General features: G+C 67.6%; 55 protein-coding genes. 26 read left to right on the top strand and 29 right to left on the bottom strand.

Going from position 1 to position 55,307, the window contains the following annotated elements; translation table 11 throughout:
• The 3 genes from B4K74_RS03105 to B4K74_RS03095 form a co-directional block, all read right to left on the bottom strand.
• Positions 1–1,125: terminase large subunit domain-containing protein (locus B4K74_RS03105; protein ID WP_286691710.1), on the bottom strand; the 1,125-nt coding region annotated here is incomplete at its 3' end.
• A 362-nt stretch (positions 1,126–1,487) separates the two neighbouring features.
• Positions 1,488–3,878 (bottom strand): PAS domain-containing protein, encoded by a 2,391-nt coding sequence (locus B4K74_RS03100; RefSeq protein ID WP_286691709.1) that lies wholly within the window; start codon positions 3,876–3,878, stop codon positions 1,488–1,490.
• 64 nt (positions 3,879–3,942) lie between these two features.
• Entirely contained in the window at positions 3,943–4,416 is a 474-nt protein-coding gene (locus tag B4K74_RS03095; RefSeq protein WP_286691708.1) for a YcgN family cysteine cluster protein, read from the bottom strand.
• Between the two features lie 75 nt (positions 4,417–4,491).
• Between B4K74_RS03095 and B4K74_RS03090 the strand changes: the two genes are divergently transcribed.
• The 5 genes from B4K74_RS03090 (at position 4,492) to B4K74_RS03070 (ending at position 10,641) form a co-directional block, all read left to right on the top strand.
• Positions 4,492–4,824: an endonuclease domain-containing protein gene (locus B4K74_RS03090; RefSeq protein ID WP_286691707.1), complete on the top strand. Its 333-nt coding sequence runs from the start codon at positions 4,492–4,494 to the stop codon at positions 4,822–4,824.
• 104 nt (positions 4,825–4,928) lie between these two features.
• Entirely contained in the window at positions 4,929–6,764 is a 1,836-nt protein-coding gene (locus B4K74_RS03085; protein ID WP_286691769.1) for an ABC-F family ATP-binding cassette domain-containing protein, read from the top strand.
• Between the two features lie 641 nt (positions 6,765–7,405).
• On the top strand, positions 7,406–8,461 hold the full coding sequence (locus B4K74_RS03080; protein ID WP_286691706.1) for an ABC transporter substrate-binding protein: 1,056 nt from the start codon (positions 7,406–7,408) through the stop codon (positions 8,459–8,461).
• A 102-nt stretch (positions 8,462–8,563) separates the two neighbouring features.
• On the top strand, positions 8,564–9,538 hold the full coding sequence (locus B4K74_RS03075) for a hypothetical protein (RefSeq protein ID WP_286691705.1): 975 nt from the start codon (positions 8,564–8,566) through the stop codon (positions 9,536–9,538).
• A complete protein-coding gene (locus B4K74_RS03070; RefSeq protein ID WP_286691704.1) occupies positions 9,535–10,641 on the top strand; it encodes a DUF2336 domain-containing protein in 1,107 nt (368 codons plus the stop codon). The genes B4K74_RS03075 and B4K74_RS03070 overlap by 4 nt, the downstream gene beginning before the upstream one ends.
• Before the next feature lie 61 nt (positions 10,642–10,702).
• Here the strand turns inward: B4K74_RS03070 and B4K74_RS03065 are convergent, their stop codons facing one another.
• From B4K74_RS03065 to cysK, 6 genes are all read right to left on the bottom strand, one after another.
• Complete coding sequence (locus tag B4K74_RS03065; RefSeq protein ID WP_123286076.1) at positions 10,703–11,134, bottom strand: MucR family transcriptional regulator; 432 nt, start codon at positions 11,132–11,134, stop codon at positions 10,703–10,705.
• A 159-nt stretch (positions 11,135–11,293) separates the two neighbouring features.
• A complete protein-coding gene (locus B4K74_RS03060) occupies positions 11,294–12,523 on the bottom strand; it encodes a DUF2336 domain-containing protein (RefSeq protein ID WP_286691703.1) in 1,230 nt (409 codons plus the stop codon).
• A gap of 54 nt (positions 12,524–12,577) precedes the next feature.
• The gene (locus B4K74_RS03055) at positions 12,578–13,135 is read right to left on the bottom strand and encodes a DUF4287 domain-containing protein (RefSeq protein WP_286691702.1); all 558 of its coding nucleotides are present in this window, start codon (positions 13,133–13,135) and stop codon (positions 12,578–12,580) included.
• A gap of 36 nt (positions 13,136–13,171) precedes the next feature.
• Positions 13,172–13,534, bottom strand: coding sequence for a type II toxin-antitoxin system VapC family toxin (locus B4K74_RS03050; protein ID WP_206423364.1), 363 nt, complete (start codon positions 13,532–13,534; stop codon positions 13,172–13,174).
• Positions 13,535–13,547: 13 nt separating this feature from the next.
• Positions 13,548–13,814, bottom strand: a complete 267-nt coding sequence (locus tag B4K74_RS03045; protein WP_123286079.1) for a type II toxin-antitoxin system VapB family antitoxin — start codon at positions 13,812–13,814, stop codon at positions 13,548–13,550.
• Positions 13,815–13,877: 63 nt separating this feature from the next.
• Positions 13,878–14,867, bottom strand: coding sequence for a cysteine synthase A (gene cysK / locus B4K74_RS03040; protein ID WP_286691701.1), 990 nt, complete (start codon positions 14,865–14,867; stop codon positions 13,878–13,880).
• 197 nt (positions 14,868–15,064) lie between these two features.
• Here cysK and fliI point away from each other — a divergent pair, with 197 nt between their 5' ends.
• Genes fliI through B4K74_RS03025 form a run of 3 tightly spaced genes read left to right on the top strand, consistent with a single transcriptional unit; the run spans position 15,065 to position 17,886 of the window.
• The gene (fliI, locus tag B4K74_RS03035; RefSeq protein ID WP_286691700.1) at positions 15,065–16,414 is read left to right on the top strand and encodes a flagellar protein export ATPase FliI; all 1,350 of its coding nucleotides are present in this window, start codon (positions 15,065–15,067) and stop codon (positions 16,412–16,414) included.
• A 4-nt stretch (positions 16,415–16,418) separates the two neighbouring features.
• A complete protein-coding gene (locus tag B4K74_RS03030) occupies positions 16,419–16,826 on the top strand; it encodes a flagellar export protein FliJ (RefSeq protein ID WP_123286082.1) in 408 nt (135 codons plus the stop codon).
• Positions 16,819–17,886 carry an endo-1,4-beta-xylanase gene (locus tag B4K74_RS03025; RefSeq protein WP_286691699.1) on the top strand — a complete coding sequence of 356 codons (1,068 nt, stop codon included), beginning with the start codon at positions 16,819–16,821 and terminating at the stop codon, positions 17,884–17,886. Before B4K74_RS03030 ends, B4K74_RS03025 begins: the two co-directional genes overlap by 8 nt.
• Here the strand turns inward: B4K74_RS03025 and B4K74_RS03020 are convergent.
• Together B4K74_RS03020 and ctrA are read right to left on the bottom strand one after the other, a co-directional pair.
• Positions 17,878–20,148, bottom strand: coding sequence for a glycoside hydrolase family 3 N-terminal domain-containing protein (locus B4K74_RS03020; protein WP_286691698.1), 2,271 nt, complete (start codon positions 20,146–20,148; stop codon positions 17,878–17,880). The genes B4K74_RS03025 and B4K74_RS03020 overlap by 9 nt on opposite strands.
• 184 nt (positions 20,149–20,332) lie before the next feature.
• The gene (gene ctrA / locus B4K74_RS03015) at positions 20,333–21,040 is read right to left on the bottom strand and encodes a response regulator transcription factor CtrA (RefSeq protein ID WP_123286084.1); all 708 of its coding nucleotides are present in this window, start codon (positions 21,038–21,040) and stop codon (positions 20,333–20,335) included.
• Between the two features lie 377 nt (positions 21,041–21,417).
• Here ctrA and B4K74_RS03010 point away from each other — a divergent pair, with 377 nt between their 5' ends.
• Positions 21,418–21,774 (top strand): chromosomal replication initiator DnaA, encoded by a 357-nt coding sequence (locus B4K74_RS03010; protein WP_123286085.1) that lies wholly within the window; start codon positions 21,418–21,420, stop codon positions 21,772–21,774.
• A complete protein-coding gene (locus tag B4K74_RS03005) occupies positions 21,771–22,487 on the top strand; it encodes a DUF6456 domain-containing protein (protein ID WP_286691697.1) in 717 nt (238 codons plus the stop codon). Before B4K74_RS03010 ends, B4K74_RS03005 begins: the two co-directional genes overlap by 4 nt.
• A 103-nt stretch (positions 22,488–22,590) precedes the next feature.
• Here B4K74_RS03005 and B4K74_RS03000 read toward each other — a convergent pair whose 3' ends face one another.
• On the bottom strand, positions 22,591–23,034 hold the full coding sequence (locus tag B4K74_RS03000) for a SufE family protein (protein WP_123286087.1): 444 nt from the start codon (positions 23,032–23,034) through the stop codon (positions 22,591–22,593).
• A 207-nt stretch (positions 23,035–23,241) separates the two neighbouring features.
• Between B4K74_RS03000 and B4K74_RS02995 the strand changes: the two genes are divergently transcribed.
• The gene (locus tag B4K74_RS02995) at positions 23,242–24,957 is read left to right on the top strand and encodes a sensor histidine kinase (protein ID WP_286691696.1); all 1,716 of its coding nucleotides are present in this window, start codon (positions 23,242–23,244) and stop codon (positions 24,955–24,957) included.
• Here the strand turns inward: B4K74_RS02995 and B4K74_RS02990 are convergent.
• Complete coding sequence (locus B4K74_RS02990; protein ID WP_286691695.1) at positions 24,954–25,814, bottom strand: hypothetical protein; 861 nt, start codon at positions 25,812–25,814, stop codon at positions 24,954–24,956. The genes B4K74_RS02995 and B4K74_RS02990 overlap by 4 nt on opposite strands.
• Positions 25,815–25,870: 56 nt before the next feature.
• Here B4K74_RS02990 and B4K74_RS02985 point away from each other — a divergent pair, with 56 nt between their 5' ends.
• The 6 genes from B4K74_RS02985 to B4K74_RS02960 all read left to right on the top strand — a co-directional run bounded on the left by B4K74_RS02985 (position 25,871) and on the right by B4K74_RS02960 (position 31,991).
• Positions 25,871–26,197, top strand: coding sequence for a DUF1491 family protein (locus B4K74_RS02985; RefSeq protein ID WP_286691694.1), 327 nt, complete (start codon positions 25,871–25,873; stop codon positions 26,195–26,197).
• A 114-nt stretch (positions 26,198–26,311) separates the two neighbouring features.
• Positions 26,312–26,692, top strand: coding sequence for a hypothetical protein (locus tag B4K74_RS02980; RefSeq protein ID WP_123286108.1), 381 nt, complete (start codon positions 26,312–26,314; stop codon positions 26,690–26,692).
• 77 nt (positions 26,693–26,769) lie between these two features.
• Entirely contained in the window at positions 26,770–28,287 is a 1,518-nt protein-coding gene (locus tag B4K74_RS02975; RefSeq protein ID WP_286691693.1) for a tetratricopeptide repeat protein, read from the top strand.
• 57 nt (positions 28,288–28,344) lie between these two features.
• Positions 28,345–29,988 (top strand): peptide chain release factor 3, encoded by a 1,644-nt coding sequence (locus B4K74_RS02970; RefSeq protein ID WP_286691692.1) that lies wholly within the window; start codon positions 28,345–28,347, stop codon positions 29,986–29,988.
• 132 nt (positions 29,989–30,120) lie between these two features.
• On the top strand, positions 30,121–30,630 hold the full coding sequence (locus B4K74_RS02965) for a YbjN domain-containing protein (protein WP_286691691.1): 510 nt from the start codon (positions 30,121–30,123) through the stop codon (positions 30,628–30,630).
• 107 nt (positions 30,631–30,737) lie between these two features.
• Entirely contained in the window at positions 30,738–31,991 is a 1,254-nt protein-coding gene (locus B4K74_RS02960; RefSeq protein ID WP_286691690.1) for a hypothetical protein, read from the top strand.
• Between the two features lie 4 nt (positions 31,992–31,995).
• Here the strand turns inward: B4K74_RS02960 and cysQ are convergent, their stop codons facing one another.
• Entirely contained in the window at positions 31,996–32,775 is a 780-nt protein-coding gene (gene cysQ / locus B4K74_RS02955) for a 3'(2'),5'-bisphosphate nucleotidase CysQ (RefSeq protein WP_286691768.1), read from the bottom strand.
• Positions 32,776–32,862: 87 nt separating this feature from the next.
• On the opposite strand from cysQ, the gene chpT reads away from it, so the two are divergent.
• From chpT to B4K74_RS02935, 4 genes are all read left to right on the top strand, one after another.
• On the top strand, positions 32,863–33,558 hold the full coding sequence (gene chpT / locus B4K74_RS02950; protein WP_286691689.1) for a histidine phosphotransferase ChpT: 696 nt from the start codon (positions 32,863–32,865) through the stop codon (positions 33,556–33,558).
• A gap of 104 nt (positions 33,559–33,662) precedes the next feature.
• Positions 33,663–34,034, top strand: a complete 372-nt coding sequence (locus tag B4K74_RS02945) for a response regulator (RefSeq protein WP_286691688.1) — start codon at positions 33,663–33,665, stop codon at positions 34,032–34,034.
• Positions 34,035–34,068: 34 nt separating this feature from the next.
• Complete coding sequence (locus B4K74_RS02940; RefSeq protein ID WP_286691687.1) at positions 34,069–34,890, top strand: CheR family methyltransferase; 822 nt, start codon at positions 34,069–34,071, stop codon at positions 34,888–34,890.
• Between the two features lie 62 nt (positions 34,891–34,952).
• Positions 34,953–36,872 (top strand): M20/M25/M40 family metallo-hydrolase, encoded by a 1,920-nt coding sequence (locus tag B4K74_RS02935; RefSeq protein WP_286691686.1) that lies wholly within the window; start codon positions 34,953–34,955, stop codon positions 36,870–36,872.
• A 6-nt stretch (positions 36,873–36,878) separates the two neighbouring features.
• Here B4K74_RS02935 and B4K74_RS02930 read toward each other — a convergent pair whose 3' ends face one another.
• Positions 36,879–38,426 (bottom strand): bifunctional GNAT family N-acetyltransferase/carbon-nitrogen hydrolase family protein, encoded by a 1,548-nt coding sequence (locus tag B4K74_RS02930; protein WP_286691685.1) that lies wholly within the window; start codon positions 38,424–38,426, stop codon positions 36,879–36,881.
• Positions 38,427–38,565: 139 nt separating this feature from the next.
• On the opposite strand from B4K74_RS02930, the gene B4K74_RS02925 reads away from it, so the two are divergent.
• Together B4K74_RS02925 and recA are read left to right on the top strand one after the other, a co-directional pair.
• Positions 38,566–38,739, top strand: a complete 174-nt coding sequence (locus B4K74_RS02925; RefSeq protein WP_123286097.1) for a DUF1328 domain-containing protein — start codon at positions 38,566–38,568, stop codon at positions 38,737–38,739.
• A 1,067-nt stretch (positions 38,740–39,806) separates the two neighbouring features.
• Positions 39,807–40,886, top strand: a complete 1,080-nt coding sequence (gene recA, locus B4K74_RS02920) for a recombinase RecA (RefSeq protein ID WP_286691684.1) — start codon at positions 39,807–39,809, stop codon at positions 40,884–40,886.
• Positions 40,887–41,022: 136 nt separating this feature from the next.
• Here the strand turns inward: recA and B4K74_RS02915 are convergent, their stop codons facing one another.
• Positions 41,023–41,373 (bottom strand): thiol-disulfide oxidoreductase DCC family protein, encoded by a 351-nt coding sequence (locus tag B4K74_RS02915; protein WP_286691683.1) that lies wholly within the window; start codon positions 41,371–41,373, stop codon positions 41,023–41,025.
• 143 nt (positions 41,374–41,516) lie between these two features.
• Here B4K74_RS02915 and alaS point away from each other — a divergent pair, with 143 nt between their 5' ends.
• Positions 41,517–44,162, top strand: coding sequence for an alanine--tRNA ligase (gene alaS, locus B4K74_RS02910; RefSeq protein ID WP_286691682.1), 2,646 nt, complete (start codon positions 41,517–41,519; stop codon positions 44,160–44,162).
• Positions 44,163–44,300: 138 nt separating this feature from the next.
• On the opposite strand, the gene B4K74_RS02905 is transcribed toward alaS, so the two are convergent.
• Positions 44,301–45,074, bottom strand: coding sequence for a glutaredoxin family protein (locus B4K74_RS02905; RefSeq protein ID WP_286691681.1), 774 nt, complete (start codon positions 45,072–45,074; stop codon positions 44,301–44,303).
• A gap of 68 nt (positions 45,075–45,142) precedes the next feature.
• Here B4K74_RS02905 and B4K74_RS02900 point away from each other — a divergent pair, with 68 nt between their 5' ends.
• Positions 45,143–45,556 carry a MerR family transcriptional regulator gene (locus tag B4K74_RS02900; RefSeq protein ID WP_286691680.1) on the top strand — a complete coding sequence of 138 codons (414 nt, stop codon included), beginning with the start codon at positions 45,143–45,145 and terminating at the stop codon, positions 45,554–45,556.
• A 3-nt stretch (positions 45,557–45,559) separates the two neighbouring features.
• On the opposite strand, the gene B4K74_RS02895 is transcribed toward B4K74_RS02900, so the two are convergent.
• From B4K74_RS02895 to B4K74_RS02865, 7 genes are all read right to left on the bottom strand, one after another.
• A complete protein-coding gene (locus tag B4K74_RS02895; protein ID WP_414630937.1) occupies positions 45,560–46,015 on the bottom strand; it encodes a DUF411 domain-containing protein in 456 nt (151 codons plus the stop codon).
• A complete protein-coding gene (locus B4K74_RS02890; RefSeq protein WP_286691678.1) occupies positions 46,015–46,443 on the bottom strand; it encodes a copper resistance CopC family protein in 429 nt (142 codons plus the stop codon). The genes B4K74_RS02895 and B4K74_RS02890 overlap by 1 nt, the downstream gene beginning before the upstream one ends.
• Before the next feature lie 12 nt (positions 46,444–46,455).
• Positions 46,456–47,496, bottom strand: coding sequence for a copper resistance protein B (locus tag B4K74_RS02885; protein WP_286691677.1), 1,041 nt, complete (start codon positions 47,494–47,496; stop codon positions 46,456–46,458).
• Positions 47,493–49,280 (bottom strand): copper resistance system multicopper oxidase, encoded by a 1,788-nt coding sequence (locus B4K74_RS02880; RefSeq protein ID WP_286691676.1) that lies wholly within the window; start codon positions 49,278–49,280, stop codon positions 47,493–47,495. Before B4K74_RS02880 ends, B4K74_RS02885 begins: the two co-directional genes overlap by 4 nt.
• Positions 49,281–49,360: 80 nt before the next feature.
• A complete protein-coding gene (locus tag B4K74_RS02875; RefSeq protein ID WP_241153165.1) occupies positions 49,361–49,918 on the bottom strand; it encodes an RNA polymerase sigma factor in 558 nt (185 codons plus the stop codon).
• A 7-nt stretch (positions 49,919–49,925) separates the two neighbouring features.
• Positions 49,926–50,363, bottom strand: a complete 438-nt coding sequence (locus B4K74_RS02870; protein WP_286691675.1) for a Spy/CpxP family protein refolding chaperone — start codon at positions 50,361–50,363, stop codon at positions 49,926–49,928.
• A complete protein-coding gene (locus tag B4K74_RS02865; protein WP_286691674.1) occupies positions 50,360–50,650 on the bottom strand; it encodes a hypothetical protein in 291 nt (96 codons plus the stop codon). The genes B4K74_RS02870 and B4K74_RS02865 overlap by 4 nt, the downstream gene beginning before the upstream one ends.
• 107 nt (positions 50,651–50,757) lie before the next feature.
• On the opposite strand from B4K74_RS02865, the gene B4K74_RS02860 reads away from it, so the two are divergent.
• Complete coding sequence (locus tag B4K74_RS02860; protein WP_286691673.1) at positions 50,758–51,237, top strand: nuclear transport factor 2 family protein; 480 nt, start codon at positions 50,758–50,760, stop codon at positions 51,235–51,237.
• Here B4K74_RS02860 and copD read toward each other — a convergent pair whose 3' ends face one another.
• From copD to B4K74_RS02835, 5 genes are all read right to left on the bottom strand, one after another.
• On the bottom strand, positions 51,238–52,146 hold the full coding sequence (gene copD / locus B4K74_RS02855; protein ID WP_123287356.1) for a copper homeostasis membrane protein CopD: 909 nt from the start codon (positions 52,144–52,146) through the stop codon (positions 51,238–51,240).
• A 1-nt stretch (position 52,147) separates the two neighbouring features.
• Entirely contained in the window at positions 52,148–52,501 is a 354-nt protein-coding gene (gene copC / locus B4K74_RS02850; protein ID WP_286691672.1) for a copper homeostasis periplasmic binding protein CopC, read from the bottom strand.
• 290 nt (positions 52,502–52,791) lie between these two features.
• Complete coding sequence (locus B4K74_RS02845) at positions 52,792–53,811, bottom strand: hypothetical protein (protein WP_286691671.1); 1,020 nt, start codon at positions 53,809–53,811, stop codon at positions 52,792–52,794.
• Positions 53,812–53,909: 98 nt separating this feature from the next.
• Positions 53,910–54,464, bottom strand: a complete 555-nt coding sequence (locus B4K74_RS02840; RefSeq protein WP_286691670.1) for a DUF2939 domain-containing protein — start codon at positions 54,462–54,464, stop codon at positions 53,910–53,912.
• 105 nt (positions 54,465–54,569) lie between these two features.
• Entirely contained in the window at positions 54,570–55,148 is a 579-nt protein-coding gene (locus B4K74_RS02835; RefSeq protein WP_286691669.1) for a DUF2939 domain-containing protein, read from the bottom strand.
• Positions 55,149–55,307: the final 159 nt, after the last annotated feature.

Here is a 55,307-nt window from a genome sequence, read left to right as displayed (position 1 = left end):
GGCCCGCGCCCGCTTCGAGCGCGTGGCATGGACCGACCGCACCGGACAGGCACAGCCCGCCTGAACCAGCAGGGTCCGCACCATATCCCCGCCCTGATTGACCTCGGCGATCACCGCCTCGGCCCCTTCACGCTCGACGATCGACGCGACCACCCGGGCCCAGGCTGCGGGCGACAGGCCGCGCACCGTCTCATCGGCCAGCACATAGGCTGTGCGATCCCGGCGCCCCGCAACCACAATCCCGCAGGCATCGCCGTGGGCCGTCGCGGGCGGGTCCACCGCCACCACCACCCGGTCCAGTTCGACCGGACGCGCGCCTCTGGCCCGCGCCAGATCCTCGGCGCGGAACAGGGCCCCGTCGGTCTCAACGATCTGCCCCTCCAGCTCCTGCGCCTCCAGCCGTGTCCCGGCATAGAGGCGTCTCAGATGCCCCAGAAACCCCGGGGCCAGATTGTCCGCGTTGACCTCTGTCCCCGCCCGACTGACCTCGACCCCCGGCTCGGCCAGCAGCCGCCTCAGCGCCACCATCGGGCGCGGCGTGGTCGTGATCACCAGTCGCGGATCGGTCCCCCGCCTCAGCGCAAACCGCAGTGTGCTCAGCGTCCGCTCGGGATTGCGCCAGGCACAGAACTCGTCGACCCAGGCCGCGTGAAACTGCGGCCCGCGCAGCGCGTCCGGGTCCTCGGCTGAATAGGCATAGGCCACCGAGTCATTGGGCCAGCGCAGCCGCCTCCGGCTGGCTTCCCAGATCGGCCTGTATCCGGTCTCGCCCATCGCCTTCAGGCCCGACGGCCCCTCGATCATCACCTCGCGCACATCGTGCAGCGCCGGTCCCACCAGCGCCAGAACCTGTCCGTCGGTCCGCGCCTGCTCGCTCAGCCACCAGGCCCCCGCAAAGGTCTTGCCCGACCCCCGCCCGCCCAGCAGCACCCACGTCGACCAGTCCGTCTCCTCGGCAATCTGATGATCGTGCAGCCGGGGCATCGCGTCGATCGCATCGCGCGTCTCCGCCGTCGACAACCCCTCGCGCCAGCCGCTTTCTTTCCAGCGCGGCCCTGTGGTGATCCATGCGGGACTGCAGTTCGGCCCGAAGTAGGGCCTCCTCGGCGGGGTCTTCGATGTCACCGTTTGCGTCGCCCTCTTCCGCGTCCTCGACAGGGTTCCGGGACCGGGCAGGCGGGCTCGCCAGCGCCACCACCGCCTTGCTGGCGCGCGCCACGTTCGTCACCAGCCGCGCAAAACGATCCAGCCCCGCCACATCGGCGGGATCCAGCTCGACCTGTGGCAGTATTTCCATCACGCGATCGGTCTGGGCGGCCAGCAGTTCAAACTGCTTCCGGCTCCAGCGCTCCGCCCCGTCATCCCTGTTCCCGGCCATGGATGAACTCTAGCCGACCAGCGTCCTCAGGCGCGCAAGTCGGTCCGACAAATATCTATCATCTTGTTTTGACGCGATTTCACACGCCGAGGGCGCACATCCGGGCGTCTCAGCCTGCCGCTGCCAGGTCCTCACAGGCCTCGCTTGCGCCCAGCACACGACTGATCGTGGCCATCAGTTCCGCCACCTGGATCGGCTTGCCGACATGGGCGTCCATACCCACCTCATGGCACGTTCGCACCTGTTCGGGCTGCACATTGGCGGTCAGGGCAATGATGGGCACCCGGCCCGCTTCCCCGGCCATGGCCCGGATTTCACGGGTCGCGGTCAGGCCATCCATGACCGGCATATGCACATCCATCAGCACCAGATCGTAGGTCCCGCTGCGCACGGCCTCCACCGCCTCGGCGCCGTTCTCGACCCCGTCGATCGACAGCCCCATCCCGCCCAGAATGGCCGAGACCAGCTCCCGGTTGGCCGGAGCGTCATCCGCCATCAGGATCCGCAGCGTCCCGTCGACCGCTGTCTCTGCGTCGTGGCCACCGGCGACCTGCCCGGGGTCCGCCGGCACCAACGGCACCTCGAACCAGAAGGTCGAGCCGATCCCCGGCTGGCTGTCCACGCCGATCGTGCCACTCATCATCTCGATCAGCCGACGCGAAATGGCCAGGCCCAGCCCCGTCCCGCCAAAGGTCCGCGTGGTCGAGGCATCGGCCTGCACGAACCGCCGGAACAGGGTCGCGGCCTTCTCCTCGCTGATGCCGATGCCCGTATCCGATACGGCGACCCGCAACCGGCCATCCTCATAGGTCGCCGCCACCGTCACCCCGCCCTGGCCCGTGAATTTCACGGCATTGGACAGCAGGTTCAGCGTCACCTGCCGCAGTCGGCCCTCATCCCCCATTAGGCCAGCCGGCACGGACTCATCCGTCGTCTGTACCAGCGTCAGCCCCTTGGCCTCGCACTGGCTCTCCACGATCCCGACAGCGCCCGCAATCATGCCGCGCGGATCAAAGGCCAGCGGGTCCAGCCCGACCGCCTCGGCCTCCAGCTTGGAGTAATCCAGAATGTCGTTGATCACGCCCAGCAGGGCATCGGACGAGGTGGCGATCCGGTCGACGTAGCGGCGCTCGTCCGGGCCCAGGTCTTTTGACTCCTTCAGCAGGCCGGCAAAGCCTATCACGCTGGTCAGCGGTGTTCTCAGCTCATGGCTCATATTGGCCAGGAATTCGGTTTTCGTCCGGGCAGCAGCCTCCGCCCGGTCCCGCTCCGCCATCAGGTCATCTTCCAGCTGCTTGGTCGCCGTGGCGTCACGCGCATTGTCCTGGATTTCGATCGGTCGGCCGTTTTCGTCCCAGAGGATGCTGGGCTGGGCATCCAGCCATCGATAGCTGCCGTCCTTGTGCAGCCCACGGTAGCGCAACTGCGGTGACGGCCCGCCGGGGCCAGCAGCAAAGAAATCCGCATAGGCCTGCTTCACCTGCGGATGGTCATCCGGGTGGATCACGTCCCAGGTCTTGCGCCCGATCAACTCATCCGGTTCCCAGCCTGTCAGACGCGTGATCGCGGGCGACACATAGCGGAACGTACCGTCCAGCGCGAAGACCGCGATGATGTCACCGGTCTGCTCTGCCAGATTGCGGAACGCTCGCTCGCTGGCGGCGACCGCATCGTGAATTCGTTCCTGCTCGGTCACGTCCTGGAACACGCCGAACATGGCGGTGACCTTGCCGTCTGGCCCCCGCTCGGTATCCGCATGGGTCAGCACCAGGCGCTCGGCCCCGTCCCGGCGGATCAGTCGCATCCGGTGCTTGTAGCCCTCGCCCGTCTCAAGCCCGCGTGCGATCGCCTTCATCAACGGCGCCCGGTCGTCCGGATGATAGAACCCCACGGCATCGTCATAGCTGGGATCGAACGCGCCCCGCTCGACCCCGTGGATGCGATAGACCTCGTCCGACCAGGTCACGGCCATCGTCTCGGCATCCAGCCGCCATTGTCCCACCCCGGCCATTTCCTCAGCCAGCCTCAGCAGCTCCAGCCGCTCGGTCTGCCTTCGGGTCAGGTCGGCCTGTTCGAGGAATTCTGCGGCCAGCCGCCCAATCTGGGCCAGGCCCTCGACCCGACTTTCGTCGAAGTCCGGATGCGGCTTCACATCCATCACCCCCACCGCGCCGATGGCCTTGCCCCGGCTGTCGCTGATGGTCGTCCCGGCAAAGAAGCGGATGCCCGGCTGGCCCGTCACCATCGGGTGGTTCTTCAGCGTCGGATGCAGGTGGGAATCGCGCACCACCAGCACCGCGCCCGGCCCCATCCCGACCAGTATGGCCGAAGCACTCTGGTCGCGCGCCATGGCGTTCTGGTTCAGGCCCACATTGGCACGGAACAGGGTCTGATCGCCGTGGATGACGGAAATCATCGCATGCGGCATGTCGAACAGGGTGCACGCCAGTGCGGTCAGGCGGTCCAGCGGGCCCTCCAGCCCCGAACCGTCCGTCATCATCGAGGCGCTCTTGCGGCGTTTCTCTCCCATGCCGCAAGGGTCGGACAGAATAGCGAAATTTTGGTTAGCGCCGTCTCCGAGTCCCGGTCCCGCGCTCGACCATCCATTCCGGCGCCTCATAGGCCAGGGCATCTTCCGGCTCGTGCAGTGCCAGTTCCGAAATCGTCTGGCCGCGGATCGAAACCCCGGCCGTATGGACCGTTTCGGGGTCCCCCGAGACCAGCGGATGCCACTCCGCCAGCCCCCGCCCCTCCGCCAGCCGGCGATAGGCGCACGACCCGGGCATCCAGCCCAGCTGCGACACGTTTCCCGGCGTCAGCTTGATACAGTCCGGCACATGCCGCTCGCGCTCCAAATAGTTGGAACAGGCACAGGTCGTCGGATCGAACAGCTTGCAGTGCACCTTGGTCGGCACAACCTCGCCCGTATCCTCATCCTCGAACCGCACCAGACAGCACAGCCCGCACCCGTCGCACAGCGCCTCCCACTCCTCGGGCGACATCTGTTCGAGGGTCTTCGTTTCCCAGAAGGGCTTCATCCGATCCTCCCCCGTGAAACGGGGGAGGGGGACCACGGAGTGGTGGAGGGGGCGAAAGCGTGCACTAAATGAACCATGAGAGCCCCGGTTCTTACCCAGAAACGTGCCCGACGTCTCCGTCGGAAAATGTCTCTGCCTGAAGTTCTCCTCTGGCAGCGGCTCCGGCCTCGCGGCTTTCGTCGTCAGCACTCGATCGGCCCTTTCATACTCGACTTCTATTGCTCCAGAATCAGTCTGGCCATTGAGGTCGACGGTCTCCAGCATGACGCCCGAGCGGATCAGGACGCGAGGCGCGACACTCGGCTGCAGCAGTTCGGCATCAGGACGCTGCGTATTCCCGCATCAGATGTCCTGCGCGATCCCGATGCTGCGGCGGAGCATATTCTTGGGCGGCTAGAGGCAGACTAGGGTGGAAACTCCCGACCGAACCCCTTAAGTCAGCCCTCGTTTCCGCCCCCTCCACCACGCCTTGCGTGGTCCCCCTCCCCCGCTACGCTGGGGAGGATCCAGGTATCACCATGGCCGCGCGCCCCCCTCTTGTTGCCCTCAAGGATGTCCGTCTCCAGGACGGCCCCCGTCCCCTGTTCGAGGGCGTCGATATTGCGATCGAGCCGCGGACCCGCGCCTGTCTTGTCGGGCGGAACGGCGCCGGCAAATCCACCCTGATGAAGATCATCATGGGCCAGGTCGAGCCGGACTCGGGCGAGCGCGCCATCCAGTCCGGCATCCGTTTTGCCAATGTGCCCCAGGAACCGGTCATCACCGGCGACACCTTGCTCGACTATGCCACCTCGGGTGAGGCCGAGCCGTGGACCGCCGAGTCCTGGCTCGCCACCTTCGGCCTTGATCCGTCAAAGCCCGCCGTGAACCTTTCCGGTGGCGAAATCCGCCGTGCCGCGCTCGCCAAGGCCTTCGCCGAAGAGCCCGACCTGATGCTCCTCGACGAGCCGACCAACCACCTCGACATCCTCGCCATCGAGCTGCTGGAAGAAGAGCTGATCTCGGCCCGCTGCGCCATACTGGTCGTCAGCCACGACCGCGCCTTCCTCAATCGCGTCACCCAGACCTGTCACTGGCTGGAAGGGCGACGCGTCCGCAGCCTGAGCAAGAGCTTCAACGCCTTCGACGAATGGGCCACCAAGGTCACCGAGGAAGAGGCCGAGTCCCTGCGCCGCCTGTCAAAGACCATCGAGCGCGAGACCGCCACCTTCTACAGCTCCATCACCGCCCGCCGCACCCGCAACGAGGGCCGGGCGCGGTCGCTGGAGGCCCTGCGCGCCGAACGCGCCGAACGGCTCAAGGACGTGCCGCGTGACCTGCACCTCGGCGTCGACTCGGGCGCCATGTCCGGCAAGCTGGTCGCCGACCTCAAGGGCATCTCCAAGGGCTTTGGCGAGCGTACCGTCATCAAGCCCTTCACCACCCGCATCGTCCGCGGCGACCGGCTGGCCATCGTCGGCCCCAATGGCGCGGGCAAGACCACCCTGGTCAAGATCATGCTGGGCGAACTGGCCCCCGACACCGGCACCGTCCGCCTCGGTGCCAATCTGGACCCCGTCTACCTCGACCAGTCGCGTGAAGGGCTCAAGTCCGACATGACCCTGTGGGACGCCCTGACCCCCGGCGGCGGCGATTCCATCTTGGTGCGCGGCGTGTCCAAACACGTCGCCGCCTATGCCAAGGACTTCCTGTTCCAGGAGGGCCAGCTGCGCCAGCCGATCTCGACCCTGTCGGGAGGCGAGCGCAACCGCCTGCTGCTGGCCCGCGCGCTTGCCAAGCCTGCCAACATGCTGGTTCTCGACGAGCCGACCAACGACCTCGACATGGACACCCTCGACAAGCTGGAAGAGCTGCTCGAGACCTATGACGGAACGCTGATCCTCGTCAGCCACGACCGCGATTTCGTCGATCGCCTCGCCACCTCGACCATCGCCATGAACGGTCGCGGCGACATCGTCGAGACCCCCGGTGGCTGGACCGATTTCATCCGCCAGAACCCCGGCTTCCTCAAGCCCGGCACCCACCAGCGGCCCCAGGACGCCGAGGCGGAACGCCGCTCTGCGGCCCCGGCTCCTGCCAGCGTCACCGCCGCCGCCGCTCCAAAAAAGGCGGCCAAGCTATCGTTCAAGGACGCCCACCGGCTCAAGGAGATCGAGGGCCTGATGGAAACCCTGCCCGCCGACATCGCCCGCCACGACGCCACCCTGTCCGATCCCGACCTCTACACCCGCGACCCCAAGGCCTTCGACCGCGCCATGACCAACGCCGCCCGCGCCCGCGCCCAACTCGAGGCCATCGAGGCGGAATGGCTGGAGCTGGAAGAAAAGAAGGCCGCACTCGAAGGCTGATCCAGAATCTGTGGACAGATCAATTCACGGATTTTCCGAGGGTATTTGAAACCACCCACAGACTGTCCCCGACTTGTCCACCACGCGGGGCTGAAATCCCCACAGGGCGGACATTTCGGGCGCTTGCCGAATAGCGGATTTCGTCGGAACGTCAACAGGCCGAGGGACACGGCAGCGCGGAAATCCGGGGAGACCCGGGGCTCAAGGCGAACCGGTCCGGCTCTCGGATCCAGGGTAACGGGCGATCTCCGGATCGTAACGGACCCCGGACCGGATCAAGGCTTCGAGGCAGGGTTTCGGCCCACACCTCGGGGAACCGGATCGGGATCGGAAGACGGCGCAGGCCAGACCTGCGGGACGCGACCGGACCAGAGTCGAGGGATACAGCCGACCGTCACCGGGGTTCGCTCCGCTGACGCCCAGGCCAGGGTCCAGAACTCAATGGCCAAGTCCAACCCGGACTTGGCGAGGGCGCGAAACGCAACGGTTCGACCGGGCGTTCCGCGCCCTCGCTCAATTCCGGCGCCCCATTCCCCCCCCATCGGGGGAGGGGGACCGCGTAGCGGTGGAGGGGGCAGCACCGTTAGACCTTGCCGGAAACCGCCCTTTCCTTCGCGGAAGTCAGGCCCTAAACCTTGGCCATGCGCCGCCCGCCCGTCCGCTTCGCCACTCTGGATCGTCGAATCCTGCTGACCGGTGCTGCGGCGCTGGGCCTGTCGGCGACGGTCGCCGCCTGCGGCTCGTCCGAACCGGCCATCGACGAGAACGGCCGCGTCCGTCTGCGCCTCGCGGTCGGCGACCCCGCCAGTGCCGAACTGGGCGGCTTCTATCAGGCGCTGGCCACCGGCCTCTACGAAGCGCGCGGCCTGAATGTTCAGCTGGTCCGGCCCGGCTTTGGTCAGGACGTGCCGCGTGCCCTGGCCTCGGGCAATGCCGAACTGGGCCTCGCCGCCGACAGCTTCACCCCCCTGCGGCTGGTTGAGGAGGAAGCCCCGGTCAAGGCCGTCGCCGCCTTCTTCCAGAAGTCCCCGCGTGCCCTGATCCGCCGTGCGGAGGCCGGCCCCGCTGCTGCCCCGCCTGTGCCGCCCGCGCCGGCGCCGGTTCAGGTCGCCGAAGCCGATCGCGAGACCCTCTGGCCCTGGTTCCGGACCCTGAGCGGGTTCACTGACGACCAACTGGCCGACCATGACCTCGAGGCCTTCATCCGCGACCCGAACGCCCTCATCCTCGGCCATGTGACGCGCGAGCCCGTCCTGATCCCGGAAGCGGGCGGAGAACCACCCACCAGCCGCCTGCTGTTTGAGGACGGCTTTGCCTCCTATGGTGCCCTCGTGCTGGCTCCCACGGCCTTCGCCCGCGACAACGACGAGGCGCTGCGGGCCTTCATCGCCGCCTCGGTCGAGGGCTGGGCCGCCTATATCGAAGGTGATCCTGACGCCGCTCACACCCTGATCCGACGTGCCAACCGCGCCGCGACGCCGGCGCAGCTGGAGCAGGCCCGCGACGCCTTGCTCGATGCGGCCCTGGTCACCGGCGACGACCCGTCGGCCCTCATCGGCAGCATGTCGGCGGATCGCTGGCGCGCCTTCTACGAGAGCACGTCGGAGGCCGGCGTCTTTCCGCCCGGTCTCGACTGGCAACAGGCGTTTACCACCGACTATCTGTCACCGGCTGTCGCTCCGGCCCCCGCCGCCTGACGATCGCCCCTGCGTTAAGCCTGATTGCCGGCGGCTGTTAGCGACGGGTTAAGTCTGGACGCCTTAACCTTTGGTCCGATCCCCCAGTTTCCGGAGGTGGGAATGCGACCCGAGCCGTCCACATCGCTGTCTCTGAGCCGTCCCCTGCTCGCCGCAACGGTGGCGCTGGGTCTGACGGCCGTGGCCGTGCCTGCCCTGGCCCAGGACGCGCCGGCCCTCCGCTATCTGGACTGGAATGGCCGCCCCGCGCCGGTCGCCATGGCCCGCGCCACCGAAACGCCCCGGGGAACGGTCCCGGCGCTGCGCCCGGTCTCCCCCGTCATCCCCCACGCGGGCAGCCAGTCCATGGCGACCGTCCCGCAACTCCGTCCCGCCACGCCCCTCCTGCCCGGCCGCAGCGTCGATGCCGACGGCCGCCCCGGCCTGACCCCGGCCGATGCCTTCTTCGCGCCCCCGCCGGTCCAGTCCCGTTCCCAGCCTGCGCAGGTCACCGTGGCCCCGGCCCCGGTGCGGACCGTGGCTGCACCCGTCGAGACGCCGCCGCCTCCCCCGCCGCCGCCGGTTCGTCAGATGCCCGAGCCGCCGCCCGCCCGGGTCCAGCCCGCGCCCCAGCCTGCACCGGCACCGGCACCGGTGGCTTACTCCGTGCCAGCCCCTGCTCCTGCCCGTCCTGCAGAGTGGGCGGATGATCCCAACGCCCCCCGCGCCGATGCCCTGATCTGGTCCGTCGGCCAGCCGCAACCGCAGCCGGCCCTGCCGCAAGCCACCCAACAGCCCCCGGCTTCCCAACCTCAGGCTACCCCCACCCAGCCCCGGCCTCAGCCGGGCGCCCGGTCCGAGCGCGCGCCCCAGGGCGCCCGCTACTACTCCGTTCACCGCCAGAACGGCCGTCAGCCCGACCGCGCCGTCCTGCCGGAACAGGTCTATCTGGATGCCCTTCCGGTCCAGATGGACCAGACGCCGACCTCGCCCAATATGGCCGAACCGCCCGGACCGCCCCAGCTGGTCCGCAATCCGGACGGCACCGTGCGCCGCACGACCGGCGAGTCGACCAGCAGCGCGGCCTCCCGCCAATGACCCAGCCTGCCCCCGACACTGTCGTGGAATCGCGTCTGCCCGACCTGATCGCCATGGCGCAGGAGCCGTCCAGCGAGAAGCGCCGGGCCCTTCTGCGTGAACTGACCGAGGTCTTCTTCGGCACCGAGACCCACAGCGACAAAGAGACCGACCTGTACGGCGCCGTCCTGGCCGAACTGTCCGCCGAGATGGAAACGGCGGTCCGCGCCGAACTGGCCCGGCGGTTCGCCGACAGTCCTGCCGCCCCCCGCACCCTGATCCGCCGCCTGGCGAATGACGAAGCCGAAGTGGCCACGCCCGTCCTGTCGGCCTCGCCGGTGCTGACCGATGCTGACCTGATCGAGGTCGCCCGCACCCAGGGTCAGGACCACCTGCGCGCTGTCTCAAGCCGCAAGGATGTGTCCGAGGCCGTTTCCGACGCCATCGTCGATCACGGCGACGACGAAACCCTGCACAGCCTGTTGTCCAACGATGGCGCCCGCCTGTCGCGTCAGGCCAGCGAGAAGGCCGTAGAGCGCGCCCGCACCAATCCCGCCCTTCATGCCGCGACGGTCGAGCGCAAGAGCCTGCCACCCGACCTGCTCAACGAGATGTATTTCATCGTCGAGGCCCGGCTGCGCCACACCATCCTTGAGCGCAACGCCCAGATGGACCCGGCCCTGCTGGAAAGCGCGCTTGAGGCCGGCCGCACCCGGCTTGCGACCCAGGACGGCGCCCTGCCCGCCGACTATTCCGAGAGCCTCGCCTATGTCGAGGAACTGCATGCGGCTGGCCAGCTGACTCCCCAGATGCTGGCGCGCTTCCTGCGCTCGGACGGTCGCACCTGCTTCCTGATTGCGCTGGCGCGGCTGGCCGACATCGACTTTCACACCGCCCGCCAGATCATCGAGCGCAAGGACCTGGATGCCCTGGCCGTGGTCTGCCGTTCCGCCGGTCTGGATCGCGCCCTGTTCCTGACCTACGCCGTGGTGCTCCTGAACGACGACGGCGACGCCATGGCCAAGGCCCATACCTATGGCCGCATGTATCAGGAACTGACCCCCGACGCGGCCCAGCGCACCCTGCGTTTCTGGCGCATGCGCCGCGAAGCCAAGGCCGCCTGAGGTCACAAAAAAGACCCGCCGGATCGCTCCAGCGGGTCTGTTCTTTCAGGCCTTCGCCGTCTTACTTCTTGGCGCGGGCCGTCGTGCGGGCCGGCTTGCGGCCGCCCTGGCCCAGGCCCATCTGCTTGGCCAGTTCCGAACGGGCCTTGGCATAGTTCGGGGCGACCATCGGATAGTCCTTGGCCAGACCCCATTTGGCCCGGTATTCCTCGGGGCTCATGTCGTATTTGGTGCGCAGGTGACGCTTCAGCGACTTGAACTTGCGACCGTCTTCCAGACAGATCAGATAGTCCGGCGTGATCGACTTGCGGATCGGCACCGCCGGATCCTTGACTTCCGGCTCCGGCTCGATGCCGTCACCCGACAGTTGCGACAGGGTCGAGTGGATCGAGCCGATCAGCGCAGGAACGGCCTCGGGCGGCAGGATGTTGTTGCTGACATAGGCGGAGATGATGTCCGCCGTCATTTCAAGCAGCTCGGCTTTTTCTTCCATAGGTCGTCCAGACGTTTCCAGGGCGAGGCGAAACATCTTGCAGGAATCGCCCCTGATGCCGGGCTGATAGAACAAACTCTATCATTACGCAAATGTGACGGTAGACTTTCTGATTTGCTAGGGCAAGTATAAAGGCGGCCTGATGCAAACAGGTGGGCCTTAACGTCCGAAATCTTGCGCCAGGGCCATCATCGCGGCCCGCTCGGGCATGGAGTATTCATCCAGTTCGTCTGTGTCGCCGTCACGGATCGCCTTCAGCAGGGCCGGCGTCATGGCCGAGGTCAGCGACCAGTTCCAGTAGCGCAGCACCGTCTGGGCCCGGTCGACGGCCAGCATCTCGAACGTCACCTGCACCCGCTCCCAGGTCGGATGGACGCTACCATCGGGCAGGGTCTCCGGCCGCTTCATCGACCGCCACAGCGCCGTCAAATACTCGCGGTCCAGCCCGGTCGCCTTGCACAGAATGGCCACCGGCTCACCGCCCGGATCGCCCAGGATCTTGGCCCCCGTCAGCGGCTTGATCCCCGACAGATAGGCAATCTCGGCCACGGAGTCGCGGCCCATGCCCTGCCGCTCGATCTCGGTGATGGCGTGTTCCAGACTGTCATAGGGGCTCTTGTCGATCGCCCCGCGATTGCGCTGGCGCCGCTCGATGAACTGCAGCGCCTTTCGTGACACCGGGTCCTGCCAGCCCTCGTCGGCGGCCATGGCAAAGATGTCTTCCGACACCTCCTGCATGACTTCGCGTGACACGGCGAACCTCTGCAGAATGGTCCGGCGGTCCTGCTCGTTCGACCACCAGAACATCACATAGGCCCCCGACGGCCTAAGCTCCGGGCGTCGCAACAGGTGCTCGCACAGGCGGGGCTGGCTGCGGCTCAGTGCCACTGCCGTCTCGATCCCGGTCTGCGACAGCCGGGCCGTGGTGTTGCGCAGCAGCGTCTCCACCACATCCCCGTACCCCGCCTCGATCAGGGCTTCGGACACCACTTCGGACACCCCTCGGCGGGCGGCGATGCAGCGGTGATGATCATGACCCGTGTCCCGGACGCACGACAGCAGGTCGGCATCCGTCAGACCCGCACACCCCTCGATCAGCACGCCGGCAATGGCCGGATCATCCCGCAGCATCAGCCGCATCAGACCATTGGGCAGCTCCGCCAGGGGCGCCAGCCGGTGGGCCATCTTCAGCCGGTCCTCGGGCGTGGCCAGCCGCGCCATCTCGACCAGCAGGTCACCGACGACCGACCGCTCAAAGGCATTGATGCGACTGGTCGGCAGCGACACCACATCGGCCAGCCGCCGCAGCAACGCATGCCGCGCCTTCCACGTCGACGCCGGACCGGCCTCGGGCGCATCGTCTGGCGGACTGGAAAGAGGCTGGGACATGTCGCGGCGATCCTCGCCCCGTTCGGTTAACCGCCGGTCAAGAGCGATCTCGCCCTATGCCGCAGCCCAGGCCTGACGCAGCCAGCCCTCCAGCTCGGCATCAACCTCATCGACCGAAGACACGCGCACCCGATGCGTCACCATCGCATTCCACGATCCGGCGGCTTCCAGCCGACCGGCCGGTTCAACCCCCTTCAGCACCAGCCCGACATCCAGCCGATCCTTGGTCGAGGGCTGCAGCAGGGCAAACTGTTTCGACCGCCTCAGGCTGACATAGCCCTTCTTCGGCGCAAACTCGACGCCGTCCAGCCCCTGAACAAAGGTCGCCGCCTTGTCATAGGCCGGCTTCATCGCCGCCTTTGGCCCGGCGAACATGGTCGCCATCAGATCGTCGTCACCGCTCGACCCGGCGTCCGAGGCAAAGGTCTTGTGTGCCACCAGATTGGCATAGCCGTGCGTCAGGCCCTGCTCGGCCTTCAGCCACGCAACCAGCTGACCATGTTTGGCCTGACCACTGGCCCGTGCCAGCGCAATCCACTGGTCCAGCGACTTGCCCGTATTGGCCTCCAGATTGGCGATCATCGTCGCCGTCGCCGCATCCACATCCGCCATGGCTCGTCCTCCCCAATCAACGCTCTGAGCAATCGCTCAATTGGCCGAGACAATATCCGTCAGGGCAAAGTCGTCACCCTTGTAGAGCAAAGGCACCTCCAGGGACGCGGCCAATGCATAGGCCGCGCAATCACCAAGGTTCAACCGGGCGGGGTGTACTCCCTTACCGAAGCGGAGGCGGGCCTCGGTCGCCAGCACGGCCAGTCGATCATCGAACGGGACGATTTCAACTCTGAACGCCCCGAGAAGCTTGCGAACATCGGGCACGGCCAACGGACCTCCAAGCTTCCCGATCACGGACTCGGCCTCAAACACCGAAAAGGCCGACATTCGGCAAGGGTTAGCCGCCATTATCTCGACAAGGCGCTGGGCCTCCGGCTCGGCCTTGATCACCGCCACGACGACGGAAGTGTCAATGACTATCAAGGACGTCATGCCACAGTGCGTCCCGAATTTCCTTTGTCGAGCGCGTATCTTTCATCGGCAGAGCAGCGAACCGCTGCTGGATCCGTGCCACTTCGCTCCGGAGTTCAGCCTCCCGGGCTTCCCGGGCCTTCTCCAGCTCGCTCACATCGCGTTCGAGAGCCGCACGCACGGCCTCGGTGACGCCGGTTTCGCGCAGTTCTGCGGCCCGGCGCGCCAGCCGATCAACGTCCGGATTCTTGATATTCAGCGCCATGTCATCTTCCTCAGGTCACCTGGGAAGATAGCACATTCGAGGAAGACCTACGACACTGTCTTCCTACAGCCCCTCAAACAGGGCCGTCGACAGATAGCGTTCGGCAAAGCTGGGGATGATTGTGACGATGGTCTTGCCCGCATTCTCGTCCAGCGCCGCCTGACGGAAGGCGGCGATCAGGGCGGCGCCCGAGCTGATACCCCCGGTCAGCCCCTCCAGCCGGGCCGCTCGGCGCGCCATCTCGAACGCCTCGTCGTTTGACACCCGCTCGACCGCATCGATCACATCGCGGTCGACGATCGAGGGGATGAATCCCGCCCCGATCCCCTGGATCTTGTGCGGTCCCGGTTCGCCGCCCGACAGGACCGGCGAGTCGGTGGGCTCGACGGCCACCATTCGCACCGAGGGCTTCTTCGCCTTCAGAACCTGGCCGACGCCGGTGATGGTGCCTCCCGTGCCGACGCCGGCAATGACCATGTCGACCGCGCCATCGGTGTCCGCCCAGATTTCCTCGGCGGTCGAGACCCGGTGGATTTCGGGATTGGCCGGATTGTCGAACTGCCCCGGGGATACCGCCCCCGGTGTGCTCTCCAGCAGCTCCTGCGCCTTGGCGATCGCGCCCTTCATACCCTTGTCGGCGGGGGTCAGCACCAGCTCGGCCCCCAGCAGGGCCAGCATCTTGCGCCGCTCCATCGACATGCTCTCGGGCATGACCAGCATCAGCCGATAACCCTTGGCCGCCGCCACAAACGCCAGGGCAATGCCGGTATTGCCGCTGGTCGGCTCGATCAACACTGCGCCGGGCGTCAACTTGCCGGCCTGCTCCAGGCCCTCAATCATCGCCAGACCGATCCGGTCCTTGACCGAACTCAGCGGGTTGAAGAACTCCAGCTTGGCCAGCACCCGGGCCTTGAGCTTCAGGTCGGCCGACAGGCGCGGCAACTCCACCAGCGGCGTGTTGCCGATGGTCTCGAGGATCGAACCATAGATCTTGCCCCGGCCCGCGCGGGCATGGCGGGACAGGTCGGGCGAGGCAGGCGTGGTACCGGTCATGGGGGAGGTCTCCGGGTGGCTGTCAGCCTCTGAACATCAGGTCGATCCGCGCCCGCGCAAGGGTCAGGCCTGCAGAAAGGCGTTCGCTCGGCATTTCCGCGACTCATGGCACAGTGTTCGACGAACCATTCGCGCGTCGTTTAAGCGGCTGTTAACCACGTTAACCGATCCCTGAGAGGCAATTTCCGGGGCTTTCCTTGCATTCTCTCGTCGCCGCCGTTCAAGCCGTCGATCCCCTTGTCGTTACCGGGAAGGTCGCGGGGGTGAGTGGCCTGCTGATCGAGTCACGTGGCGGACTGTCGCGTCTGGCCGTCGGGGCCCGGGCCGAGATCGACCGCCACGGTCGCCCGCCCCTGCCCGCCGAAGTGGTCGGATTTCGAGAGGCCAAGGCCCTGCTGATGCCCTTCGGCCCGGTCGAGGGCGTGGCCCCCGGCGCCGATATCCGCATCGTCGAGTCAGCCAGTGTGGTGCGCCCCACCGCCGCCTGGTTGGGCCGCATCATCAATGCCTTCGGCGAGCCCATCGACGGCAAGGGCCCCCTGCCCCAAGGCCCTCGCCCCTATTCTCTGCGCGCTGCCCCGCCGCCGGCCCACGCGCGCGGCCGGGTGGGAGAGCGCCTCGACACCGGCGTACGGGCGCTCGACGTCTTTGCCACCACATGTCGCGGCCAGCGGATGGGCATTTTCGCCGGCTCCGGCGTCGGCAAGTCGGTGCTCCTGTCGATGCTGGCCCGCCGCGCCGAGTGCGACGCGGTCGTCGTCGGCCTGATCGGCGAACGGGGCCGCGAGGTCCGCGAGTTCATCGAGGAAACCCTGGGGCCAGAGGGGCTGGCCCGCGCCATCGTCGTGGTCGCCACCTCGGACGAGCCCGCCCTCACCCGGCGCCAGGCCGCCTATATGACCCTGGCCTGCGCCGAATACCTCCGCGATCAGGGCCAGCAGGTCCTGTGCCTGATGGACTCGGTGACCCGCTTCGCCATGGCCCAGCGCGAGATCGGCCTGGCCGCCGGCGAGCCTCCGACCACCAAGGGCTATACGCCCACCGTCTTTTCCGAACTGCCGAAGCTGCTGGAACGTGCCGGACCGGGCCCGATGCGATCCGACGGGCGTCCGACCGGGGCCATCACCGCCCTGTTCACCGTGTTGGTCGATGGCGGTGATCATGATGAGCCGATCGCCGATGCCGTACGCGGGATCCTCGACGGCCACATCGTCATGGACCGCAAGATCGCCGAGCGCGGCCGCTTCCCCGCCATCGATGTGCTGAAATCCGTCAGCCGGACCCTGCCGGGCTGCCAGACTCTGCCCGAGCGGGAGCTGAACAAGCGCGCCCGCCAGTGCCTCAGCGCCTATGCCAATATGGAAGAGCTGATCAAGATCGGCGCCTATCGCGCCGGCGCCGATCCGATCACCGACCGCGCCATCGCCCTGAACCCGGCACTGGAAGGCTTCCTGTCGCAAACCCCCGAAGACATCTGCGACATGGCGACGGCCTTTAGTCATCTGGAAAGCATTCTGAACCAAGGTCTCGCAGAGCGAGTGGAGTGACGCCATGACCACCTGGGCCCGGTCCCTGATCCGCATTTCGACCTATGAGGTCGAGACCCTGCAGAAACGTCTGGCTGAAATCGGCTCGCGCCGGGCCTCGGCCGAGATGCGACTGGCGGTGCTGGACGCCGAGGTCGAGATCGAGCGCGAACGCGCCCGGGCCGACGCCGAGGCCGGCATGCTGCTTCAGGCCTATCTAAACGGCTGGAAGCACCGCAAATCGACCGTCGAGGCCGATCTCGGCGAACTCGAGGCCGAGGAAGAGGGTGCCCGCGATGCCCTGACCGGCGCCTTCGAGGAACTCAAGAAGTTCGAACACGTGGCCGAACTGTCCCGTCTGGAACGCCTCGCCGCCGCTGAACGCCGCGAATCCGCAGCCTTTGACGCGCTTGGCCTCAGGCGGCGTGCCTGATTTCCGACTGACCCGCCGGCATCTGCTGGCCAGCCCGCTGGCGCTGGCGGCCTGCGGCCGTGCGCCTGCAACCCCACCGCTCGGCCCGGTCCGCCCGCTCAAGGATCTGACGACCGTTCCCGTCGGCGTGTGCGGCATGTCGGGCCAGTTCGACGACGCGAGCTGGCGCCGCGTGGTGCTGACCCACTTCTCCCAGTTCACCCCCGAGTGGGAGATGAAGATGGAGGCGATCCTGCGGCCCGACCGCAGCCTCGACTTCGCCCTCGCCGACCGGTGTGCGGACTTTGCCACGGACAACGGCCTGCGCCTGCACGGCCATGCCCTCGTCTGGTATTCGCAAGGCGCCGAGCCCTTTGCCGGGCTGGATCGCAAGACGTTCGCCGCAGGCTATGACCGCTATGTCCGCGAGGTCACCGCGCGCTACCGGGGCCGCGCCGTCGGCTGGGATGTGGTCAATGAGGCCGTGGCCGAGGACGGCAATGGTCTGCGCTCCCACCACTGGTCAGAGAGACTGGGCGAGATCGACCACATCCGCCGCGCCTTTGACGTCGCCCACGAGGCGGATCCCGAAGCCCTGCTGTTCCTCAACGACTACAATCTGGAAAACCTGCCCCGAAAGGGCGCGACCTTCCTGAATCTGGTCGAAAAGCTGCTGAAGGCCGGCACGCCACTGGGCGGCATCGGCAGCCAGTCGCACCTCGATATCGAAATCGCCGAGGGCCAGATCACCACCTTCATGCGCGACGCGGCCGAGTTTGGCCTGCCGATCCATGTGTCGGAGCTGGATGCCTCGCTTCGTTCCGACCGCCGCGTTGACCTTCGCAGCCCCGCCGAGCGTCAGGCCCAGCAGACCGCCCGCGTCACCGAACTGGCCGAGGCCTTCATGACCCTGCCCCCGGCCCAGCAATATGCCTTCACCGTCTGGGGCGCGCGCGACACCGACAGCTGGCTCAGGCGGGATGATCGCGACGATGGCCGGGACAGCCCGCTGCTGTTCGACGCCTCGGGCATGGCGACGCCCCTCTATGACGCCGTCGCCGGTCCGCTTGGATCAAGCTGACGCGGGCGCCAGCAGCTCGAACGTGCCTTCCAGTCCGCTCTCGGCATTCGGGCCGATCCAGACGGTGAACCGCCCCGGCTCGACCGTCCACAGATGGTCACGTCCCACAAACATCAGATCGCGCCGCGTCAGGGTGAACCGCACGCGGGCACTCTGGCCGAGCTTCAGCCGCACGCGCTGGAATCCCTTCAGCTGGCGGATCGGCCGGGTCACGCTGGCTGCGCGGTCGTGGATATACAGCTGGGCCAGTTCCTCGGCGACGCGGTCTCCCCGGTTGGTGATCGTGGCCGACACCTCCAGCTCGCCCTGCCAGGCCAGCTGGCCTTCGCCCACGTCCAGCCCTTCATAGACCGGATCGCCATAGGTCAGGCCGTGCCCGAACGGCCAGGCGGCCGTGTTCAGCGTCTCCCGATAGCGGGCCTTGAACTCCTCTCTGGGCTCCAGCGACAGCGGCGGGCGCCCCGTGACCTTGCGGTCATAGTGGAACGGCGATTGGCCCGTGTGGTGGGGAAAGCTGATCGGCAGGCGTCCGGTCGGCTCATGATCGCCGAACAGCACATCGGCCAGGGCATGGCCGGTCTCGACCCCCAGGAACCAGCCCACAACCAGACCCCGCGCCGCCTTCGCGGTCTCGTCCAGAACCAGCGCCCGGCCGCACTTCAGCACCAGCACAACCGGCTTGCCGACCGCCATCACGGCCGCGATCAGGTCCCGCTGCGGCTCCGGGATACAGACATCGACGCGCGACTGGGCCTCGCCCGACATGCGCTCGTCCTCGCCGACCACCATGACCACGACATCGGCGCCCTCAGCCGCCTCGACCGCCGCCTCGATCCCGCCCTGCAGCGGACCTTCGGCCTCGCAGCCCCGCACCACCGTCAGCCGCGCCGGATCGTCCATCGCCGCGCGGAAGCCCTCATCGACCGGGACCGCATAGGCCGGATCGCCGAACAGCACCCACGGCCCGTTCAGATGCTCGCGCCCCTCGGCGAACGGCCCGATCAGGGCGATCCGGTCCGACCGCCTGAGCGGCAGCACCCCACCCTCATTCTTCAGCAGCACGATGGACTTCCGGCCGGCCTCACGCGCCAGCTCCCGGTGGCGGGGCTGATCATTCGCCTCGACCCGCTCCGGGGCCAGCCGGCCATAAGGGTCCTCGAACAGGCCCAGCGCCGCCTTCAGCTCCAGCACCCGCCGCACCGACACATCAACATCGGCCTCGGCGATCGCGCCCGACCGCACCAGATCGGGCAGATGCAGCGCATAAAGATTGCTGCTCATGCTCATGTCGACCCCGCCCAGAAAGGCCAGCCGCGCCGCGTCCCGCTCATCCTCGGCCAGGCCGTGGGCGATCAGCTCAAAGTCCCCGGTGTAGTCCGAGACGACAAACCCCTCGAACCCCCACTCGCCGCGGAGCACATCCTTCATCAGCCAGGGATTGGCATGGGCCGGAACGCCCGCGACATCATTGAAAGCCGCCATGGTCGACAGGGCGCCCGCGTCAAACGCGGCCTGGAACGCCGGGAAGTGGATTTCGCGCAGGGTCCGCTCGGACACGTCCACGCTGTTGTAGTCCAGCCCCCCGGCCCCGGCGCCGTAGCCCGCCAGATGCTTGGGCGTGGCCAGCATGGCCCCGGCGTCGGACAGACCCGCTTCGCCCTGGAACCCTTCGACCCGGGCGACCGCCAGGGTGCACCCCAGCAGCACATCTTCGCCCGCGCCCTCGACCCCCCGGCCCCAGCGGGCATCGCGCGAGATGTCGACCATGGGCGCGAAATTCCACGCCAGACCCACGGCCGTGGCCTCTTCCGCCGCCGCGCGCGCCGTCCGCTTCGCCAGATCGGCGTCAAAGGCCGCCGCCTCGGCCAGCGGCACCGGAAAGATGGTGCGGAAGCCATGGATCACATCGGCCGCGAACAACAGCGGAATGCCCAGCCGCGACTCCTCGACCGCCACCGTCTGCATGCGCCGGTGCCAGTCGGCCGAATCCCCGTTGAACACGGCGCCCAGACGACCCTCGCGCACCGCCTGCGCCTGTTCCTCGATCGATCCGGGAACAGCCGCCGGATTGGCGGCATTGGCCGGAGCGGGCGCCAACGCCGCCGGCATGATGGTCAGCTGCCCCGCCTTTTCCTCCAGCGTCATGGCGGCGATCAGCGCCTCGATCCGCTCGGCCGCCGTCGTCGCGCGTCCCGCCCCGTCAGGCCGGATCGCCTCACCGGACAGGCGGGCTTCGGACGGTTTGGGCGCAGGGGAAGACATCAGTCGGGGGTCTCGCGTGTAATCGGTTACACCGTCATAGCCGAGACGGTCGCACACTCAAACCGTCCGGGCCAGACGCCCTGGGGAAAAGCGCACCGGACGCCCCGTCAGGACGGTCGCCTCACGCACAAAAACGCCCGCCAGTGTCCCGGCGGGCGTCTTCATGTTGCGATGTCCTAACCGATCAGGCTGCGGCGCTGACCGAGCCGGTGCCTTCCTGCGGGTCGCGCAGCACATAGCCGCGGCCCCAGACGGTTTCGATATAGTGTTTGCCGTTCGCCGCGGTCGCCAGCTTCTTGCGCAGCTTGCAGATGAAGACGTCAATGATCTTCAGCTCGGGCTCGTCCATGCCGCCGTACAGGTGGTTCAGGAACATTTCCTTGGTCAGGGTGGTCCCCTTGCGGAGCGAGAGCAGCTCCAGCATCTGGTATTCCTTGCCCGTCAGGTGCACGCGGTGACCGTCGACCTCGACCGTCTTGGCGTCCAGGTTCACGGCGATCTCGCCGGTGTGGATGATGGCCTGGGCATGCCCCTTCGAGCGACGCACCACGGCGTGCACGCGGGCGACCAGTTCATCCTTGTGGAAGGGCTTGGTCATATAGTCGTCGGCGCCGCCGCCAAACGTCTTGACCTTGGTCTCGATCTCGCTGGTTCCGGACAGGATCATTACCGGCGTATTGACCTTGCCCACGCGCAGCTGCCGCAGAACCTCGATGCCATTCATGTCGGGCAGGTTCAGGTCCAGCAGGATCAGGTCGTAATCGTAGATCTTGCCCAGATCGATGCCTTCCTCACCCAGATCGGTGGTGTAGACATTGAAGCCCTCAGACTTGAGCATAAGCTCAATGCTCTGGGCTGTAGCGTGATCGTCTTCAATCAACAGGACGCGCATGTGTGCCCCTCCGCGGCAAAGCTTGACTATGGCCCTGTCGCTGCACGCACAGGTAACCTTGTTCCCACGTTAACGGTTCAAAACCTTAAGAACAGTTAACGCCACTCCATTGAGGCGAATCGTAGGCTGATTTGCGAATCGCCGTCGAGAGTCTGTGAGTCAAGACGACGATATTTCTTTGCCGACGCGATCAAAACGCCTGCTGCCGGGCCCCGACAGCGGCCAGCCGGGGCCTCCAGGTCGCCAATCCCGCAACCTGCGATCCCGCTTCGCGTCGGCCCCTACGTCCCATTCTGACGTTTAACAGGTATTAATTCCTATCTCGACCGGGCGCGGCCCCATCCTTCCGGTCTGTTCCCCGAGAGAAAGGATTAGCCATGCCCCGCTCCTACCGCGTTCCCGTCACCGAAGCCGACCGCATCCGTGCGGGACTGGCACTTCATCTGGTTGCCGCCTGCACCGGCGTCAGCGCTGAACAGATGGCCGGTACCGATCGCCTGCCGCCCCCGGCGTGCCGGGCCCGTTGGCTGGCCTTCTATCTGGCCCATGTGGCCTATGGCTGGCCGCTGGAGCGTGTCGGTCATGCCTACGGCGTCAACCGCGCGACGGTCGCCGGCGCCTGCCGCTGGGCCGAGGATGCGCGCGACCGCCCGGCCCTCGACGCCCTGCTCGACAGGCTGGAAGACTTCACCCGCACCCTGCTGGGTGACGCGCCCGTGGTCCTGCCGCGATGAGCCTGCGCACCGACCGCGCCCGCCGCCTGCTGCTCGACAAGGGCGGCTGGATCGAGGCCACCACGCCGGGGGTCTATGTCCTGCGTATCCTGCCGGACCGCCGCGCCCGGGTCGTGCTGCGACTGGACGAAAGCGAGTTCACCGCCCTGGCCCGCGACCCGGGCCTCGCGGTGCGCAAGGGCGGCGGCTTTCAGGCCCGCCGGGCCGCAGGGGCCAACCGCCCGGGTCCGGCTGGCGGAGCCCCCGGCCGGATCGACGCGATCCAGACCCGCACCCTGCCCGACGGCGCCACCCTGCCGGTGCGGGTCAATCTGGGCGACAGCGCCATCGCCTGGCTGGCGCGGCGCAAGGATGCCGCCGGGCGTCCCTGGCTGACCCCGACCGAGGTCGCCGCAGGCTTGCGCCTGACCCGCGATGCCGAACTGGCCATGAAAGGTCCCTCCCTGACCCAGAGGTGGGACGCCCTGCCCCGCTCCGGCGCCGGCACCGCCGCCCGGGTCGAGCCAGGCGATGCCAGCCTCGCCGCCGGCCACCGCGTGGCCCGCGCGCTTCAGGCCGCCGGTCCCCGCCTCGCCCCCATGCTCGAGGCCGTCTGCATCCGAAGCTCCGCCCTCCAGGCCGCCGAGGGCCAGCTCGGCCTCCGCCGCCGCCAAGGCAAAACCGTCCTCAAACACGCCCTGCAAGCGCTGGCGGAACACTATGGAACCGGGTGACCGACATGGTGGCGTTTCAGACGGTTCAGACGGTTCAGACGGTTCAGACGGTTCAGACGGTATTTTTCAGGGTCTGAATTGGCCAGGCCGAAAAAACCCGGGCTCAGCCGGCCGGCACCAGCGCCGCCTCGCGGATCCGTCCGACCATCTGGTTCAGACCGTTGGCGCGCTGGCGGGTCAGGGCCTGGGGCAGGCCCAGCGAGTCCAGCGCTGCCCGGGCGTCAAAGCCCAGAATTTCGTCGCGCGTCCGGCCGGAATAGAGGCCCAGCAGCAGGGCGATATTGCCCTTGGAGATGGCGCTGTCGGAGTCCGCATGGAACCACAGGCGCTCGCCCCCGTCCTCGACCGCCAGCCACACCCGGGACGCGCAGCCCGGCACCAGATTGGCCTCGGTCCGGGCGGCATCGGGCAGCGGCGCCAGCCCCTGACCCAGCTCGATCACATAGGCCAGCCGCTCCTCCCAGTCGCCCAGCAGGTCGAACGACTCCTGCAACTCGGCCAGGGCCTCGTCGAGGGTCTCGGTGGGGGGTGTGTGCGTCTCGGCCATGCCCTTCGAATAGGTATGCGGGCCGGCAAGGGCAATGCGACACGCCCGGCGTTAATCTTTAACGGCCTGTCGTTCCCCAGTTTTCAGCCCCCGTCCCCTTGCCTGCAATCCCCTGACACGGGAGCGGCCTCGCAGGGAATCGCCTCGCCCGGTAGGTTGGAAGCGCCAGCCCGTGGCAACCGCCCCGTTCACCTTGTCGGAAACCCCTTGCCGCTTTCCTCCTCGCCCGTCCGGTCCGGTCGCCCCGTCGGCGATCTGCCCGCCCTGACCGCCTCGCACGCGGCCTGGGCGGCGATGACGGCATTGGCGGCGCTGGGTCTGCGGGTGATCGAGCCCGGGCCGGGGCTGCACGGTCCGGTCTTCTTCGGCATGCTGGCCATGGCCGTGCCCGGTCTGGCCGGTCTGACCCTGCTGTGGCGCGACGGCGCCCGGGCGCGTCTGGCCGTGCTGGGTATCTGGTCGCTGGCCGCAGCGGTCACCGCCCTTCTCTCCGGCGGCATTGGCGGCAGTCTGTCGGGCTATCTGCTGATGCCGGTGGCGGCCGGACTACTGCTGGGCAGCGGACGCCCCGGCGGGCTGAAGCTGGCCCTGCTGGGCACGGCGGCCTCCGCCATCTCCGCCCTGATCGGCATGGGCGCAGCCCTGATGGGCGATCCCTCCGTCGCCCTGCCCTTTACCGCAGCATTTTCCGCCCTGTCGGCGGCCGGGGCGACGGCGGTGGCGCTGCAACTGGCCTGGCGTCTGCGTGAGCAGGAACTGGGCGAGGCCCTGAGCTCGGTCGCCCGGGTCGAGACCGTCCTGTCGGCCCAGCCGGGCCTGACCCTTGTGCTGGACGGCACCGCCCGGGTGCTGGCGGCCTATGGCGTGCCGCCCCAGCCCCTGCCCGTGGCGCCCCTGCTGGACGAGGGGTTGATGGCCGCCGTTCACGCCCCCGACCGCCAAACCCTGATGGCTGCCCTCAAGCGCGCCGGTGAAGGCGGCGAGGCCCAGATCCGCTTCACCCCGCGCAAGGCCCTGGATCGCCGCATCGCCCTTCTGGTGCGGCGCATGGACAGCCCGGACGGCGAACTGCGCCTGATCGCCCAGGCCTTTGACGCCACCGACGCCTACGTCCGCGAAGTGGCCCTCGACACCGCCCGCGCCGAGGCCGAGGCCACCAGCCGCTCCAAGTCGCGGTTCCTCGCGACCATGAGCCACGAACTGCGGACCCCGTTGAACGCGGTGCTGGGCTTTGCCGACATCATGCGCCAGAGTTTGTTCGGCCCTCTGCCGGCCCGCTATGCCGACTATGCCCAGTCGATCCATTCGGCGGGCGAGCACCTGCTGGACCTGATCAATGATGTGCTCGACGTCTCCAAGATCGAGGCCGAGCGCTATCAGCTCAGCATGGAGCGGTTCGACGCCCGCGAAGTGCTGTCCGACGCCCTGGCCCTCGTCCGGCCGCGCGCCGACGAGACCGGCGTCCATCTGTCGACCGTGCTCCCGTCCGAGCCGGTCATGGTCGAGGCTGACCGTCGCGCCCTAAAGCAGATCGCCCTCAACCTGTTGTCCAATGCGGTCAAGTTCACGCCGGCCGACGGTTCAGTGACCGTCACGGTCGAGGGCATCGGTCCCTATCTGGAACTGGTCATCTCCGACACCGGCACCGGCATCGCGCCCGAAGACCTGAAGCGCCTCGGCAAGCCTTTCGAGCAGGCCGGCGGCGAGGCACAGCGGGCCCAGGGCACAGGCCTCGGCCTGTCATTAGCCCGCGCGCTCAGCGAACTGCACGGCGGACGGCTGTCGATCGACAGCACCCTCGGCGAAGGCACAGCCGTGACCGTGCGTCTGCCGGTCCACAAGCATCAGGTGGAGGAGGGCCAGCATCCAGGGGCCGAGATCATCGCCTTCTCTCCGGCCGCCAGCCAGTCGTCAGAACCCTAGAGCGGGCCCATCTGCAGGAAGGCCCGACCGGCCGAGATGTCTCCGACTTCAAAGGCCGCCCGCGCCACACTGCCGTCGCGGAACAGGAACTCGACCCAGAAGCCTTCGCGGGGGTCCAGCCGCTCAAGCTGCGTCCCCAGGCTGGCGGGAAAGCTCCAGACCTCCCCGGCACGGCGGTCGGCGGCCAGCAGCATCCGGGTCGCCGGCGCCTGCGACATGGCCATCACCGCCCGGCGGGAGGGTGCGGGCGGCAGGGCTCCGGCCCGGCCCAGCCACGGCCGGGCCATGACGCCGGTGTCCCGCATCACCACCCGGGCGGCATAGGGACGGGGCGCGCCGACGAAGGACACCACGACCTTCATCTCGCCCTCGACCGAGGTCTGGCCGAACCGTACCGGCGAGGCCCCGGTCTGTGAGGTCTGGCTGAGCGCCCACGTCTCTTGAGAATAGGCCCGGCGGTCGGCCAGCCAGGGCTGTTCCAGTCCGGGGAAGCTCAGCGACGGAATGCGGCGCCAGCCGTCAAAGGCCATCTCGACCCGGTCCGCGACCATGGCCAGTTCGGGATCGTTGCAGGCGACCTCGGCGGCCCTCGCCTGCGCCCGGCGGGCGGTGGCATTGACCTCGGCCGTCTCGGTCCCGGCCCGAAGTGCCGCACTGCGCGCCTGGCGGGTCGATACCGTCAGGGCCGCGCCCAGCTCATCCGAGAACAGGCCGCACCGCTCATGCGCCGCCAACACAAAGCTGCGCTCATAGAAGGGCACGGATCCCCCGGCCAACACTGGGCCTGCGGCCGTGAGAAGCGCCGCCGCCATGGCCATGGCAGACCCCGCCCGTCCAATCTGTGCTTTCCTCGACATGAGGGGCAGCCTAAGGCTCAGACCTTCCAGCCGGGTTTCAAAGCAGGGTTATCGAATTGCTTCTCGCCACCGATGTCTGGGTCGGGGCCCTGATCCGACGGGCCCAGCTGGGCGGGGCCTTCGCCACCGTCGCCCGCCATGGCGATGCCCGCGCCGGCGCCGTGCTGGTCAAGATCTATGACAGCGCCAACCGCACCGCCCGCCTCTATTCCGAGGCCACCGGCCCTGACGGCGACCGCCTGTGGATGCGCCCGCTCGACACCGAGGTCGAGACCGAGGTCGACGCCTATATAGAGCGACAAGCGCGCTTCGACAGCGACCTCTGGGTCGTCGAGATCGAGGACCGCGAGGGCCGCCACTTCCTCACCGAAAAGGTCACCTGAGGCGCCGCGTCTGGTCGTAAATGCTTAACCGCGTTCGGGAACGGAACCTCAAACGCTGCCCGCTAGGGTGATCACAACGGGGCAGACATGACCCCGGTGATGGTGGGTGTGCTTATGCTGTTTCTTCTCAACGACGTTGTCTTCGATCTGGACGAGGCCTCACCGGTCACGCCCGCCGACGCGCGCCGGTTCGAGAAGCTGGGCTTTGACTATCTGCTCGAACTGGGTTGCGAACTGTTTGCCGAAGACCCGCTCCTGCATCGCAACGACCCGGCCCGCGCCCGGCGTCTGGCCTGGCTGATCCACGACCGGGGTCCGGACATCACCGCCGCCCTGTTCGCCGCCCCCGCAGCCGGATGTGATCCGGCGCTGGTCGAGCCGCAGTTCTGCGCCCTTCCGGACGAGGTCCTGGGTCAACTTCATGACCGTGCCCGTCGCGGGAAGCCCGATGCCGTAGCCGTTGATCGCGCTGTCTGGGGTCGCCTCGCCGCCTGAGGTTGCAAACGCCCAAGCTTGCCTGCCCCCCGCTTTCCCCGCTAGCCTGACGGTTCTGTTCGGGGGAGCACCAGATCATGGGCATTATCACACGTCTGGGCCTTGCCCTCTGCGCCGCGCTGCTGCTGGCTGTTACTGCGGCTGCGACGCCGGCCCGCGCCGCCTGGCTGAAGGCCGAAACGCCGAACTTCATCATCTATTCCGAAGGGGGCGAGCGCCCCTTGCGCGAATACGCCACCAAGCTTGAGGTCTACGACCGCTTCCTGCGCATGCGGTTCGGGGTTCCGCTGGACAGGCCCGTGGGCCGCAAACTGCCCATCTACCTGGTGCGCCGCCAGCGTGACCTTGAGCAGGTGCGGCCCGGTCTGGGTAACACCGTCGCCGGCTTCTACTACCCGGGCGAAGAAGACATCTTTGCCGTAGCGGTGACCGGGGACGGCGATTTCACCCTGCTGCACGAATATGCACACCACTTCTTCTTCCAGCATTTCTCGACATATTACCCCGGCTGGCTGGTCGAAGGCCTCGCCGAATATGTGATGACGGCCCGTATCTGGCCCGACCGCATCCAGGTCGGCGCCCATAACGAGAACCGCGCGTCCTGGTTGATGAACTCGTCCTGGCTGCCGCTGGAAGAACTGCTGACCAATCGCTTCGGCGAGGTCGAACATGAGCCGCACCGGCTGACCTATTATCCCGTCGCCTGGCTGCTGACCCACTGGTTCATGAGTTCGCCCGAGCGGGTGGTCCAGCTTGAGGCCTACCTCGGGCTGATCCGTCAGGGCGTGGATCCGGTCACCGCCATGCAGCAGGCCACGGGCCTGTCGTTGGCCCAACTCCGCAATGTGCTGCGCGATCACATGTACGGCCGGATCGAGTTGAATACCTATGACATCGATCTGGACATCCAGGTCGAGATCAGCCGCCTGCCGCCCTCGGCCGACGACCTGCTGCTGCTGGGCCAGCGACTGAAGATGCCGATGTCCGAAGAGGACCGCGCGATGGCGCTTGAGGAGTCCCGCCGCATGGCCGCCCGTCACCCCGACGATCCGCTGGCCTTGCTGGTGCTGGGTCATGCCGAGCTGCACATGGGCGACCGGGCTGCAGGCGAGGCCGCCTTCACCCGCCTTCTGGAACAGCAGCCCGAAAACATCGAAGCCCTGCAGTTCATGGCCATGGCCCGCATCGAGGATGCCGCCGACCTGCCGGACGAGCGCACCGACCTCATGAACCGGGCGCGCGGTTATCTGGTCACGGCCTATGGCGTCGATCCCGGCAACTATCTGACCCTGCTGCTGATCGCACGCTCGCGCGACGGCGCGCCGGGCTATCCGAACGACAACGATCTGGCGACGTGGGAGATGGCCTTCATCGCCGCGCCGCAACTGTCGGGCATCCGTCTGGGCGCGGGTCACGCCTTCCTGGCCGCCGGGGACAAGGCGACCGCCATCGCCTTGCTGGAGCCGCTCGCCAATGCCCCGCACGGGGGCGAGGGCGCCGAATCCGCGCAAAAGCTGATCGATCAGGCCAACGGTGTCGTCCGCGAGGATAGCGCCGAGGCCGAGCCGGAGGCCGAAACCGCAGCGGCGGACTGACCCCCTTCCCGGTTCATGGCGTGACTTCACGGGCCGGACAGGCTAACCCCCCGCGCCATGTCGCAAGCCTCTCTCGCCCAGGAAGCGTCCCGTCGCCGGACCTTCGCCATCATCGCCCACCCCGATGCGGGCAAGACCACCCTGACCGAGCACATCCTGCTGGCGGGCGGCGCCATTCGCGCGGCCGGTGCCGTGCGGGCGCGCGGCGAAAACCGCCGTACGCGCTCGGACTGGATGAAGATCGAGAAGGAGCGCGGCATCTCCGTCTCGGCCTCGGTCATGACGTTCGAGCATGACGGCAAACGCTTCAACCTGCTGGACACCCCGGGCCACGAGGACTTCTCGGAAGACACCTACCGGACCCTGACCGCCGCCGACTGCGCCATCATGGTGCTGGACGCCGCCAAGGGCATCGAGCCGCAGACGCTCAAGCTGTTCGAGGTCTGCCGCCTGCGCGACATTCCGATCATTACCTTCATCAACAAGCTGGACCGCGAGGCCCAGGATCCCATGGCCTTGCTGGACGAGATCGCCAGCCGGCTGCAGCTGGACCCCGCCCCCATCTGGTGGCCGGCGGAGAGCGGCAATCGCTTGCGCGGCATGGTCGAGGTCGCGACAGGTGCCTTCCAGCCCTATGCCCGCAAGGCCCCCGGCGCGGCTGACGAGCCCGACCACCCCGAGGCCCTGCCGCTGGATCAGGCCGGGGCCTATTTCGAAGAGGGCGAACAGGCCAGCCTGCAGGACGCCCTTGATCTGGTCCGCGAGGGCTATCCGACCTTTGACGTCAACGCCTTCCTCGAAGGCCATATGACGCCGGTGCTGTGGGGCTCGGCCCTGCGCCATTTCGGTATCGAGGCCCTGCTGCAGGCGATCGGCACCTGGGCGCCGTCGCCCAAGGTCATGAAGGCCCGCAAGGAAGCCCCGCCCGAGACCCGCAATGCCCCCGCGCCCGAAGACATCACCATCCAGCCGGGCGAGGATCAGGTGACCGGCTTTGTCTTCAAGGTCCAGGCCAATATGGACCCCAACCACCGCGACCGGATCGCCATGTTCCGCATGGCTTCGGGCAGCTTCAAGCGCGGCATGAAGCTGAAGGTGCAGAACACCGGCAAGTCGTTGTCGGTCAATGCGCCGATCATGTTCTTCGCCTCCGACCGCGAACTGGCCGAGGAGGCCCACGCAGGCGACGTCATGGGTATACCGAACCACGGCGTGCTGCGGGTCGGCGACAGCCTGTCCGAGACCGGCCTGGTCCGCTTTGCCGGCCTGCCGAACTTCGCCCCCGAAATCCTGCAGCGCGTGCGGGTCAAGGATCCGCTCAAGGCCAAACACCTGAAGAAGGCGCTGGACGGCCTGGCCGAAGAAGGCGTCACCCAGCTGTTCCGGCCCGAGATCGGCGCGGACTTCATCGTCGGCGCCGTCGGTCAGTTGCAATTCGAGGTCATGGCCGACCGCCTCGGAGAGGAATACGGCCTCGACGTCATCTTCGAACCCAGCCCCTATGCCGAGGCCCGCTGGATTGCTCCCGCCGAAGGCGCGACCAGGGCCGACGTCGAGGACTTCATGGGCAAATACCGTCCCCAGATGGCCGGCGACCTCGACTCTGACCCCGTCTTCCTCGCCAAGACCAGCTGGGAAACCGGCTACGTCACCGAACGCTTCCCCAAGGTCCGGTTTCTGAAGACAAAGGAGCGGGGCTGACGGTCCACAGGGCATCGAACGCCGATCTGTGCCCTCCGAACCACACGGCGCCCGCCCGTCACATCCTGTCATCTGGCCATCGCGGCCAGCTTGCGTCTAGGATCACGGTCGCAGCAGAGGAGAGGGATCATCATGCGCTTTATCATTGCGGCCGTGCTTGCCGCCGTCAGTCTGGGGATGGCCGTTCCGGCCGAGGCGCAGAGCCGCCGGGGCACGGAAGAGGTCTTTTTCGCCCTCACCCATGCCGACCTTCAGGGCATTCTGGCTGCCGAGGGCTATGACGAGCTGAAACAGACGGAGCCCGGCATCTTCAACATCACGGTCGAGGGTGGGTTCAAGATGACCGTCGAGCAGCGGGTCTGCGATGCGGAGGGTCAGCCCGAGGGCTGCCTTGGCATGTCGATCATGGCCAGCTGGGGCTATTCTCCGGAACAGCGCCCGACCCTTGAGGCGCTGGCGAACGAGTTCAACGGGCAGTACAGCATCGCCAAGGTCATCGTGTTCGACGACGCCATCGCCATCGAGCGCTACGTCATCACCGATGGCGGCGTAACGCGCGAGCATGTCTCCCGCGAGATGAACGAATTCCTGAACATTTCCGACGTCCTGGTCGAGAAAATGATCGAGGCGCTCGGCCTCTGATGCGACCGCCGCCGTCCGGTGCGAACCGGACGGTCGGCACCGCGTTTGCTTCGACAGGGTTCACGGCGGGCGAAGCGTCCCGCGACGGGACGATCGGAGCGTGGCCCATGTTCGAGTTCGGGCGGGATCTCAGGCGGCTTTTTGACGGTCATCAGGCCGATCAGGATCTCGGCTGGCTGGAGGTGGTCGACGTCGATGTGCTGCGCGGCGAGGCCCGGCGTCAGACGGTCGACGCCGGCCGGGCCACCTGTCCGCGCCCGGTGCAGGCCTGGCTGCTGGCCTCGGCCCTGTGGCGCGAGCACACCCGCCGTTCCGGTGCCGCCGACAGCCTGCAGCACGCCCGCCTGACCGCACTGGATGGGCGCAAGGCCGCCCGCACCAACGATGAACGGGCCGAGGCCGTGATGGCGCTGGCCGAGACCATGGTGCTGAGCTTTGACCTGTACGGCGGGCCCGACTCACTCACCCGCGCGCTGAGCCTGACCGACGGGCTGAAGGACCATGCGACCCGGCCCCTGCTGAAGGTTCGACTGACCGCCCTGCATGCCCGCATCCGGGCCCGGCAGGTCCGATCGCCGGACGGGGACAGCCTGCAGGCCATGGCCTTTCTGGATCAGGCCGTTCACGAGCTGTCGCGTCGTCCCGGCCTGCTGCTGGACACGCTGAAACTGGATCGGGCCGCCCTGACCCTGACCTTCGGGATCGAGCGGCGCGACGCGCGCCTGCTGGATCAGGCCGGGCGCGAACTGCGCGAGCTGGTCGACACCTGCCCGGCAGAGCGCCGCCCCCTGACCCGGGCCCGCGCCCTGGCCCTGTGCGGCGCGGGACTGTCGGCTTTGGCCGCGCTGGCCGACAATGGCGAGGCATTGGAGCAAGGCCGCGCCCTGTTCGACGCCGCCTGCGACCAGTTCACGCCCGACCACAGCCCGATGGATTGGGCCGCTGTGACCCTTGCGCGATCCGCCGCCCTGCCCGGCGCGGCCTGTCTGAGCTCTGATGGCGGCCAATCCGACGTTTTGGGTGGACTGACCCGGAACCGGACCGTGCTGGGGCTGGCCCTCGCCGATGCGGTCGTCGAGGGCGGCGTGATGAAGGCCGAAAGTCAGGGGGACATTCTGGCCCTCGACCGGCTGGCGGCACGCCTGCGCTCCCGGCTGGCCATGGACCGCCCGCGCCCGGTCGCCTGGGCCGTCGACCAGATCGGCCTCGCCCGGGTGGCTCTCGCCAAGGCACGCCTGCTGGACAAGCCCGCCGGGCCTGTCCGTCTGGTGCTGGTCGAGGCGGCGGCTGCGGCACGGGATGAAGGCGCGGACCTGATTGCTGACCGGGCCGATCACCTCCTGCGTCAGGTTACGGACTGACCGATCAGCCGCCCATGGCCACAAACGGACCGTTCATGAAGCCGGGCTTGCCATAGGCCAGCGGCTGGCTGTCCATGTCGAGAACTCGACCGCCGGCGGCCTCCAGCACCGCCTGCCCGGCCGCCGTATCCCACTCTGAGGTCGGGCCGGTGCGCGGATAGACATCGAACCGCCCCTCCGCGATCAGGCAGAATTTCAGCGAGGAATCCATGCCGGTCCAGCTGCCGCAGCCATAGCGGGCGGCCAGCTTGTCGGCCTCGTCATCCTTGAGGCTGTGGCTCAGCAGGGCAAGGGCCTGATCCGGTCGGTCGCGGACCCGGATCGGCTGCCAGGCCTCGCCAAAGCGACGGCGGCGGGCACCCGAGGCATCGCCCACCCAGGTCAGGCCGGTCGCCGGAGCTGAAACGACGCCCGCCACAACCCGCCCCTGATCGACCAGGGCAATGTTGACGCTGAAGCTTTCGCCACCGCGCACAAACCCCTTGGTCCCGTCCAGAGGATCGATAAGCCAGAAACAGTCTGCAGCCTCCCCCGGCCGCCCGTCCGCTTCACACGCCTCTTCGGCCACGGCGGACACGCCGGGATAAAGCCTGGCCAGCTGTTTGAGGATCAGCACCTCGGCCTCGCGGTCGGCCAGGGTGACGGGGCTGTTGTCGGCCTTGGTGATGACCTCGGCACCCGCCCGCCAGTAGGGCAGAATTACCGCGGAGGCCGCCTCGGCGAGGTCGGCCAGGGTTTCGACAAGCTGTCCGCTCTCGAAATCGGACGTCAGGGAATCGTGCATCCCGGCCTGATAGACGATCCCGGCGGTTTCCCGAACCCGCAAATCAGGTCAGCCTTGGTCCACGCTGCTGCCGGAGCCCTGCCCCCTATGATGTCCCAAGCCTTCGCCCCTCAATCCGACGACGCGACCGGGGCGACCACCGATCACGACGAGACCGAGCTGGCCACCCAGATCGTCGCCAAACTGTGCCACGACTTTATCAGCCCGGCCGGGGCCATGAGCTCGGCACTGGACCTGATGACCGATCCCGACTCGGCCGACATGCATGCCGACGCGCTGGACCTGATGCAGCAGAGCGCGGCCAAGATGGTCGCCCTGGTCCGCTATGCCCGCGTGGCCTATGGCGCCGCGACCTCGAACCAGAATTTCTCGGGCGACGAACTGAAGACCACGGTCACCGACCTGCTGGCCGGTGGGCGGGCTTCCATCGACTGGCAGATCCCCGGCGGTGACTACGCCAAGCCGCACGCCCGCATCCTGGTCAATCTGGCCTATGTCGCGGTCGGCGCCCTGCCGACCGGCGGCACCGCCACCCTCAGCGCCCAGCGCGCGGACGGCCATCTGATCCTGACGACCGTCTCCGAAGGGCCCCGCGCCCGGCTGAAACCCGAGGCCGTTCAGGGCCTGTCGGGCGCGGCGCTTACGGACGGCCTACCCGGCCAGTGGATCCAGCCGCACTGGCTTTGGCGCTCGGTGCGCGGCCAAGGCGGCACGCTACAGGTTTCGACTGACGAGAACCGGGTCGAGCTAGTGGCCCGTCTGCCCCTGTCCACGAACGGTTAAGATGTCTTAACAGCCCTTACCAACGCCTCGTTAACCGGCAGTTTGCGATCATGGAGACCCCGAGGCCCCCCGGCACCCGACCTGCACCCGAACGGAATCCGACCTTGAGCTCCAGACTTTGTCTGATCGTCGATGACAGCCGCATCATCCGCAAGGTGTCGCGTCGCATCGTCGAGGCCCTGGGCTTCGATGTCGATGAGGCTGCGGACGGGGCCGAGGCACTGACCTTCTGCACCGGGGCCATGCCCGATGTCATCCTGCTGGACTGGAACATGCCGGTCATGGACGGACTGACGTTCCTGCGGCGGCTGCGGACCATGCCCGACGGGGGGCGGCCCAAGGTGCTGTTCTGCACCATCGAAACGGCGGTCGACCGTATTACCGAGGCCCTGGCTGCCGGGGCCGATGACTATGTGATGAAACCCTTCGACGGAGAAATCCTCCACGCCAAATTCGCCGAGGTCGGCGCCGTCTGACGATGCTGACCCTTGACCTCCACCAGGCCACGCCATGAGCCCCGAAGACTTTGACAGACTGCAGGCCCTGGTCGCGACGCGCACAGGAAACCGGCTTCGGCGGGATCGGCTGAATCTGGCCGAGCACCGGCTGGGCCCGGTCGCGCGCCGGGCAGGCTTTGACAGTGTCGACGTCATGCTGGCCGCCCTGTGGAGCAAGCCGGTCGCCAGTCTGGCGTGGGAGATCATCGAGTCCTTGCTGAACGGCGAGACCTGGTTCCGTCGCGACCGCGCAGCCTTTCGCACCATGACCGAGGAACTGCTGCCGGCCCTGTCGCAGGCGCGTCAGGGGCGCACGCTGAAGATCTGGTCGGCCGGGTGTTCGACCGGCCAGGAGGCATGGTCGCTGGCCATGGCGGCCCTGGACCTGAAGCTGGATGTCGAGGTGCTGGGCAGCGACCTGAACCGCATCGCCCTCGAGAAGGCGCATCAGGGGGCCTATACAGGCTTTGAGATCCAGCGGGGCCTGTCGGCGGCCACCATGGTGCGATGGTTCCAGCCGCAGGGCGAACTATGGACAGCGGCCGATCCCCTGAAACGCGTCGTGCGGTTCGAGCGCGCCAATCTTGTCGACCTGAGCGCAACCGAGCCCGACGACCGCTTTGACGTCATCTTCTGTCGCAATGTGCTGACCGGTATGGAGCCGGCCGCCCGGGCGCTGGTGCTGGAAGGTCTGGAGCGGCGGCTGGTCGACGACGGCTGTCTGTTCCTCGGGGCCGACGAAAGCCTGAACGGCGACAGCCTGGCTTTCCGGCCCGTCAGCGGGCGTCGCGGCCTGCACGTTAAATCCCCGACCTTCCTGCAACGCGCTGCCTGATCCGCCTTACGCACCGCAAACGGCTGGGTTAGGGTCGGGACATGGTCGGTAAGGGGGTGACAATGTCGGCAGCCAGTCCGAGCCCGCGTGCGCGGATCGTCAGGGGCCATCCGGCGCTGGGCATCCTGCTGCTGGTGTCCCTGTTGCTGGGGCTGGGTCTGGCCGCCCTGCTGACCCGCACGCCCGCGCCCCGTCCTGCGGACGCAGAGGCCTCGGTCTTCTCGGCCGGGCGCGCCATGGTCGACGTCGAGCGACTGGCCCGCGCGCCGCGCCCGCTGGGCACCCCCGAGCACGCCGCGGCCCGGGCCTACCTGCTGGGCCGGATGCAGGCGCTGGGGCTGGACCCGGTGGTCATGGAGGGACCGCTGTCCCCCGGCTCGATCCGGCGGATGGAGCGCTGGGAGCTGTCGCCCGAAGCCGCCGGTTACCGGGTCCGTAATCTGGTCGGCCAGTTGCCGGGGCGCGACCCGTCCGCCGCCCCCGTGGTGCTGATGGCCCACTATGACAGTGTGCCCGGCTCGCCCGGGGCGGCCGACGACGCGACCGGCGTCGCCGCCGTGCTGGAAGCCGTCCGGGCCATTCAGGCGCGGGGTCCGACCGAGCGCCCGCTGATCGTGCTGATCACCGACGCCGAGGAGTTGGGCCTTGACGGGGCCCGTGTCTTCTTCGGCGACTATCCCGACCGGGCGCGGATCGGCTTTGTCGTCAATCTGGAGGCGCGCGGCGGCGGCGGACGCGCCATGATGTTCGAGACCGGCCCGGGTAACGCCGGCGCAGTTGGCCTTCTGGCCGGGGCCGCCCCGCATATCGACGGCGGGGTGACCAGCAATTCGCTGGCGGTGGCCATCTACCGGATGATGTCGAACGACACGGACTTTTCCGTGCCGCGAGAGCGGGGCATTGCCGGGCTGAACTTTGCCTTCATCGGTCGGGCCGACCAGTACCACCGCCCGTCCTCGACCCCGGACGCGCTGGACAAGGGCAGTCTGCAGCACATCGGCTCGCAGGCGCTGGAGGTCACCGACCGGCTGCTGCGCGCCGAGACCCTGCCGGAAGCCGGACCGGACCGCGTCTATGCCGATGCGTTCGGCGGGGCGATGCTCGTCATGGCAGCGCCCTGGGGCTGGGGACTGGTGCTTCTGTCGCTTGGGCTGCTGGCCTTTGCCGTCTTCCGCAGCCGGACGGCGCTGGCCAGTCTGTTGCGAGGAGCCGTCGATGGCGTCGCCTTCCTGGCGGGGGCCTTTGTTCTGGCGCAGGCGGTGCGGCTGGCGGCGGGGCCGATGCTGCGGCGGGTCGAGTCGGCCGATGTCTATTATCAGCTGCTGGAGCGGCTGCCCTTGATGGAAGTCGCTACCGGTCTGGCCCTGTTCGGGGCGGCACTGGTGTTTCTGGCGGGCGCGAGCGGCAAGCTGCGCATGGCGTGGATGGGCACCGTCGCGGTCCTCGGTCTGCTGGTCCAGCTGATCGGCGGCTGGGACCCGGTCAGCGCGGGCATGACCGCTCTGGCCCTTGTCGCCGCCATTCCGGTGCCGCCACCGGCGGCCAGCCCCTGGCCGCGCTGGCTGGGGCTGATCGGGCTGGTGCTGGTGCTGGGCGCGGTGGCGCAGGCGCTGCTGCCGGAGGCCGCCTTCCTGCTGCTGTGGCCCGGGCTGGTCGCGGTCGCGGCTGCCGCCTTCGTCGCCGCGATCGATCCGGAGCTGAGGCGGGTCCGGATCGGTCTGATCCCGGTCGTCGCGACCGTGGTCGTTGGGGGCTGGTTGCTGGCCATGGGCCATCCGGTGTTCCTCGGCATCGGCATGGACCTGCCGGGCATACTGGCCCTGATCGCCCTGCTGTGGCTGAGCCTTGCGGCGCCGCTGGCGCTGATGACGCCGAACAGTCCGGGCGCCGGGCCGTGGTCGGGCCTGAGGATCATCGGACTGGTGCTGATCGTGGCGGCGGTCTCCGTTTCGGCCTCGGCCCTCGTCTTCATGCCCGGCTGACCCGCCTCAGCCGCCGTCGGTCCAGACGGTCTTGTAGAGATCAAAGCGGCGGTCGCGCAGATTGCGGACCGTGCCCTGCGCCTTGGCCCAGGCGAGGTCGGAGAGGTCCAGGTCGGCGACGGTGATGGTCTCGACATTCTCGGACGCCTCGGCGGCGATGCCGTCGCGCGCAAAGGGGAAGTCGCAGGGCGTCAGGATGCACGACTGGGCGTACTGGACGTCCATGTTCTCGACATTGGGCAGATTGCCGACATTGCCCGACAGGGCGATGTAGCACTGGTTCTCGATGGCCCGCGCCGCCGAGCAATAGCGCACCCGCAGGTACCCCTGACGGTTATCGGTACAGAACGGCACGAACAGCATGCGCGCCCCCTCGTCGACCAGCCGCCGGGCCAGTTCGGGGAATTCGGAGTCGTAGCAGATCAGCACGCCGATCGGGCCGCAGTCGGTGTCGATGGCATGCACCATGTCGCCGCCCTTGATGTTCCACCAGTGCCGCTCGTTCGGGGTCGGGTGGATCTTTTCCTGGGCGTGGACCGAGCCGTCGCGCAGGAAGACATAGGCGACGTTCTGGATGTCGCCGTCGTCGGTCTGGGTCGGGTGCGAGCCGCCGATGATGTTGATGTTGTACTCGACCGCCATCTTGCGCAGGGCCTCGATGAAGCGGGGCGTATAGCGGGTCAGGGCCTCGATCGATTCCGCCGGCGTCAGCTTCTTCTTTTCCAGCGACAGCAGCTGCAGGGTGAACAGTTCGGGGAAGACGACAAAGTCGGTCCGGTAGTCGGCGGTCACATCGACGAAATATTCGATGTTGGCGATGAACTCCTCAAAGCTCGCCACCTTGCGCGCCTGCAGCTGGACGGTGGCGATGCGGACGTTCTCCTTGACCGCAAAGGCCGAACCCTTGCCCCGCTCCTCGACGAAATAGGGGTTGCGCCAGACCATGTGGGCGGCGTGGCCCATCGAGGCCGTATCGGAGGCCAGATAGCCCTTGAGCACGCCGATGGGTTCGAAACCCGTGCGCAGGTGAAAGCCGATCACCGGGTCGTTGGCCTTGCGCGCCGAGACGGCATCCAGATAGGCCTCGGGCTCGGCATAGGTGGCCTTCTTGCGCGCCAGCCCGGGCATGCGTCCGCCAAAAACGATGCCCTTCAGATTCTTGGCCTCGCAGAAGTCGCGCCGCGCATCATACAGGCGCTGGCCAATGCGCAGGCGCCGCCGGTCGGGGTCGACGCAGACCTCCATGCCATAGAACCATTCGCCGATGGGATCGTGACGCGAGGCATAGCCGCCGCCGGTGATCTGCGACCAGGTGTGCTGGCTCATCGCCGTCTTTTCATCGATGCGGAAGCCGGCGGCATAGCCGACGATGTCGCCTTCGTACTCGACCACGAACTGGCCGTCGGGGAAGGCCGAGATCTGGCCGCGCAGCATGCCCGTCGTATACGGCGGCATGGATTTGTAGACCTTGGAGACGAGGGCCGCGATGGCCTCCACATCTGCGGCGCGGGCATTGCGAATGTTCAGGACGGCGGGCTTGTTTGTTTTTGTCATGCCCCATCCAACGCGAAGCTTGGCCATTGGATCAATGGGGAAGCGGATTTTTCTTGCAGTGCAACAGGCTGTTTCCGGAACGTCGCCGCCCCGGGTGGCGTTGCGGGGCGATACACATCTTCACTGAGGAGCCACCCCCATGATCAAATGGGCCATCATTCTCGCCGTCATCGCCCTGATCCTGGGTGTGCTGGGTTTCACGGGCCTTGCCGGCGTTTTCGTCGACATCGCCATCATCCTGTTCTGGATCGCCGTCATCATCGCGGTCGCCGTCTTCGTCCTGGGCCTGACCGTTTACAAAAAGGTGAAGTGAGGGGCGCGCCTTCGCGCCCACGCCGAAGCCCCTCTCGCCCTTGGGGCAGAGGTGATGGAGAGGCGGGCGGCGCATGGGCCGGGGGCCCGGAACCGTGTGCTCCCGTGCTTTCGCCGTCAGGGAGCGTGTGTGAGTTTCGGCACCTGGCCTGGCGCCGCCCCGGTCGGTTCACGCGAGCGGTCTGAAGCTCCGGTCTCTTCCGCCGGGACCGGGGGCGCCGACGAACTTGCGCGGCCCGGCTCGTTTAACCCGGTTCGACCTCTTCCAGACGACTCAGCCCGCGACGGGCGAGGCGTCCAGAAACGCCCCGGACCCCGGTGTTTACACCGGGCAATCCCGCTCGACCGGCCCCCGCCGCCGCGTCAGTGCCTGGGTCCCGAGGCGCCTCTCCTGCGGCGGAGACAGCCAGAGGGTTGCACACCGCTGGACCGGGTCGGGAAGAACGGTCCGGGAAACGGTGGGGGTGTTGAAAGGGCGCGGGAATTCGGGGGCGGCTATCATAGCTGAGGGCGCCAGCTCAGCATTCCTTCTCCCCCGATGGGGAGAAGGGAGAAGAAAGAGGTTCATCACAAAGGACACAAAGGAGGCACGAAGGGCACAGAGGGGGTGTGCCCGTCGCCAAGGTCCCGCACGATAAATTGTCCCTTCTCCCAATGGGAGAAGGTGGCGCGTGAGCGCCGGATGAGGGGCGGCGGTGTCCGTCGGCGAACGCCGTGGCAGGACCGGTGCGACGGCTCACGCCGAAGGATGCGGAGAGCCCCTCACCCCCAACCCCCTCTCCCGCCGGGAGAGGGGACTTAAGAACGGGCTTCATCACAGCGGGGGGATGCTTGGGCTCGACCTCGTTGTGTCCTTTGTGGGGTCTTTGTGGTCTTTGTGATGAACCCCGCTTCATCAGACGGCCCCCTACGTCAATCCCGGTCGCACTCGAAAAAAGAACATATTGGCAACCAGAACAAAACATGCACATATGCCGGTCACCGGGAGCGGGCCGGGGGTGGATGTCCATCCCTGTGGCGGGTCTCTCCCGAAGTCGGATGGGAATCATGGCAAGGGAGTCGAAGGCAATGGCACAGGCGGCTTTGAAACTGGTGGGCAAGGAAGACGGCGACAAGGCGCGGGCTCTGGAAGCGGCGCTGGCCCAGATTGACCGGGCGTTCGGCAAGGGCTCGGTGATGAAGCTGGGCAAGGGCGGGATGGTGGCCGAGATCGAAAGCGTCTCGACCGGCTCGCTGGGTCTGGACATGGCGCTGGGGATCGGCGGCCTGCCCTATGGCCGGGTGATCGAGATTTTCGGCCCGGAAAGCTCCGGCAAGACCACGCTGGCGCTGCACACGGTGGCCGAGATCCAGAAGGTCGGCGGCGTGGCGGCGTTTGTTGACGCGGAACATGCGCTGGACCCGGTCTATGCCCAGAAGCTGGGCGTGAACCTCGACGACCTGCTGGTCAGCCAGCCGGACAATGGCGAGCAGGCGCTGGAAATCACCGACACCCTGGTGCGGTCGGGCGCGGTGGACATTGTGGTGATCGACTCGGTCGCCGCCCTGACGCCCCGGGCCGAGATCGAGGGCGAGATGGGCGACAGCCTGCCCGGCCTTCAGGCCCGCCTGATGAGCCAGGCGCTGCGCAAGCTGACCGCCTCGATCTCGCGGACCAATTGCATCGTCATCTTCATCAACCAGATCCGCCACAAGATCGGCGTCATGTACGGCTCGCCCGAGACGACCACCGGCGGCAATGCGCTGAAATTCTATGCCTCGGTGCGCCTCGACATCCGCCGCACCGGCGCCATCAAGAACCGCGACGAGGTGGTCGGCAACACCACCCGCGTCAAGGTGGTCAAGAACAAGGTGGCCCCGCCGTTCCGCGAGGTGATCTTCGACATCATGTATGGCGAGGGCATCTCGAAACTGGGCGAGATCATCGACCTGGGCGTCAAGGCCGGGGTGATCGAAAAGGCCGGCAGCTGGTTCTCCTACGACAGCCAGCGCATCGGCCAGGGCCGCGAGAATGTGCGCGAGTTCCTCAAGGCCAATCCCGATGTGGCGGCCTCGATCGAAAAGGCCGTGCGTCAGTCGACCAGCAAGATCGACGACGAACTGCTGGGCTCGCCCGAGCCCGACGAGGGGCAGGACCTCGAGGGCTGATCGCCCTCAAGCCGCTCGGCTTTCAGACTTCCCCGGGCGGTGCCTCGCGACCCGCCACCGACCCCGTGACATCCGTTCGGGGAAAAGAAGCCGCTCGACCCCCCGGTCGGGCGGCTTCGTCCGTTGTGGACGGCTGTCAGCGAAACAGCCGCTGCAGGCGCGGGCGCACCTTGAGGAACTGCACATACAGCCGCTCCAGCAGGGCCAGCACCATCCGGTTGCGAGCCATGAGGCCGAAGGGGCGGAGGATCGGAATGGCGCGCCACATGGCGGCGAAGGCGGCGGCGCCGGACAGCAACTGCCCGTCCTCGCGCACGTGAAAGCGGGACAGCATGTCGGCCGGGTCGAGCGGACAGGCCTCGGCCGCGCCCGGCTGGGCCACATCGACGAAGGTCAGGGCACCGCCACGGTCCAGCCGCCGCATGATGCCGATCTCGCGGCGACACAGGGGACAGGCCCCGTCATACCAGACGACCACTTCGCGCATGGCTGGACCCTAGCCCTCCCCCGGCCCGCCGTCGCCCGCCGCAATGTCGCGCCCGCTGATCACGGGCAGGTGATGCAATCCGGCGCATTCCTCTGTATGACGGCTGCCTCCCCGTTTCCTCCCGACTGACCGAGCCCGCCCCGATGTCCAGCCTCAAAGAGATCCGTTCGACCTTCCTCGACTATTTCGCCGCCGATGGTCACACCAAGGTGCAGTCCGCGCCGCTGGTGCCGCAGAACGATCCGACCCTGCTGTTCGTCAATGCCGGCATGGTGCCGTTCAAGAATGTCTTCACCGGTCAGGAGAAGCGCCCCTACAACCGCGCGACCAGTGCCCAGAAATGCGTGCGCGCCGGGGGCAAGCACAACGACCTGGACAATGTGGGCTATACCGCCCGCCACCACACCTTCTTCGAGATGATGGGCAATTTCTCGTTCGGCGATTACTTCAAGGAACACGCCATCGAGGCCGCCTGGAACCTCGTGACGAAGGACTTCGGCATTCCGAAGGACCGGCTGATGGCCACCGTCTATATCGACGACGATGAGGCCTTCGACCTGTGGAAGAAGATCGCCGGCCTGCCCGAAAGCCGCATCACCCGCATCGCCGGCTCGGACAATTTCTGGTCGATGGGCGACACCGGCCCGTGCGGTCCGTGTACCGAAATCTTCTATGACCACGGCGACCACATCTGGGGCGGACCTCCGGGCACGCCGGACGAGGACGGCGACCGCTGGGTCGAGATCTGGAACCTGGTCTTCATGCAGTTCGAACAGCAGGAAGACGGCACGCGCCTGAACCTGCCCAAGCCGTCGATCGACACCGGCATGGGGCTGGAGCGCGTTGCCGCCGTGCTGCAGGGCGTGCATTCCAACTATGAGACCGATCTGTTCCGCACCCTGATCAACGCCTCGGAAGAGGCCACCGGCGTGGCCGCCCAGGGTGATCAGGCGCCCAGCCACCGGGTGATCGCCGACCACCTGCGGTCGTCGTCCTTCCTGATCGCCGATGGCGTGACGCCGTCCAACGAGGGCCGGGGCTATGTGCTGCGCCGCATCATGCGCCGGGCCATGCGCCACGCCCACCTGTTGGGCGCGGCAGACCCGCTGATGCACCGGCTGGTGCCGACGCTGGTGGCCGAGATGGGCGAGGCCTATCCCGAGCTGACCCGGGCCCAGGCCACCATCGAGGACACGCTGAAGCAGGAAGAGCTGCGCTTCCGCACCACGCTGGGCCGCGGGATGACCCTGTTCGAGGAGGCAACGCGCGATCTGGCCGAGGGCGGCACCCTGCCCGGCGCGACCGCCTTTGCCCTCTATGACACCTATGGCTTCCCGCTGGACCTGACCCAGGACGAGGCGCGCCGCCGCGGTTTTGCCGTCGACACCGATGGTTTCGAAGCGGCGATGACCGAACAGCGCGACCGCTCGCGCGAGCACTGGAAGGGGTCGGGCCAGACGGCCTCAACCGCCGAATGGCTGGCGCTGCGCGACCGGCTCGGGCCGACCGACTTCATCGGCTATGACGATGTGGACGGCACCGGCGAGGTGCTGGCGCTGGTGGTCGACGGTGCCCCGGCCGAGCAGGCGCCGGAAGGGGCCGAGGCCGAGCTGGTGCTGGACCGCACCCCCTTCTATGGCGAGGGCGGCGGACAGGCGGGCGACCGCGGCACGCTGAGCTGGACCGGCGGCCAGGCCGAGGTGCTGGATGTGCAAAAGCCCGCGCCCGACCTCAATGTCCATCGCATCAAGATTACCTCGGGCACGCTGAAGACCGGCGACCGGGTCGAGGCCTCGGTGACAGCTCTGGCCCGCCTGACCACGCGGTCGAACCACTCGGCCGCGCACCTGCTGCATGCGGCGCTCAAGAATGTGCTGGGCCCGCACGTGGCGCAGAAGGGCCAGATGGTCGACGCCGAGCGGATGCGTTTTGACTTCAGCCACAACGCCCCGGTGACCGACGACGAACTGGCCCGGATCGAGGATGAGGTGAACGCCGTCATCCGTCAGAACCTGCCCGCCGAGACCAAGCTGATGGGCCCCGATGAGGCCATTGCCGCGGGCGCCGTGGCCCTGTTCGGCGAGAAATACGGCGACGAGGTCCGGGTGCTGACGTTGGGCCACAGCCTGGTGGAGGACAAACCCTATTCGGTCGAGCTGTGCGGCGGCACGCACGTCGCGCGCACGGGCGACATCGCCCTGTTCAAGATCGTCTCGGAGAGCGGCATCGCCGCCGGCGTGCGTCGCATCGAGGCCCTGACCGGAGAGCCCGCGCGGCAGTATCTGGAAGCCCAGGCCCGCGTGGCGCGCGGTCTGGCCCGCGACTTCAAGATCCAGCCCGCCGATGTGCCGGGCCGGGTCGAGGCGCTGCAGACCTCGGTCAAGGCGCTGGAGAAACAGGTCGCCGAGCTGAAGAAGCAGCTCGCCCTGGGCGGCGGCGGGGGCAGCAATGCCGCTCCCGAAGAGATCGGTGGCACCAGGCTGATCGCGCGGGTGCTGGACGGCGTCGACGGCAAGGGCCTACGCGGCGTGGCCGAGGATTTCCGCAAACAGGTGGTTAGCGGCGTCGTCGCCCTGATCGGCACCACCGACGGCAAGGCGGCGGTGACCGTGGCCGTGACCTCGGACGTCACCGACCGGATCAACGCCGCCGACCTGGCCCGCGCCGCCGTCCTGGCCATGGGCGGGCAAGGCGCCGGCGGCAAGCCAGACTTTGCCCAGGGCGGAGCGCCCGACGCCAGCAAGGCCGAGGCCGGGCTGCAAGCCGTGCGGGATGCGCTGGGGGGCTGAACCACGAACCGGAAAGAGGACTCTTCAGGTGGCGGCTTTGGGGGGTTAGCGGACTCTGGCCTGTAGAACTCTGACGGTCCGCCATGCGCCATGCGTGGACATTCAAAGGCCGGCCGAAACCCGACCTTCGACCACCTCTCACATCGGCATCGCCGCGCGAACTCCGCCGAACTCCATCACCAGCATCCAGAGCGCCATGGCGATCATCATCAGGTTTTCGGTCAGGGACAGGAAGCCCAGCGGCACATTGCTGTCGCCGCCGACGCAGGCGCACTTGAGTTCCCGCTTGTCGAGGTAGACGGCCTTGAACACCGAGGCGGCGCCGATGCCGCCGATGACCAGGGCGACCGGTGCCGACAGCCAGGTCAGGACACCGGCGACCATCAGGGCGCCAGCCCCGAACTCGGCGAAGGGATAGACCTTGCCATAGGGCACCCACCGCTTGGCCAGCAGGTCATAGTTCAGGAACATGGACGAGAAACTCTCGACGTTCTGCAGCTTCAGCATGCCCAGCACCATCATCGACAGGGCAATGAACCATTCGGCCGCCTGCACGGTCAGAGGGGTGCCGAAAACGAAAAGGCTGAGCATGGCGGCCATGACGGCGGTCGTGAGAAACACGACCAGTACGGGCGTATAGGTCGTCGCCTTGGGATCGCGGACCTTCAGACCCAGGAAACGGCGCAGGTCGTCATGACCGCCGATCCGCTGGCCGTCGATGAACACCTGGGGCGTGGTCTTGACCCCGTGTTCGGCCTTGAAGGCGTCGGTTTCCTCGCGGGTGGTCAGCCAGCGGTCATCGACGGTGTAGCCCCGGCTCTTCAGCAGGTGACGGGCCTTCAGACCCCAGGGACAGGTGTGGTCGGGCATGACCATCCGATACAGGACGGCGGTTCGGGACGGTTTGGACATGGTGTGCTCCTTGGCTTGGCAATCCAGAGCGGGGACTCTAGGTTCCGTACTTAAGTACGGAGTCAATCATGAAGGTCAGAACGATCGCGGCCCTGGCGCAGGAAGGCGGCGTGGGGGTGGAGACAGTGCGATTCTATCAGCGACGGGGCCTCATGCCGACGCCCGATCGCTGGTCGCGCGACGGCGTGGGCGCGGGCATCCGCCGCTATGGCGAAGAGGACGTGCGCCGTCTGAAGTTCATCCGCTCGGCCCAGACGGCCGGGTTCACGCTGGAGCAGATCAAGGAGCTGCTGTCGCTGGATGCCGGCGAGGACAGGGCGCGGGCCCGCGTGCTGGCGTCCGAGCGTCTAGCCGCGCTGGACCGAACCATAGCCGATCTGGAGGACGCGAGATCGGCCCTGAGGCGGCTGGCGAGCGCCTGCGCCTCCAGGGACAGCGGCCCGTGTCCGATCATCGCGGCCTTCCAGTGGGAGACGGCCTGAGGCTCAGGCTCCGTTATGGCGCCCGAAAACGGTGGCCTGGCCCCTGCGGTCAATCAGCAGGGTGACATAGGGCTCGTTCCCGGCCGCCTCCATGCCGGGCGAGCCGGCGGGCATTCCCGGTGCGGCGAGGGCCAAGGCCTGCGGCCGGTCCCTCAGCAGACGGGCGACGTCGGAGGCCGGAACATGGCCCTCGACGGCATAGGCGCCGACCACGGCGGTATGACACCCGGCATAGCGATCCGGCACGCCGTAGCGGGTGCGAATCGGGGCGAGGTCGTCGCGCTCGACCACATCAACGGTCCAGCCGGCGGCGCGTATGTGCGCTACCCAGCCGTCGCAGCACCCACACCAGGGCGTCTTGTAGGCGGTCATCCGCCGGTCCTGGGCCATCGCGGTGCCCGCCGAGGCGAGCGCGACCGCGCCGCCAAGAAGCAAGCGACGGGTCAATCGGGGCGCCATCAGTGGACCATGAAACGGACGGCGCCCGTCATTTCATGACCGTCCGCGCCTTCGGCCGTCCAGTTCAGCACGTAGTTGCCGGGGGCCAGAGTCGGCAAATCGGCCGATAAGCGTGTCGTTGCGGCCGCGGCGGCGACGGGAACCGTGACCGCGTTGCGTCCTTCAGCGGTCACGGTCACAGTCTTCAGGGTCATCGCGTGCGGGAAGGTGGCAGTGAACCAGTCGGGGGAGCCATCGGTCATGGCGCCGTCCGCCGGGGTTGTGACGACGTCGTGCGCGGCGTGGTCGGGATCGGCGGCATGGGCGTCGTGGCCTGCCTGCGCGCCCGGGGGATCCTGCTCGCAGCAGCAGCAAGCCTCGACAGCCTGAGCGAATGTGGGGACCATGAGGGCCAGGGTCATGGCGACCGTCGGCATGATCTTGTGCATAGGTAACTCTCCTTAGAACCAGGCCTTGAGGCCGATGACGAAACGGGTGTGCTCGGGCTCGCCGCCCGCCGCGCGGGTGAAGTCGGCGGTATCTCCGAGTTCGCGACTCCACTCCACCCCGACATAGGGCGCGAACTCCCTGGCGATTTCATAGCGCAGGCGGAGGCCGGCCTCGACGTGGGTGAAACCCGAGCCCAGACCGAGCTCCGGCACGTCGGACGCCGAAGCCTCGACTTCGATGCGCGGCTGCAGGATCAGGCGCTGGGTGATGCGCTGGTCATACTCGGCTTCGACCCGCGCGGTCAGGTCGCCCCCGGTCGACAGGAAGGTGGCGGCGTCGACCTCCCACCAATAGGGGGCGAGCCCCTGGACGCCGAGCACCAGATGGGTCGGATCCTCGCCGCCCTCCCCGAAGTCCTGGCGCACGCCCGCCTGCACACCCCAGAAGGGCGTGATGGCGCGGCTGTAGAGAGCCTGGACCTCGCCTTCGATCTCGCCATCAAAGTCGCCTTCGGCCTCGGACTTCCACCAGAAGCGGTTGATGTCGCCGCCGGTCCAGCCCGCCACGTCCCAGGTCCAGGCCTCCTCGCCGTCGCCGAAGCCGACCTCCAGCCGGTCGATGATGACGGCGGTGGCGCGCACATCGCCGTTCTCGCGCCTCAGGATGTCGCGGGCGCCGGTCATCCGATCCGCCCCCCAGATCGCGTCGGCCGCATGGGCCGGGCCGGACAGGGCAGCGGGCGGCAGGGGCGGTTGGCGGGGACGTCCATCGTCATCGGCGCTGGTCGGCACGTCTGGCGGACCCATCGCCTGTTCGCTCATGTCATGTCCGGCGTGCGGATCTGCGGTCTGAGGCTGCGCACCCATGTCGTGACCGGCATGCGGGTCGACGGGTTCCGGGGCCGGGCTCATGTCATGTCCGGCATGCAGATCAGCCGTCGGCGGGACCGTCGCGGGCGTCTGGGCTGTTGGCGGGTGATGCTCGTGATCCTGGGCTGTGGCAGCGCCCGCCACGAGCAACAGCGGCACCAGACACATCAAAAGCCGGATCATGACGCCACTCCATCCAGCGGGCGGACAGTGACGACGTTGAACATCCCCGCGTGCATGTGCATCAGCATATGGCAGTGGAAGGCCCAGTCGCCCGGGGCATCGGCGGTCAGGTCGAAGGTCACCTTGGACCCCGGCGCGACGTTGACCGTGTGCTTCAGCGGCTGATGCCCGGCCGGGCCGCCCGTCACCAGCTCGAAGAAGTGGCCGTGCAGGTGGATGGGGTGGGCCATCATGGTGTCGTTGACCAGGGTCACGCGCACCCGCTCGTCCCGCTCGAAGCGGATCGGCTCGACGATCTCGGAGAACTTCCGCCCATCGAAGCCCCACATGAACCGTTCCATGTTGCCGGTGAGGTGGATTTCGAGCGCGCGGGAGGGCGACCGCTGATCCTTGTTGGGCGCCAGGGAGACGAGGTCGGTATAGACCAGCACGCGGTGCGGCGCGTCCTCCAGCCCCATGGGGCGCTCGCCAAGGCGGTTGGCAGGGTCCGGCGAAACCATGTCGACACCGACGCCGACGGCCATGCCGGCCGGCGCATTGTCCGGGTTGCGCATGTCGTGATCCCTGGATCCGTGGTCCATCGGCGCGGCGGCAGGCTCGCCGTGGCCCATCGCGGAGTGGTCCACGCCTTGGTCCATGCCCGAGTGGTCCATGCCCGCCATGCCGCCCATGCCCATGTCGCGCATGGTCAGGGTCGGAACGTCTCTCAGCGGCGGAACCTCGGCCGTCATGCCCGGACGCGGGGCCAGCGTCGCCCGCGCCATACCGGACCGGTCCACGGACTCGGCCACCAGGGTATAGGCGCGGTCCTCGGTCGGGCGGACGATGACGTCATAGGTCTCGGCCACCGAAATCTGGAACTCGTCGGTCTCGACCGGCCGGACGTTCTCGCCGTCGGCATTGACCACGGTCATGGCCAGGCCCGGGATACGCACATTGAAGATCGACATGGCCGAGGCGTTGATGACCCGGAGCCGCACCCGCTCGCCGGGACGGAACAGGCCGGTCCAGTTCTCGGTCGGGCCATGGCCGTTGACCAGATAGGTATAGGTCGTGCCGTTGACGTCGGCGATGTCGCGCGGGTCCATGCGCATCCCGCCCCACATGCGCCGCTCCTCCAGCGACATCCCGTCCTCGCCGGACACGAGGCCCGACAGGGTCGTGCGCGACTGGTTGAAGTAGCCGGGGCTCTTCTTGAGCCGATCCAGGATTTCGTGAGGGTGCAGGAAGCTCCAGTCCGACAGGACGATGACGTGCTCGCGGTCGTAGGCAACCGGATCCGCGCCCGCCGGATCGATGATCAGCGGTCCGTAGTGGCCCATCGCCTCCTGGAGGTTCGAGTGGGAGTGATACCAGAAGGTACCGGACTGGATCACCGGGAACTCATACTGGAAGGTCTCACCGGGCCGGATGCCGGGGAAGCTGACCCCCGGAACGCCGTCCATGTGGAAGGGCAGCAGCACCCCGTGCCAGTGGATAGACGTGTCTTCGTCCAGGGTGTTGGTCACCGACAGCCGCGCCGTCTGGCCCTCGCGCAGCCGGATCAGCGGCGCGGGCAAGGTCCCGTTGACGGTGATGGCGTGACCGGTGCGCCCGCCGACGGTGAACGGCGAATGGCCGACCGTCAGCCGCACGTCCGGTCCGTCGAGTGTGTGCAGGTCTGTCCTTAGGCCCGCTGACCCGCTCTGGGCCCATGCCGGCATCAACCCCTGGGCGGCGAAAAGCCCTGCGCCGCCTGCGAAGCCGCGCAGCAATGCGCGACGGTCTGTTTGAATCGATCTCATGCGTCTGTCTTGGCCCATCTGTCTGAACAAGCCTTACGTCAGAACCGCGCCCGCCCCTCGCGACGGCTGGTCGCAGGGGCTCATTCGGAGGGGCCGAGGCGATCCAGCAAGGCCTTTCGGGCGCGGGCAATCCTCAGTTCGACCGCCTTGGACGACAGTCCCAGTATCCGGCCGATCTCGGCATGAGACCGGCTTTCCAGAACCGCGAGCAGGAGCGGCGCGCGCTGACCGTCGGGCAGTTCATTCAAGGCGCGATTCAGACGCTCCACCCGCCGCCGATCATCCATCCGGTCCTCGGCCCCGGGCGTCGGGTCACCGACTGTCATGGCTTCCGGCGCGTCCAGGCCCATGACGCCCCTCACGAGACGACGCACGCGGCGGCGACGGCTCCAGTCCCGGCATTTGTTCAGGGCGATGGTGCGCAGCCAGGCTCCGAACGGCCGTTCGGGATCGTATCGACGAATCGACAGCCAGGCGGCGGCATAGGTCTCCTGGGTCAGGTCCAGCGCCTCGTCCGGGTCGCCGACGTAACGGCTGACGAACCGATGCAACTCACCCTTCGTCGCCGTCATCAGGCGCGAAAACGCCGCCCGGTCTCCCAGGGCGGCCTGGCCTTCGTCGGTATCGCCAGCCCCCACGCTCGTGTCAGTCGGCGTCGGCGCGCAGGGTCTCGACCACCGCGCGGTCGAACTCTTCCGCCTGCCGGGGCGTCAGCACGGCGCGCATCTCGAACACATGACGGATCGTCGCCATCTGAAGATCACCCATGGCGGTGTGGAAGTGATCGACGGCGGCCTGAACTTCGGGCGTCTCGCCTTGGCTGGCGGCAATCGCAGCCGACAGTTCCGCATTGGCCTGTCGTACCTCGGCTTCCAGTGGCGCTCGCCGCTCGGCGAACGCCGCTTCGATCTCGTCCAGACGCCGATCCTGTTCCGGGCTCAGGTCCAGCCTTTCGTGAACGAGGTGGTGGAAGTCGGCGGGCCTGTCCTGCCGCGCCTGTATGGTCATTGCACCCCAGGCCGCGGCCGCGCCTACGGCGGCGGCCAGCACGGCTGTGACCAGTGTGGACTTCAGCCCGCTCATCCGAGGGTGCTCCGGATACCAAGGGGTGTCGCTGCCATGCGGGGGCTGAAGATAGACAGTTCGCTGCGACCTGTTTCGACTGTCGGCGCCGTTACGCCACCGGCGACGCCGCCGATGGCCGCCGCGATTCCAAGCGCCGCGAACCGCAGCGATCGCTCACGTGTCCTGACTTGCGCCTGCTGCACGCGCTGCCAGACGCCGTCTTCCAGACCGTCGAGGGAGGCGGCTTCCAGAGGCGAACTCCGTGCAATCAAGGTATCCAGTTCGACCATGCCGATCATCTCCATGGGTTCCGCACATCTACGCAGGGTCCCTGTCCGCCCCTCGCAAGAGGGTGCTGTCCTCGCCGCACAAATAGAGCATAGTCACAGTCCTTCGCCACCGAGAGCCCTTCATGAAGCGCCTGATCTTCGCCGTCGCCCTCGCCGTATCGGCCTCCGTCATCGTGACCCCCAGCGGCGCTGTCTCATCCGCGTCAGCCCCGGCCGATGATGAAGCGGCGCGCCCCGCCATCGCCGTCGTGGACGCCTTTCATGCCGCCCTGGGGTCGGGCGACGCCGAGGCTGTCCTGGCCCTGCTCGCCGAGGACGTCGTGGTGCTGGAAGAGGGCGGTGCCGAGCGCTCGCGCGAGGAATACGCAGGCCATCACCTGCCCGCAGACATGGCCTTCGCCGCCGCCACCACCGCCGAGGTCACGCGCCGAGCGGCCCGGGTCGAGGGCGACGTCGCCTGGGTGCTGACCGAGGGCCGCACGACCGGCGCGTTCAATGGCCGGCCCGTCGACCGGCTGACCGCCGAGACCATGATCCTGCACCGGGACGGCGACGTCTGGCGTATCCGCCACATCCACTGGTCGTCGCGCGCGCCGCGCTGATTACATCGACGCCGGCGGCATCTGCACGCCCATCGCCGCGACAAGCCCCAGAAGGACGAGGCCGGCCGCCATCTCCAGGCCAATGCTGAGCTGCAGTCTCCGAACAGGCCCGTCGGTCGGGGTATCATGCGTGATGGCCCGCGCCAGGGCGGGCGTCAGGGTGAAGCGGTTATGCGCCGCCAGCCCGACCATCAGGATAAACAGGGCCAGCTTGCCCAGGAGCAGCAGGCCCCAGGTCGAGCTTGCAACCCGGACCACGCCGTCAATGCCGATCAGAAAGCCGGCGTTGATCAACCCTGTGAGCACCAGCACCGAAACGGCTGCCGAGCCGACCGTGGCGAACCCGGCAAGGGCACGCGTCGTCGTCTCGATCTCGCCTCCGAAAGGACGACACAGCCGCATGCAGAATCCTGCCAGCGCGCCCAACCAGACGGCGGCCGCCAGCGCATGAATGATGTCGGCGATCAGGTGGATGAGCCCCCCGGCTCCCTCGCTGGCCGCCCCGTGGCCGCTCCAGGCGAAGCTGGCTGTAGCCCCGGCGAACGCCGCGACAGCCATCAACTGCGCGACCTTCCTGTCCTGTCCGAACATCGAGATCGCGACCCCTGTCAGGGCCAGTATGGCGCGGGCGATGTGCGCCATGCCCAGACTGGTGGACTGGATCACGTAACCGATTGAAGCGGGGTCTGCGGCTGCTGCCCAGCCGCCTGCCATCATGGCCGTCTGAGCCACAAGGCCAGCGGCCGCCCCGACCGCCAGAAGCAGCCCGGCGGTGATGGCGACCCGACGCACCGAACGCGAAGGGACCGGTCCCGACGCATAGATCCGGAACAGTGGCAGTCCCAGCGCCACGACCGCCGCAGCGAACTGGAGCCACCTTAGGACGACGACGGTCAGGTCGATCGGCACGTCAGCGGACGGTGAAGCTGTAGTTTCCCGTCATGCGGTGACCGTCGGCCGCCGCGATGGCCCAGGTCACGCGATAGGTCCCGGCCGACAGCGGCGCTGCGAACGACCCGCCCAACGTCTTGCCGTCCTCCGACACCGTTTTGGTCAAGGCGATGGCGCGCCCCCGCCCGTCCTCGACCTCGACGTTGGAGAACGGCGCGGCGAACCGCTCGCTGAACGTCAGGCTGATCGTGCGGGGCGCCGACACAACCGCCCCGCTCGCGGGCGTAGCCGACACCAGCCGAGCATGCGCAGCGACGGGCGAGACGCTGATCACCACCGCCGCAGCAGCAACGAGCGAAAGGGTACGAACCATGGGAACCTCCAGAGACAAGCGATACTACGGCCCCCCGACGCTAATCCCTCACGGCTATGACGTCATCTCCAAGTCACTGGCCGCCGCGAAGCGGCGGCCAGACAGGTCAAAAGTCAGCTGGGAGTCGGGTCCGGTCCAATCGGCCGAGCCGGTGCGTCGCGATGAGAGCGGACGTTCGGGACCGGCACAATGAGCCAGAAGTCGCCGCTCGGATGTAGCGACGCAAATGTCCGCTATGGGTCGGGAGTTGACTGTCGCGTGAGGGTGGAATGCGGACACTTGCTCCGGGGCTACTGTGATCCCGGTTCGCAGTGAAATTCAGTCACCACGCGTCCTTCGCGGACTGATCCACCGCCGCCAAGCGACCACTGGAACCCGGAGTGCCACTGCCAACTGATTTTGCACCTATCGCCTGCATCGGGCTTGGCCTGACCGATGGCCATGAACGGGATGATGTAGAACCGCTGTTCGCCCGCAACTGTGCCAGAGAGCCCAACGGCGGTTGCTATGACCCCTGAGGCAAATGCGGGATCGGCGGAGACTTCGTTGACGGTAACGTCGTCCGTTCCGAGTTTCTCGGTCGGGGGAGTCTGGGTTGAGCCCGGCGCGTCGGCGCGGACGAACCGGTACGTGCAGCGGCTGGCTGCTGCGACCATTTGCGAGGGATCGCCGAGCCACAGGTCTTCCAGAATCAACTCATTCCCCGAGACGGATGCCGTGCCCGAAAGATCGAGGTTGGCGGGCCGCTGGTTGTCGCCCTCGACCTCGGCGCTGAAGGACTTGTCAGCAGCATCGAACCGGTAGGTGCCCCAATAGTCCCGGTAGGACTCAAACGGAATCCAGGTGACAGAAAATCGCTGCGCCGCATCAAAGACCAGTTCGTTGATTGGCGTCGGCACCACACCATCCGGGCAGGTTGCGCCGGTCTGTCGCCAGGTGCCCCTGAGCGGGGCTTGCTCCGGTGTCACGACACGGATCTGCGCTTCGAGCGGTTGATCACCAAGGCGCCCCGTAAGGGTCACCAAGGCGGAGGCCGGAGCGTCGTCAGCGACCCTGACAATGAGGTCCTCAGCGTCGAACTGCAGGATGCCCTCTGGCGAAAACGCGATGTCGGTGACGCAATGGCGGGGCGCCCGCTCAAAGGAATGGGGCCTGTCCGTCCAGTAGGCTTCCAGACTCACCGTCGCGCCCGGGGCGCGTTCAAGCGGTTGAAACCACCAGATCGCGACAGCGTTTTCCACGCGCGGCGCACACTCATCCGGCAGGGGAAGTAAAGCCAGGCTACCGGCGAAGATCAGAGCCTCAACCATCGGTCGTTCGTCCCTGCAATTTCGACGCGCTGACGCTACCAATGGCGGGGACGGCGATCAACGGTCCCTGACCCGCGCCATCGCGGCGGCGGGCGCTGTCAGGTCTCGGCGTCCGGCAGGTCGATTTCGACGAGGCGCCAGCCGAACAGGCCGTGGCGGTCCATGTTGAGGATCAGCGGCTGGTCCGGGCGGTCGGTCGTGGTCAGGCGCACCTCGACGCGGTTGGCGCCGCGATAGGTCCAGGACTTGTGGACGTCGTCCTCGGTCTCGCCGGGCGTGGGCTTCGGGCGGTTGAGCACGTCCTGGGGCTCGGGCGCCTCGGCGGTGCGGACCATGGTGGCCACGCCCTGGGGGGTGATGACGGCATCGATGGCGCCGGAGACGATGGCCGGGCCCAGCAGCATGCCGACGCCGGCCCATGCGGGGTCGATCTCGGAGCCCTCGGCCCGCATCTCGGCCATCATGCGGGCGTTCAGTTCGTCCTTGAGGCTTTGACGGACGGCGGGAAAGTCGACCAGCCGCTCCAGCGCGGCCTCGTCGCCCTGTTCGGCGGCGCGGGTCAGGGCCTGCATGGCAAAAATGGGTGACAGGGCCCAGGCCCCGAGCAGCAGTACGATCGCCAGACCGGCGACCCCGATAATCAGTTTACGCATAATCCCCTCAACTCTCCCTGACCCGGTCTGAACCGGGCACTCCCGCTACCGTAACGCTCCCCGGGGATCAGGGTTGCCGTGAGTCGCGGCCTTCGACTATCGCGATCAGCCGCCCTTGCGACCGCTTTGGCCGACGATCGGCACCCGCTCTTCCGGCAGGCTGACGTGCACCAGATGCCAGCTGAAGAAGCCGGTCCGGGCAAAGGTGAAGACGGTCTCGTCGCCGCTTTCGCCGATCACCGCCATGCGGGCCCGGTCCATGCCCCAATAGACCGGCCGGGGCAGCGGCCCGCCGGAGGGCGGTTCAGCCTCGGCACTGTCGGCCTCGGAGCGCAGGGCGGCGGACCGTCCCTCGCCCCGGGTCAGGGCGCCCAGAGCCGCAGGCGTCAAATAGGCGTCGGCCCTCGGCCCTTCGGCCACCGGTCCGCGCTGGAACTGACGCTGCACGGCGCCGATGGGATCCTCAAGGATGGAGGGTGGCGGCGTCAGGGTCTCGACCCGCCCGTTCAGCTGCGGGCCCAGCGCCTTGCGCATGGCGCCATAGTCCACCAGCCGGTCCAGCTCGGCCACGTCGCCGCTGTCGGCCGCGCTGCGCAGACCAAAGAAGGCCACGCCGGGCGCCGCAAAGAAGCTGATGACCAGCAGCACCACCACCGCCAGGATCAGATTGCCGATGATCTTCAAGACTGCCTCCGGGTCTGTAGGCCGCCAGAATGCACGAACCCGGCCCGGTCACAAACAAAAGCCCCGCCGAAGCGAGTCGGGCGGGGCTCAGATTACCTGCGTCCTTCTCCCCTTGCGGGAGAAGGTGGGCCGCGTGAGCGGCTCGGATGAGGGGGCGGG

Origin of the sequence: Brevundimonas sp. UBA2503, assembly GCF_002341485.1 — a bacterium.
GTDB lineage: Bacteria > Pseudomonadota > Alphaproteobacteria > Caulobacterales > Caulobacteraceae > Brevundimonas > Brevundimonas halotolerans.
Note: the sequence above shows the minus strand (reverse complement) of the source record. Positions and strands in the feature narration are given on the sequence as shown.

Excerpts from the sequence above, each read along its gene's own strand:
- B4K74_RS03100 (WP_286691709.1), bottom strand. The coding sequence starts at position 3,878 with ATGATGACGGACGGTTCGGGGCTGGAGGGCCCGCTGGACCGCCTGACC.
- B4K74_RS03095 (WP_286691708.1), bottom strand. The coding sequence starts at position 4,416 with ATGAAGCCCTTCTGGGAAACGAAGACCCTCGAACAGATGTCGCCCGAG.
- B4K74_RS03090 (WP_286691707.1), top strand. The coding sequence starts at position 4,492 with ATGAGAGCCCCGGTTCTTACCCAGAAACGTGCCCGACGTCTCCGTCGG.
- B4K74_RS03080 (WP_286691706.1), top strand. The coding sequence starts at position 7,406 with ATGCGCCGCCCGCCCGTCCGCTTCGCCACTCTGGATCGTCGAATCCTG.
- B4K74_RS03075 (WP_286691705.1), top strand. The coding sequence starts at position 8,564 with ATGCGACCCGAGCCGTCCACATCGCTGTCTCTGAGCCGTCCCCTGCTC.
- B4K74_RS03070 (WP_286691704.1), top strand. The coding sequence starts at position 9,535 with ATGACCCAGCCTGCCCCCGACACTGTCGTGGAATCGCGTCTGCCCGAC.
- B4K74_RS03065 (WP_123286076.1), bottom strand. The coding sequence starts at position 11,134 with ATGGAAGAAAAAGCCGAGCTGCTTGAAATGACGGCGGACATCATCTCC.
- B4K74_RS03060 (WP_286691703.1), bottom strand. The coding sequence starts at position 12,523 with ATGTCCCAGCCTCTTTCCAGTCCGCCAGACGATGCGCCCGAGGCCGGT.
- B4K74_RS03055 (WP_286691702.1), bottom strand. The coding sequence starts at position 13,135 with ATGGCGGATGTGGATGCGGCGACGGCGACGATGATCGCCAATCTGGAG.
- B4K74_RS03045 (WP_123286079.1), bottom strand. The coding sequence starts at position 13,814 with ATGGCGCTGAATATCAAGAATCCGGACGTTGATCGGCTGGCGCGCCGG.
- cysK (WP_286691701.1), bottom strand. The coding sequence starts at position 14,867 with ATGACCGGTACCACGCCTGCCTCGCCCGACCTGTCCCGCCATGCCCGC.
- B4K74_RS03030 (WP_123286082.1), top strand. The coding sequence starts at position 16,419 with ATGACCACCTGGGCCCGGTCCCTGATCCGCATTTCGACCTATGAGGTC.
- B4K74_RS03020 (WP_286691698.1), bottom strand. The coding sequence starts at position 20,148 with ATGTCTTCCCCTGCGCCCAAACCGTCCGAAGCCCGCCTGTCCGGTGAG.
- ctrA (WP_123286084.1), bottom strand. The coding sequence starts at position 21,040 with ATGCGCGTCCTGTTGATTGAAGACGATCACGCTACAGCCCAGAGCATT.
- B4K74_RS03010 (WP_123286085.1), top strand. The coding sequence starts at position 21,418 with ATGCCCCGCTCCTACCGCGTTCCCGTCACCGAAGCCGACCGCATCCGT.
- B4K74_RS03005 (WP_286691697.1), top strand. The coding sequence starts at position 21,771 with ATGAGCCTGCGCACCGACCGCGCCCGCCGCCTGCTGCTCGACAAGGGC.
- B4K74_RS03000 (WP_123286087.1), bottom strand. The coding sequence starts at position 23,034 with ATGGCCGAGACGCACACACCCCCCACCGAGACCCTCGACGAGGCCCTG.
- B4K74_RS02990 (WP_286691695.1), bottom strand. The coding sequence starts at position 25,814 with ATGTCGAGGAAAGCACAGATTGGACGGGCGGGGTCTGCCATGGCCATG.
- B4K74_RS02980 (WP_123286108.1), top strand. The coding sequence starts at position 26,312 with ATGCTGTTTCTTCTCAACGACGTTGTCTTCGATCTGGACGAGGCCTCA.
- B4K74_RS02975 (WP_286691693.1), top strand. The coding sequence starts at position 26,770 with ATGGGCATTATCACACGTCTGGGCCTTGCCCTCTGCGCCGCGCTGCTG.
- B4K74_RS02970 (WP_286691692.1), top strand. The coding sequence starts at position 28,345 with ATGTCGCAAGCCTCTCTCGCCCAGGAAGCGTCCCGTCGCCGGACCTTC.
- B4K74_RS02965 (WP_286691691.1), top strand. The coding sequence starts at position 30,121 with ATGCGCTTTATCATTGCGGCCGTGCTTGCCGCCGTCAGTCTGGGGATG.
- B4K74_RS02960 (WP_286691690.1), top strand. The coding sequence starts at position 30,738 with ATGTTCGAGTTCGGGCGGGATCTCAGGCGGCTTTTTGACGGTCATCAG.
- cysQ (WP_286691768.1), bottom strand. The coding sequence starts at position 32,775 with ATGCACGATTCCCTGACGTCCGATTTCGAGAGCGGACAGCTTGTCGAA.
- chpT (WP_286691689.1), top strand. The coding sequence starts at position 32,863 with ATGATGTCCCAAGCCTTCGCCCCTCAATCCGACGACGCGACCGGGGCG.
- B4K74_RS02940 (WP_286691687.1), top strand. The coding sequence starts at position 34,069 with ATGAGCCCCGAAGACTTTGACAGACTGCAGGCCCTGGTCGCGACGCGC.
- B4K74_RS02935 (WP_286691686.1), top strand. The coding sequence starts at position 34,953 with ATGTCGGCAGCCAGTCCGAGCCCGCGTGCGCGGATCGTCAGGGGCCAT.
- B4K74_RS02930 (WP_286691685.1), bottom strand. The coding sequence starts at position 38,426 with ATGACAAAAACAAACAAGCCCGCCGTCCTGAACATTCGCAATGCCCGC.
- B4K74_RS02925 (WP_123286097.1), top strand. The coding sequence starts at position 38,566 with ATGATCAAATGGGCCATCATTCTCGCCGTCATCGCCCTGATCCTGGGT.
- recA (WP_286691684.1), top strand. The coding sequence starts at position 39,807 with ATGGCACAGGCGGCTTTGAAACTGGTGGGCAAGGAAGACGGCGACAAG.
- B4K74_RS02915 (WP_286691683.1), bottom strand. The coding sequence starts at position 41,373 with ATGCGCGAAGTGGTCGTCTGGTATGACGGGGCCTGTCCCCTGTGTCGC.
- alaS (WP_286691682.1), top strand. The coding sequence starts at position 41,517 with ATGTCCAGCCTCAAAGAGATCCGTTCGACCTTCCTCGACTATTTCGCC.
- B4K74_RS02905 (WP_286691681.1), bottom strand. The coding sequence starts at position 45,074 with ATGTCCAAACCGTCCCGAACCGCCGTCCTGTATCGGATGGTCATGCCC.
- B4K74_RS02900 (WP_286691680.1), top strand. The coding sequence starts at position 45,143 with ATGAAGGTCAGAACGATCGCGGCCCTGGCGCAGGAAGGCGGCGTGGGG.
- B4K74_RS02895 (WP_414630937.1), bottom strand. The coding sequence starts at position 46,015 with ATGGCGCCCCGATTGACCCGTCGCTTGCTTCTTGGCGGCGCGGTCGCG.
- B4K74_RS02890 (WP_286691678.1), bottom strand. The coding sequence starts at position 46,443 with ATGCACAAGATCATGCCGACGGTCGCCATGACCCTGGCCCTCATGGTC.
- B4K74_RS02885 (WP_286691677.1), bottom strand. The coding sequence starts at position 47,496 with ATGATCCGGCTTTTGATGTGTCTGGTGCCGCTGTTGCTCGTGGCGGGC.
- B4K74_RS02880 (WP_286691676.1), bottom strand. The coding sequence starts at position 49,280 with ATGAGATCGATTCAAACAGACCGTCGCGCATTGCTGCGCGGCTTCGCA.
- B4K74_RS02870 (WP_286691675.1), bottom strand. The coding sequence starts at position 50,363 with ATGAGCGGGCTGAAGTCCACACTGGTCACAGCCGTGCTGGCCGCCGCC.
- B4K74_RS02865 (WP_286691674.1), bottom strand. The coding sequence starts at position 50,650 with ATGGAGATGATCGGCATGGTCGAACTGGATACCTTGATTGCACGGAGT.
- B4K74_RS02860 (WP_286691673.1), top strand. The coding sequence starts at position 50,758 with ATGAAGCGCCTGATCTTCGCCGTCGCCCTCGCCGTATCGGCCTCCGTC.
- copC (WP_286691672.1), bottom strand. The coding sequence starts at position 52,501 with ATGGTTCGTACCCTTTCGCTCGTTGCTGCTGCGGCGGTGGTGATCAGC.
- B4K74_RS02845 (WP_286691671.1), bottom strand. The coding sequence starts at position 53,811 with ATGGTTGAGGCTCTGATCTTCGCCGGTAGCCTGGCTTTACTTCCCCTG.
- B4K74_RS02840 (WP_286691670.1), bottom strand. The coding sequence starts at position 54,464 with ATGCGTAAACTGATTATCGGGGTCGCCGGTCTGGCGATCGTACTGCTG.